Raw genomic sequence first — 55,955 nt, 5'->3', positions numbered from 1 at the left:
TGTGCAGGTATTCGGCCAGGGCGATCGCGCTGTCGAAGGCCAACCGCGTGCCCGAGCCGATCGAGAAATGCCCCGTCGCCGCCGCGTCGCCCATCAGCACGACATTCTGGTGATACCATTTCCCGCAGATCACCCGGGGGAAGTTCATCCAGACCGCCGATCCGCGCAGGTGGGCTGCGTTCGAGATCAGCTCATGCCCGCCAAGGTGACGCTCGAAGATCCTGCGGCAGGTTTCGACCGTTTGTTCCTTCGACATGCCGGCAAAGCCCCAGCGGTCCCAGGTCTGCTGAGTGCATTCCACAATGAATGTCGCAGTGTTCGCGTCGAACTGGTAGGCATGGGCCCAGACCCAGCCGTGTTCGGTCTTCTCGAAGATGAAGGTAAAGGCGTCGTCGAACTTCTGATGTGTCCCAAGCCAGACGAACTTGCACAGGCGCATGTCGATGTCGGGCTGGAACACGTCTGCATATTCCTTGCGCACAGCCGAATTGATCCCGTCAGACGCGACGACAAGATCGTAGTCGTGACGGTAGTCCTCGGCCGACTTGAACTCGGTCTCGAAGCGCATCTCGACCCCCAGTTCCCGCGCCCGGGCCTGCAACAGGATCAGCATCTGCTTGCGGCCGATGCCCGCAAACCCGTGCCCCCCAGACACGGTGCGAACCCCGTTATGGACCACGGCGATATCGTCCCAGTAGGCAAAGTGGTCACGGATCGCCTGGGCCGAGACGGGGTCGTTCTTCGTCATCCGCCCAAGCGCATCATCCGAAAGCACGACGCCCCAACCAAAGGTATCGTTGGCGCGGTTGCGCTCCAGCACGGTGATCTGATGCGCCGGATTGCGCAGCTTCATCGAGATCGCGAAGTAGAGACCGGCAGGACCGCCGCCAAGGCAGAGAATCTTCATGGGTCATGTTCCTGTTCTGGCGCACGGATGCTGCGCCGTTGCGGAAAGCTTGCACCGGCCCGCAATAATTTCAAGCTTGAAATTTCATGCTTGAAAAAAATGCCGAAGGGGCGATGATGCCGGACATGGACCTGATGATCGAAAGCATGCACGGATGGGCACGGCTGACGCTGAACCGTCCGGCACAGAGAAACGCGCTGAACACGGCCCTGCTGGCAGCGGTGGCGGATGCACTTGGCCGCCTGGCCGATGACCCCGCCTGCCGCGTCGTGGTGCTGACCGGGGCCGAAGGCAACTTTGCCGCCGGGGCAGATATCGGCGAGATCGAGCACAAAACCAGCGCCGAGGGCGCGGCCGACCCGCGCAAGGCGCATTGGGCGGCGATCCGCGCCTTCCCCAAGCCCCTGATCGCGGCGGTGGATGGCTTCGCCCTGGGCGGAGGCTTCGAACTGGCGCTGATGGCCGACCTCATGGTGCTGGGTGCCACCGCCCGGCTGGGCCTGCCAGAGACCAACCTGGGCCTGATCCCCGGTGCGGGCGGCGGGCAGCGACTGATGGCGCTGGCCGGACGCGCCCGGGCGATGCGCATGGTGCTGACGGGCGAAATCATCGACGCGCAGACCGCAGTGGACTGGGGAATTGCCGCCTTTCTGTCCGAAGGCGGCGCCGCCGAGGCGGCAGAACCCCTTGCTGCGCGCCTCGCCGCCCGCGCCCCCCTCGCGCTGATGGCCGCCAAGCGTGCCCTGATCGCGGGCGAGGAAAGGGCTCTGGCCCTGGCCGAGGAACGCGCGGCCTTCGAGGCACTCCTCGACACCGCCGACAAGGCCGAAGGCATCCGCGCCTTCCGCGACCGTCGCAAGCCGGAGTTCAAGGGGCAATGATCATCGGTGTCGTCGGCCTTGGCGCGATGGGTCTGGGGATCGCGCAGGTGTTTGCCCAGGCAGGCCATCCGGTACGGGCAACCGATGCCGCGGACGCCGCCCGCGCATCGGCCCGCGAACGAATGGCGGCCGCCCTGGCCCCCAGGGTCGCCAAGGGAGCGATGACCGGGGCCGAGCGCGACGCCACGCTTGCCCGGCTGACCGTGGTGGACACGGTGGAGGACATCGCCCCCGCTGGTCTGGTGATCGAGGCTGTGGCCGAACGGCTGGAAGTCAAGCAGGCGGTGTTCCGATCTCTGGAGCCGCTTCTGCCCGCCGACGCGGTGCTGGCCACGAATACATCATCCCTTTCAGTCGCGGCGATCGCCGAAGGGCTGGCGCGGCCCGGTCAGGTGCTGGGCCTGCACTTCTTCAACCCCGCCCCGGTGATGAAGCTGGTAGAACTCGTGGCCTATGCCGGAACCACCGCCGCCGCGCTGGATCTGGCGCGCAGCCTTGCCGAAGGCGCGGGCAAGGTGGTCATCGCCTGCCCCGACCGTCCGGGCTTCATCGTCAACCGCTGCGCCCGGCCCTATTATGGCGAGGCACTGGCGCTGCTGGAGGAAGGCCGAACCGCCACCGAGATCGACGCGGCAATGGTGGCGGCAGGATACCGGCTTGGCCCCTTCGCGCTGATCGACCTGATCGGCGCCGACATCAACCTGGCCGCGACCGAAAGCCTTGCGGCGGCGATGGGGGGCCACCCGCGCTATCATGTGTTCAGGGCGCTGCGCGACCAGGTCGCGCGGGGCGAGCTGGGGCGCAAGAGCGGGCGGGGTTTCGTCTTTCCCGCCGAGCCGGCGCCACCTCCCGCCGACGCCGAGGCCATCGCCCTGCGGATCGAGGCCGCCTTGGCAAACGAGGCCGCCTGGCTACTGTCCGAAGGCGGGGTGACGGCTGAAGGCATCGACACGGCGATGAAGCTGGGCCTGAATTTCCCGCGTGGCCCCTTCGAGGCCCGCGCGCGGCACGGGGCAGACCGCATCCGCGCCACGCTTGCCGCGCTGGAGGCCGCCGCGCCCCCGCATCTGAAAACCCGCTACCTGCCCGCACCGGAGCCAAGCCCATGACCGAGGTCTTCCTTTGCGCCCACCGCCGCACGCCCATCGGCCGGCACGGCGGCACGCTTGCCATGGCACGCCCAGACGACATGGCTGCCCATGTGATCGACGGCCTCCTGGACCTGCACCCCGGCCTTGCGGTGGACGAAGTGATCTTCGGCTGCGCCAACCAGGCCGGCGAGGACAACCGCAACGTCGCGCGCATGGCGGTGCTGCTGTCGCGCTTGCCGGAAACGGTGCCGGCGCTGACGGTCAACCGCCTTTGCGCCAGCGGGCTGGATGCGGTGATCGCGGGCGCAAGGGCGGTGCGCGACGGGGCGGACGTGGTGATCGCGGGCGGGGTCGAAAGCATGACGCGGGCGCCCTTCGTGCTGGGCAAGGCCGAAACCGCCTTCTCGCGCGAGGCGCAGATGCATGACACCACCATCGGCTGGCGCTTCGTCAACGACCGGATCGCTGGCGCCTACGGCACCGAGTCCATGCCCGAGACCGCCGAGAACGTCGCCGCCGAACACGGGATCGCGCGCACCGACCAGGACGCCTATGCCCTGCGGTCGCAGTCGCGCTATGACGCGGCCTGGCATGCAGCCGACATCCTGCCCGTCACGATCCGGGGCCGGAAGGGCGAGACCGTGGTGGACACCGACGAACACCCCCGCGCAACGACGCTGGAGAAGCTCGCCGCCCTGCCCGCGCCCTTCCGGGCTGGGGGCACGGTGACGGCAGGCAATGCCGCGGGCATCAACGACGGCGCGTCGGCGGTGATCCTTGCCTCGTCCGAAGGCGTGCGGCGGCACGGGCTGACCCCGCTTGCTCGCGTGGGAGCCGCGGCCAGCGCCGGGGTTGCCCCGCGGGTCATGGGGATCGGCCCGGTCGCGGCGGTCGGGCGGCTGACGGCACGCACCGGCCGGACAGCGGATGATCATGACGTGATCGAGCTGAACGAGGCCTTTGCGGCACAGGTTCTGGCATGCCTGCGGGCCTGGGCTCTGGCCGACGACGATCCGCGCGTGAACGCCAGGGGCGGCGGGATCAGCATGGGCCATCCGCTGGGCATGTCTGGCGCACGCATCGCCGGAACGGCGGCTCGGCGGCTGGCCGAAGGCGGCGGTGCGTCGGCGCTGGTCACGCTGTGCGTCGGTGTGGGCCAGGGCGTTGCGCTGGAGCTGCTGGCAGCCTGACACGACGGGCCAGGTGCAGCCGGACTGCACAGGCCCGGCATCGCCGCAGGTTCATGACTTCCGCGCTTTTCGCGCGTTGCCCTGCCGAAACGAAGACTTGGCAACCGGGAAGAGGCCGGGGCTGCGGCAACCGGGGGCATCGACTAGCCCCGACGATGCGTTGCCGCCACCCGCGAGATTTCCTCATAGATCCCTGACATCAGGTTCAGTGTCCGCGTCGCCTCGGCCAGCCGGTCGGAAAAGCCGGGCACATTCGCCACGGCTTGGATCAGAAGCCGCCGCCGCAGCGCGCCGTAGTCATCCGTCACGCGGCGGCCCTCGTCGGTGACTTCGTAGGTCACGCCGGACCGCCCCGCCCCCTTGCGGATCACCAGACCCGCGCCGATCAGCTTGCGCAGCGAATACTGGATGTTCGGCACGTCGTCGCGGTTGGTCAGCCGCGCCAGATCCTTTATCGACTTCGGGCGGTCGTTCATGCGGATGATATGCAAAAGCGCATTCTCGGGCCCCGTCGCAGCCAGATCGCACACGGACGCAAGACATTCCGACTGCCAGCGCCCGAATCCCTCGAAACAGCGCATCAGGGCAAATTCCAGTTCGGTCGTGTCCACCTCGACCGGGCTCTCCGCCAGATGCCAGTGCCAGTCAAGACCGGGAACCCGCCCCTGCGCCACGGCATCGTTTTGAACTTGAAGCTTTTTTTCCGGCATCCGTCAGGCCCCCTGCTGCATTTGAGTCTTCCTGCATCGGACCGTTGACGCAAATGGATTTTACGATAGACTTTCAAACATAAAATACCTTCAAAAACTGCAACAGGGACCAAAGACATGCCGAACCACCCGATGCTTTCGGGCAACCGCTTCCGCCTGGGCACCTTCTCGACCAACTGCTCTTCGGGGATGACGCCGACCAAGGTGCCCGAACGCTGGGTCAACAGCTGGGACAACAACCTGAAGCTGGCGCAGATGCTGGACGAGGCGGGAATCGACTTCATGCTGCCGATCGCCCGTTGGATCGGCTACGGCGGCGAGACCGACTTTCACGGCGGCGTGCTCGAGACGATGACCTGGGCCGCGGGCCTGCTGGCGGCGACCAAGAACATCGCCGTCTTCGCCACGATCCACACCGCCGCGAACCACCCGGTGGTCGTGGCCAAGCAGATCGCCACCATCGACCAGATCGGCCACGGCCGGGCGGGCCTGAACATCGTTGCGGGCTGGAACAAGCCGGAGTACGAGGCACTGGGGCTTGAGTTGCCGGACGACCACGAAACCCGCTATGCCTATGCGCAGGAATGGTTCGACCTGATCCGCAAGTTGTGGACCTCGGACGAGCATTTCGATTGGAACGGCAAGTATTTCAAGGCAAAGAAGGTGAAGGGCGATCCGAAACCCCTGCGCGGATCGGTTCCCATCATCAATGCGGCGGGCAGCCCGCAAGGCCGCGAGTTCGCGACCGACAATGCGAATTTCCTGTTCACGCCAGCCATCGACCTTGAGCGGTCGAAGGGCGAGATTGCCGAACTGAAGGCGCAGGCGCGCGCAAAGGGCCGCGAGGTGAACGTGCTGACCTTCAGCCATGTGATCTGCCGCCCGACCGAGGCCGAGGCCAAGGCCTTTGCCGACTATACCGCCGTCCAGAACGCGGACACCGAGGCGGTGGACAATCTGGTGCGGTTGCAGTTCGCGCACGCTCACAGCTTTCCGCATGACCTGCTCGCGCAGATCAAGCACCTGTTCGCCCTGGGTCATGGCGGCTTCCCGTTGATCGGAACGCCGGATCAGGTGGCCGAAGGCATCCTGAAGCTGCATGCGGCGGGATTTGCGGGAACGACGCTGTCCTTTGTCGATTACGTCGAGGAATTCCCCTATTTCCGCGATACGGTGCTGCCGAAACTGGCCGCCGCCGGGATCAGGTAGGGAGACGCAGCATGGCCGAAGAACCGACCGGGAAAGAATTCCGGGACGCGATGCGCGCCTTTGTGGGCAACTGCAGCGTCATTACCGTTGGTGACGGCGAGGAAGCCTCGGGCCTGGTGGTGACTTCGGCCATTTCGCTTTCGGCCGACCCGCCCCTGCTGCTGGCCTGTGTGAACCGGTCGGCGTCGAGCCATCCGCTGCTGGTCCGATACGGCCGCTTCGGCTGGTCGTCGCTGGGTGCGGCGCATCAGGCGGTGGCCGAGCGGTTCTCGGGCTTCGGCGGGGTCAAGGGCGCGGCGCGGTACGAGGGGGCCGAGTGGGAAACCGCCGTCACCGGCGCCCGGCTGCTGAAGGGCGCGCCCACGGCCTTCGACTGCACGGTAGAAGAGATGATCGATCGCGCAACCCATTCGATCCTGATCGGCCGCGTGCGGGCAATCCGCACCACGCCGGGGGCGGGGGCGCTGATCTACTGGAACGGCAGCTACCGGGCGCTTGAGTGACACGGAAAGGGGGGCTGCCGCCCCCCTCGCCGCGGGCCGGCTCACATCTAGCGAGCATTTTCAAAGGGGCAAGACCGGCTCAGGCGAAGCTGCGGATCGTCTGGATAGCACCGTCGAGCGCCTTGCCTTCCTCATCCTTAAGGGCAGCCTCGCGCAGGCGGCGGCACCAGTCGGCTGCGTCGTCACGCCCGGCAATCATCAGCGTCGCAGCGATGACGCGGTCGAACTTAGACAGCCCCCGCGCGTGGGTGTCGGAATAGCCCTTGATCAGGCGGCGGCAGCGGATCAGTTCCACGGCAAGGTCATAGTTGCGCGGCACCTCGGCCAGGGCGGTTTCCAGCCAGCGGGCAAGATGCGCCTGTTCCTGCGCGTGGCGCAGGGTGCGGCGGCGCCAGCCCTTCAGGCCACCCAGCACATGCAGCATCAGGAAGGCGCGCAAGGAGTCGGTGCGCAGGCGCCGCCCCTTGTCGAACCAGCGCGTCAGGCGGGCCATCCATTTCGGGCTGGCCTCGACCTTTGCGCCCAGCCGCGCAGGGAACATGCCAACGATCTCTTCCGCCCTCGGGTGGAAGAATTCGGTCAGGTGCAGCAGGTTGCCGTCCTTCACGCGCATTTCACCACGGATGCGGTCGAAACGGCGGGCGCGGGTCTTGAGGTCGGCCACCCGGATCACGTCGTCATAGGCCATCGCATTGGCAATGTATTTCGCTGCCTCTCGGGTCAGCACCCAGCCCTTTTCTGCGCTGTCGCGGGCCTGCACCGTGGCCAACCGGTCGAGGTATTCGGCGCCATAGGCAAGATCCTGGAACTCCACCACCTTGCGCAGGCCGGGCATGGCCATCTCGGCGGCAGGCTCTGGCAGGGCCGAGACGCGGGCGGCCAGCGCGTTCCATTGTGCCATCAGTCGCGCCGGGCCTGACACTGCCGTCGCCGTGCGGGAAGGCGGCGCAGCCACCGCTTCCGCCGCAGGATTGGCCGCGACCTCGAAGGCGGCAGCGAAAGCGCGCAGCGACCCCTCTACCCCCTTGCCGCTTGCGCGGATCGCGGCCTCGAAGGCCTCGCGCGGGAAGGGCAGCACCCCCGACCCGGCCAGCGCCCCGAACAGTGAGGCCGAGATGACCGAACCGTTTCGTACGGCCAGCGCATCGAAATCGGCCGCGATGAAACGGCGTGCGGCGATTTCGGCTGCTGCGCGCACCTCTTCGGCAGGGGCGATGCCGTCACCCGGCACCATCTTTTCCGACACCGCCAGCGCGCGGTGGGTCGAGGCGATCAGCGTGGTCCGGTCGGGCGTGACGAAACCGCGGATGATGGCGCGACCGGCCTCCATCATCTCGGCGGCGATCATGATGTCCACGTCGCCGGGCGCGGGCATCAGGGAAAAGACCGGCACCGGGTCGCCGGGACGGTGCGGGGCCATCTCGACGTAGTAGACCGTGGCGCCGGTGCGCTGCGACACGCCCGCGACCGAGGTCGCCTGGGCGGCATAACCTTGCGAGCGCGCCACATCCTCGATCCAGCCGGTCAGCACCCCGCCGCCCTGCCCGCCCACCGCAAGTATCGCCAGCTTGATGATGCCTGACAGGCGCGGATCGAGCGTGCCTTTGCCCAACTGGTCGGACAATGTTTCATGCAGCGTCATGGTGTGGCCTCGAAGGTCAGGCAGCGGGCGGCGCGGCGGGCTTGCAGCCAGGCGATGATCCGGGCACGGAACCGGGCAAAGCGCGCCTCCCACGGGCCGGGGTTGTGCACCACGTCGGCGCGGTAGAACGACGGGCAGAGGACGGCGGCATCTGCCACTTCGCCGCAGTTCCCGCAGCCGACACAGCTTTGGTCGATATGGGCCACGGGGTCGTCGCGCAGTGGATCGTCAAGCTTCTTCAGCGACAGCGAGGGGCAGCCTGACAGACGCATACAGGCGTGGTCGCCTGTGCAGACCTCCTCATCCACGCCGAAGCGGGGGGCTTCGACCCGGCGCCCTTCCCTTATCGCCTTCTGCATCAGCGGCTTTTCGCGGCGTTGCCGATTCAGCATGCATTCGGATGATGCGACAATGACCTTCGGCCCCGGAGTGTCGGTCGTCAGCGCCTCGCGCAGGACATCGCGCATCCGGCCCACGTCATAGGTCCGGTCCACCTGGCGCACCCAGTCGATGCCAATGCCCTTGAGCGCCTTGGCGATGGGATGTCTGGTGGACTTGGTCGGGTTCTCGGCGCGACTGGACATGATGTCCTGCCCACCCGTTGCGGCGGAATAGTAGTTGTCGACGATCACCGCCACGCCATCCGACTTGTTGAAGGCCATGTTGGTGAAGCTGGAGGAAAGGCCGTTGTGCCAGAACCCGCCGTCACCGATGATCGCAACCGGGCGGCGTTCGCCCCCCCCGTCGAAGGCGGCATTGGCGGCGGGGCCCAGGCCATAGCCCATTGTCGCCCCGCCGATTTCGAACGGGGGCAGCGCGGCGAACAGATGGCAGCCAATGTCCGCGCTGATCTGCAGCTTGCCGGTTTCCTTCTGCACCAGCTTCATCGCGGCAAAGATCGGGCGTTCCGGGCAGCCGGTGCAGAAGCCGGGCGGGCGGATCGGCACCGTCTTCGTCAGGTCCGGGATCTGCGGCCGATCCTCGTTTGGCGCGCGCACCATGGCAGGCAGCATCTCTGGCGCGGCCTCCTTCAGGAAGGCACCGATCGCGTCCAGCATGACCTGGCCGGTATATTCTCCGGCCATGGGGAAGATGTCCTTTCCGCGCAGGCGAACGGTGGAGCCCGCGCGATACAGGAAGGTGGAAAGCTGCTGTTCGATGAACTCTGGTTGGCCTTCCTCGACCACCAGCACCTGATCCTTGCCAGCGCAGAATTCAAGAAACTCGGACGACAGCAGCGGGTAGGTCACGTTCAGGACGTAGAGCGGAACCTGCGTGTTCCCCCAGATGTCCGCCAGACCCAGCCGCTGCAACGCGCGGATGACGCCGTTGTACATGCCGCCCTGCAGGATCAGCCCGACCTTGGCTGCCTTCGGCCCGAACACCTCGTTCAAGCCGCGTTCGCGGATGAATTTCTCGGCGTTGGGCCAACGGTTCCTGATCTTGTCCTGCTCATGCGCATAGGACATCGGCGGCAGCACGACGCGGGCGAAATCGGACTGCGGATCCGACAGTGCCTCTTTCACCGTAAGCTTCGGGCGCTGGTTGTCGCGGGTCGTGAAACTGCCGGTCACATGGCAGGACCGGATGCGCACCATAAGCATGACGGGGGTGTTCGAGGCCTCGGACAGTTCGAATCCGTCCTTAACCGACTTGACGATGCTGGGCAGGTTCGGCCGAGGGTCCAGAAGCCAGAACTGCGATTTCATCGCAAAGGCGTGGCTGCGTTCCTGCATGATCGAGGAACCCTCGCCGTAATCCTCGCCCACGATGATCAGGGCGCCGCCGTTCACGCCGCTTGAGGCAAGGTTCGCCAAGGCGTCCGAGGCGACGTTCACGCCCACCGAGCCTTTGAACGTCACCGCCCCGCGGATCGGATAATGGACCGAGGCCGCCAGCATCGCCGCTGCCGCTGCCTCGTTCGCGTTGGCCTCGAAGCGGATGCCGAGCTCCGAGAGCAGTTCCTCGGCATCGGCCAGCACGTCCATCAGATGGCTGATCGGCGCGCCCTGGTAGCCGCCGACATAGCCGACACCGTTTTCCAGCAGCGCCTTGGTGATCGCCAGAATGCCTTCGCCGGTGAAGGTCTGGCCCTCGCCCAGCCTCAGATGCTCTACCTCTGCCTTGAAGGACCGTTCGGCCATGGCTCAGATCTCGTGCTTGCGGATGTTGGTCAGCATCTTCTGCAGCGTGCCTACGAAGGCGCGGCGCTCGTCGTCGGGGATGCCGCGGAACATGCGGGCATGCGCCTCGGCCATGCGGGGCCAGAGCGTTTCAAAGGCCGCGCGCCCGGCTTCGGTGATGTAGACCCGAGTCGCGCGGCTGTCGGCGGCGTCGGCCTCGCGCCGGACCAGCCCGTCGGCCGCCAGCTGGTCCAGCGCACGCGACAGGGTGGACTGTTCGACCACCGAATAGACCGCCAGTTCGCGGATCAGCGGCCCCTCGATCACCGACAGGACAGCAAGGGCCCGCATCTTCGGCGTGGTCAGGCCAAGGCTGGCCATTTCTTCACGCAGAGAGGCGTTGTAGCGCCCCATGATGCGGTTCATCAGATAGGGTGCATAGTTCGAAAGGCCGATCTCACCCAGCCGCGGCAGGGTTTCGGGCGGCCGGTCAGGGGGCGACTGGTCGGTCATGCGCCCAGCCTCTTTGCCGCAAGAAAGCCCGAGCCGCCGCCCAGACCGGGGCCGGGATGGGTGGAGGCGCCGATGTGGATCAGACCACGTACCAGGCCGGTGCCGTTTGTCGAATGCGGATAAGGACGGAATATGAAGAACTGGTCGATGGTGCAAAGGCCACCATAGGGGTCGCCACCGACAAGATTGACGTTCATCCGCTCCAGATCGGCGGGGGAATAGGCCCGCCGCGCCAGCTTGATCCGGTCGAAATCCTTGATGTGCCGTTTCAGGATCGTCTCGATCCGGTCGGCGAAGGCTTCGCGGGTGGCCTCGCTCCATGTGCCATCGGTGGCGATCTCGTCTGCCGCATCGCCCTTCACCACGCGGGGCGCGTCGGGGATCTGCAGCCACAGGATCGCCTTGCCCTCCGGGCAGCGCGAGGGGTCCAGCCGGTGCGGCTGACCCACGCAGATCGTGGGCGTGGCAGGCAGCATTCCCCGCTCTGCTTCGTTCGAGGCTTTCGAGACGGAATCGATCCCGTCCGCCAAGTGGATCAGCGCCACGTCGTCCAGCCCCGGCGACAGCCATTTCGGGTGCTGGTCGAGCGCGTAATGCAGCTGAAAGTTTCCCCGGCCGTGGCGGAAGGCCTTCGCCGCCGCCTGATCTTCGGGCAGGTTCACGTCGCGCAGCAGGCGGCCCTGCAATTGCCCCGGCGCGACAGAAGCCAGAACCGAGGCGCAGCCGATCTCTTCTCCGTCGGCCAGAGCCACACCCCGCACCTTGCCATCACGCACGACGATCCGGTCCACATCGGCCCCGCAGCGGATTTCGCCGCCCTTCTCCTCGATCAGCGCCTTGAACGCATACACCCCGGCACCCGAGCCACCCTTGACGATCGGTGCCCCCGCTGCCTCCAGCGCAAAGGCGATGACCTTGCCCATCTGTCCGGAATAGGTGCTTTCCGGCGTCAGCCCGCAGTGCAGCACCCACGGCGCATAGAGCGCCTGGACGGCAGGCGAGGCGTAGGTCGTCTCCAGCCAGCCCCGCGCCGGTACCAGCGCCCGGCCGAACCAGGCAGCCAAGCCCCGCAGCCCCCGCTTGCGCACCTGACCCCACATGAGCTTTGCCGTGGGCCAGGACCACAGGGAACCGCCGAGAAGTGCAAACAGGAAGGGCGCGTCGGCCTCGATGCCACCGACATCGCGGGCATGGGCATCGCCATCCCCCGGAGCAAGCGCATTGAAGGCGGCGATGTTCTTCGCCCGGTCGGTGGTCAGCACCAGCGCCTCGCCGTTCGACCGCAGGACAGCCGTGGGGTGCGGCGTGTGGCAGTAGTCGAAACCATGCCGTGCGAGGTGGGGGCCAAGCATGGCCCCCGCCGGCGAAGTCATGAACAGAACCCAAGTCGCGGCCATCACGTCGTGGCGGAAGCCGGGCAGAGTGATCTCTTCCGTGCGCAGGCATCCCCCGGGGGTTGCCTCGCGTTCCAGAATCAGCACGCGGTCGCCTTTCAGCGCCAGCATTGCACCTGCGACCAGCGCGTTGATCCCGCTGCCGACAATGACGTGATCGGGCCGCATCTTATGCCCTGGGAACCAGCGCCAGCGCCCGGATGGGCGAGCCCGTGCCCTGCTTGATCTTCAGCGGCGCCGCAATCAGGATTGCCCCTTTGGGCGGCAGCCTGTCGAGGTTGGCAAGGCTGGCAAGGCCGAAGCAGTTATGCTTGTGCAGCAGGTTGTGCGCAGGGAAAGGCGGGTTCATCCCCCCGGCTTGGCCCGCATCGGTGCCGATGCACTGGCTGCCCCAGCCCACGATGCCCTTGTCCAGAAGATACTGGATCACCTCGGCCGTCGGCCCCGGGGTGTGCGGGCCGGTTTCGTTGGCGTTGAGGAACAGCGCCTCGTCATGTGCGCGCTTGTCCCAATCGGACCGCAGCACGACCCATTCGCCCTTGCCAATGGCGCCATGCTGCGCCTCCCATGCCTTCACATGGTCGATGGTCAGCAGGAAATCAGGGTCGGCTGCGCATTCCTTGCTGAAGTCCAGCACGTTCACCGGCGCGATCAGCCGCTGCACGTCCAGCGTGTCGGTATAGCCGTCGGGATAGTCCTTGCCGGTGATCCAGTGATGCGGCGCATCAAAGTGCGTGCCGGAATGTTCCCCCAGTTCCAGCCAGTTCCAGGCCCAGAAGGGGCCGTCCTTGTCGTATTCGCTGATCCGGTGAATCTTGATCGGCGGGGTGTCCTTCGCCAGTTCCGGCGGCAGCTTCAGCAGAGGCGTTTCGGGGCCAAGCACGCCCGAACAGTCCACCACCTCGATCCCGCCCGAGGCGAGCATCCCGGCAAGGGACGAAAGCACGTTCGCAGAGGTCATAGGAATCTCCCTGTTGGCCGGACCAGTCCGGCTGTCCCATGCGCCGGTTTCGATCCGGCGTCATGGAATCATGCTAGACAGATTTAAATGCATTTGCAAATATCCCCGCGTCATGGGTGGCGGGGGAACATGGCCAACGACTTTGACGCAGTCCTGATCGGGGCGGGCCACAACACGCTGGCCGCTGCCCTGCACCTTTCCGCAAGGGGCTGGAAGGTCGGGGTGTTCGAACAGGCAGGCGTGGCAGGGGGCGCGGTCAAGACCGGCGAATACACCCTGCCGGGCTTTCGCCACGACTGGGCGGCGATGAACCTTTCGCTTTTTGCCGGAAGCGCGTTTTTCCAGAGATATGGTGAAGAACTGGGCCGCCACGGCTGCGCCTTCGTTCCTGTGGACCGGCCCTTTTCATCCTCCTTCCCTGACGGCTCATGGGTCGGCGTCTCGACTGACCGGACCGAGACGCTGGCCGCAATCCGCGCAGTGTCGCCGCGTGATGCCGAAACCTGGACACGCCTGTGTGACGGCTTCGGGGCAGAGGCGCCGCATCTGTTCGGCCTTCTCGGCTCGCCCATGCGCTTTCGTGCGCTTGCATATTTCATGTTCAAAACACTGCGTGCAAAGGGTATTGGCGGCACGCTGGACATGGGCCGGTTCCTTCTGTCCTCTCCCCGCGCCTGGCTGGAGGAAACCTTCGAGCACCCGCATGTCCGTGCGATGCTGGGCGCCTGGGGGATGCACCTGGATTTCGCCCCCGATGTCGCTGGCGGCGCAATGTTCCCCTATCTGGAGGGGATGGCGGGCCAGGCCTTCGGGATGGTCATCGGCCAGGGCGGCGCGGATACGGTGACGCGGGCGCTGGTCGCTGCAATCAAGGCGCGCGGCGGGATGGTGGAAACCGGGGCCACCGTCACCCGCATCCTGCATCAGGGTGGCAGGGCGTCAGGAATCGAGCTGGCCGACAGCCGACGGATCGCGGCCCGACGGGCCGTGATCGCCGGTGTCGCCCCCCGGGCCCTGGCCCGGCTGACCCGCGGCACAACCCCTGCCTTCGACGGCGCTTTGCAGACGTTCCGTCATGCGCCTGGCACCATGATGATCCATCTGGCAATGGACGCGCTGCCCGACTGGCGCGCGGGCGCGGTGCTGCAGCGCCATGCCTATGTCCACCTGGCCCCCAGCCTGGACCAGATGGCGCGAACCTATGTCCAGGCGCTGGCGGGCCAGTTGCCGGACGAGCCGATCCTTGTCGTGGGCCAGCCCACCGTGTTCGACCCCTCCCGCGCGCCAGAGGGGAAACACGTCCTCTGGGTGCAGGTCCGCATGGCCCCCGGCACCATCGCCGGCGACGCGAAGGGCGAAATCAGCGCGACCGGCTGGGCCGAGGCCGCCGAACCCTTTGCCGAACGCGCGCTGTCGATCCTTGAGGCCCACGCCCCCGGCACCCGCGCGAAGATCCTGGCGCGCCGGATCGTGACGCCGGTCGAGCTGGAGGCCGACAACCCCAACCTCGTCGGGGGCGATCAGGTCTGCGGAAGCCACCATCTGGCGCAGCATTTCCTGTTCCGCCCCGTGCGCGGCCATGCCGACGGATCAACCCCCATTGCCAACCTGCACCTGACCGGAGCCGCCGTCTGGCCCGGCGCGGGCACCGGCGCAGGGCCGGGGTTTCTGCTTGCGCGGAAGCTGGCCGGCAACTGATACATGACCAAGAACCACCAACAGGGAAAACGGAAATGAACCTCAACCGCCGCAGCCTTCTGAAGCTGTCCGCCGCATCGGCCGCCTTGGGCGGCCTCGGCCTGCCCGCCGCCGCGCAAGGAATCGACGAGCTGGTGATCGCCTACAACGTCAACCTGCCCTCGTGGGATCCGACGGTGGGCCCAAGCGCGGTGAACCCGACGATCCAGGGGATCTACCAGTCGGTCTTCGACCAGTACATCCTGCAACAGCCCGACCTGAAACCCGCCCCCGGCCTTCTGACCGAATGGGGCTGGAACGATGACAAGACCCAGGTCTGGATGACCGTGCGCGAGGGCGTGACCTGGCATGACGGCAGCCCCTTCACCGCCGAGGACGTGGCCTGGAACCTCGCGCGCGTGGCAAATCCTGAAACCGGTAGCCCGATCCAGTTCGTCTGGGGGACGCTGGCCAACCACCGGGTCGAGGGCAACCGCGTGATTGCCGATGTGGTGCAGTTCGACCCGACGATCTTCAAGTGGATGTATTTCCTGACCGGCTATGTCCTGCCCAAGGCCTATTACGAAAAGGTCGGCCCCGAGGGCTTCGAGGCCAAACCCATCGGCACCGGCCCCTACATGGTGGACAGCTTCGAAAGGAACGCCTTCGTGCGGCTGAAGGCCAACCCCAACTACTGGGGCGGCAAGCCGGAATTCGAGACCGTAACGATCAAGTTCGTCCCCGACGCTGCCGCCCGGGTGGCCGAGGTGGAATCAGGCAACAGCCACGTCACGCTGGAAATGCCGTACGAGGAATATGACCGGCTCAAGGGCGGCCCGCTGGCCGGCGTTGCGGCGCCGATCTCGGACATCGGGATGATCTTCCTGAACGACATCGACGTGATGCTGGACCCGAACGTCCGCAAGGCCGCTGCGCATGCGATCGACAAGCAGGCGATCATCGACCGGCTTCTGTCGGGCTATGGCGTGAAGATCGACACGCTGCAAACCCCCGAATACGACGCCTACGATCCCTCGATCACCGTAGAATACAACCCCGAGAAGGCGATGGAACTGCTGGCGGCCTCGGGCTACGGGCCGGACAACCCGGTGAAGTTCAAGATCCAGACCACCAAGGGCTTCAAGCCCAAGGATTACGAGATGATCCAGGCCATCGTCGGGCTGTGGCGCAAGGTCGGGATCGAGGCCGAGATCGAGGTCTACGAGATCGCCAAGCATTACGAACTGCGCGCGGCCGACCAGCTGGCCCCGGCGGCCTTCTACAACTGGGGCAACTCGGTGGGCGACCCGACGACCTCGACGGGATTTGCCATGTTCGGCCCCAGCCCGCATTCGGTCTGGGACGGGCAGGATCTGATCGACATGATCGGGCCGCTGTGGGGTGAGAAGGACGAGGCGAAGCGGATCGAGGGCTGGAAGGCGGTGGACCGTTACATCGCGGAAAACGCGCTGGTCATCCCGCTTCTGCAATATGTCCAGCCGATCCTGCACGCCCCGGGCGTGGTGGTGACGCCGCATGCCTCGGGCGCACTGCTGCCGCATCTGATGAAGCGGGCGTAATGGCCTGACGACGGAACCGGGGGGCACCCCCCGGCCCCCCGTAGGATACTTGTGGAAAGAATGAAGGGGCAGATTGCCCCTACCGGGGCCGATGCCAATCCTTCGCATCCTTCTTCTGCGGCTTCTGACGACCGTCGTCACCCTTGCGGGTGTTGCGGTGATCGTCTTCTTCGTGATCCGGGTCGTGCCCGGCAACCCCATCGCCATGATGTTGCCGCCGGGTGCAACCGAGGCAGACATCGCCCGGTTGTCGGCACTTTACGGCCTGGACAAGCCGTTGGTGACCCAGTTCTGGATCTGGGTTTCAGGCGTCCTGCAGGGCGACTTCGGCACCTCGATCTCCACGCGCCAGCCGGTGCTCGGGCTGGTCCTTGGCCGGTTGCCCGCGACACTGGAGCTGTCGGTCATGGCACTGGTCATGGCCGTGGTGCTGGGCGGAGCGGCGGCACTGACCGGCACGCGCTACCGCGGCGGGCGGACAGAAGGCGCGATCGACGTGGCCAACGGCATGGCGCTGTCGGTGCCGGATTTCCTGTGGGGGCTGATCCTGATCCTGCTGTTTGGCGTTCTGATGCCGGTCTTCCATATCTCGGGCCGGGTGACGCCCTCGCTCGACCTGCCCTTCTCCACGAACTTCTACCTGTTCGAAAGCCTGATCCGGCTGCGCTTCGACCTGTGGGCCGACATCGTGGCGCACATGTTCATGCCCGCGCTGGCGCTGGCGATCCCGCTGGCCGCGATCATCGGGCAGCTCCTGAAGCAGAGCCTGAAGGAAACGATGAACCTGGATTACGTCACGCTTGCCCGCACCAAGGGCTATGGCGAGACGCGCGTGATCCTGCGCGAGGCCCTGCGCAACGCAGCCCTGCCTACGCTGACGCTGGTTGGCGTACAGTTCACCTTCCTGATCGGCGGCACGGTGATCATCGAGCGGCTGTTCAGCTATGAGGGCCTTGGCAACATGGCCATCGACGCGGTGATCAACCGCGACCTGCCGCTGATCCAGGGGATCGTGCTGTTGTTTGCCGTGATCTTCACCGCAGTGAACCTGATCGTGGATCTGCTTTATGCCGTCCTGAACCCGAGGCTGCGCCATGCTTGACGGACGCACCCTTGTCCGGCGCCGCGCGGGGCTGCGGCTGTGGCTGTCGGCCGGGTGGCTGACCCTGCTCTGCCTTGCTGCCCTGCTTGCACCCTGGGTCGCGCCGAAGGATCCCCTGGCGCAGGATCTGTTCCTTGGCCGAATGCCCCCGTTCTGGATGACCGGCGCGGAACCCGGCTACTGGCTGGGCACGGATTCGCTGGGGCGTGATGTGCTTTCGCGCCTCATCCATGGCGCGCGGGTGGCGCTTACTGTGGCGCTGGTCGCCGGGACGATCACCTGTATTGTCGGGGCGACCCTGGGGCTTCTGGCCGGGTTCCTGCGCGGCTGGGTCGATATGGTGATCAGCCGCCTGATCGACATATGGATGGCCTTTCCGCCGGTCCTGTTCTCGATCCTTCTCATTGCCGTACTCGGCCCTGGCCTGATGTCGATCATCATCGCCATCGTCGTGATCGACTGGACCCGCTTTGCGCGCGTCGTCCGGGCCGAGGCAATGGCCCAGGGCGCGATGGATTACGTTGCCTCGGCCCGCGTGGCCGGGCGCGGGCGGATCAGCACCATGATCCGCGAGATACTGCCCAACGTGCTGCCGACCATCGTGGTGCTCTTGACGCTGGAAATGGGCATCGCAGTGATCGTCGAGGCGATCCTCAGCTTCGTGAACCTGTCGATCTCGACCGACGACCCGACCTGGGGCGGCATGATCTCGGAAGGCCGGGCCTCCATACATCAAGCGTGGTGGGTGCTGGTCGCGCCCCTGGTCACGCTGTTCCTTACCGTCCTGTCCTTCAGCCAGCTGGGCGAAGGATTGAAGGACCGCTTCGACCCGGTGCTGCGATGACCGCGCTGGTGATCCGCAACCTGTCCGTCCGGCTGCGGAAGGGCCCGCCGCTTTTGCGGCGCGTCTCGCTGGACCTTGCCCCTGGCGAGGTGCGGGGGCTGGTGGGCGAATCCGGCGCCGGCAAGTCGATGATCGGCAAGGCGGTGCTGGGCATCCTGCCGCCATCGGTGGAGATCACGGGGGGCGAGATCCTGCTGGAGGGCACCGATCTTCTGCGCCTGCCCCCGGCCGACCGGCGCCGCCGCATCGGGGCCAGTTGCGCGCTGATCCCGCAAGACCCGCTGACCGCGCTGAACCCCAGCCACCGGATCGGGCCCCAGATCACCGACCGGCTGGTGGACATCCTTGGCTGGACGCGCCGGAACGCTGAGGCCCGGGCCCGCGAACTGCTGGCCGAGGTGCAGATCCCTGATCCCGATCGGGTGATGCGATCCTACCCGCACGAGCTTTCGGGAGGCATGCGCCAGCGCATCCTGATCGCCTCGGCCTTTGCGGCCGAACCGCGGCTGATCGTGGCGGATGAACCGACCACGGCGCTGGACGTTACGGTGCAGAAGCAGATCCTGAAGCTGATCGCCGGCATGCAGGCGCGGCACGGCACCGCGATCCTGTTCGTCACACATGACCTGGGCGTGGTCTCGAAGGTTTGCCAGCGGCTCTCGGTCCTCTATTCCGGCATGGTGGTCGAGGATGCCCGCGTGGCCGATTTCTTCCGCGCACCGCGCCATCCCTATTCGGCGGCCCTTCTTGCGGCCACGCCGAAATACACCGACCCCACCGCTGGGCTGAACCCCGTGCCCGACGCCGTGATCGAGGCCGTCAGGGCCGAGGTCGCCGCCTTCGATCGGGAGGTGGCGCATGGCTGACCTTTACGAGGTGCAGAATCTGCGCCTGTCGCTGGCGGACATGACCGCGAAGCCGCTGCTGGGTGCCGCCCCACGGATCGAGATCCTGAAGGGCCTGACCTTCACCATACCAAAAGGCGCGGCAGTCGGCATCGTCGGCGGTTCGGGATCGGGCAAGTCCACGCTGGGCCGGGCACTTGTGCGGCTGCTGGAGCCATCGGGCGGGGCGATCCGCTTCGGCGGCACCGACATCACCCACCTTTCCGATGCGGCCCTGCGGCCATTGCGGCGGCGGTTCCAGATGATCTTTCAGGATCCGTTATCCTCGCTGAACCCGCGCCACAGGGTCGGCACGATTATCGCCGAACCCCTTCGCCTGCACGGTTTCGACGGCATTCCCGCCCGTGTCGCCCGCGCGCTGGATCAGGTTGGACTGCCGCAGTCCTTCGCCGCCCGCTACCCGCACGAACTGTCCGGCGGCCAGCGCCAGCGCGTGGGCATCGCCCGCGCCATCGCGCTGGAACCTGATTTCATCCTTGCCGACGAAATCGTGTCCGGCCTGGACGTGTCGTCGCAGGCGCAGGTGCTGAACCTGCTGGAGCGCCTCGTGAAGGATCTCGGCCTGACGCTGGCCTTCATCAGCCACGACCTGTCGGTGATCCGGCGGCTTTGCCAGCACACCATCGTGCTTTACCAGGGCACGATCGTCGAGAACCGTCCGACGCCGGACCTGTTCTGCGAACCCCGGGCCGACTACACGCGCGAACTGCTGTCAGCGATCCCGTTGCCCGATCCCAATCAGCCGTGGGGCTGAGGCGCACCCACGGGACGGTGTTCGGCTGCGGGCTGGTGCATCAGGCTTTCCAGCTTCGCCTTCACCTCTTCCGGCCAGGGCATCGAGGTGTGGCTGTCCAGCCAGCTTGCCGCCAGCACCTGTTCTACCGACCAGCGGTGCTCATCGCCGCAGTGGATCGTATGGCGCAGCCGGACCGAAGATCTGCCGACCTTGAGGATCGAGACCCGGAAGGTCAGCCGGTCACCGAAGAACGAAGGTTTCGAGAAATCGCAGGACAGATGTACCGTCGGCGTGCCCCAACGTTCCTTCCAGATGATTTCGTGCCAGGGCCAACCGATGTGGGCCCAGAATTCCTCGACCACGCCGTTCAGGATGTTCAGATAGGCCGGGTAATAGGCGGTGCCGGAAATGTCGCAGTCGCCGAAGCGAAGGTCTCTGTCGGTCACGAAACAGACTGTCATTCGGGCCTCCCTTGAACTGCGCCGGTCTCAGGCCGGTCTGGCACCAGAATATGCGGCGCTTCATGTTCTGGCCACAAGGGATTGCCGCTTTCATCGGGCGGCTTCAGCTGGCAGCACCCATCGCCGGGCCAAGGCGGGCCTGGACTCGGATCAGAACGCAAAAAATTGTCAGGAAGGACGGTCGGCACGCAGGCCTGTTCGGATGGTACCGCCTCCCCGGCTCGAACGGGGGACCCCCAGATCCACAATCTGGTGCTCTAACCAACTGAGCTAAGGCGGCACTCGCGGGCGATTTAGCCCCCCTCCCCCGGGATTGCAAGCACCTTCGCGGGGCATGACGCTATGATTCCGCTTGCGCCGCATGACCCCGACCGCTACGTGGCCGAAAACCGCCGGAGAGAGAGACATGGGCATCAACTCCCCCAGCGACATCGCCGCCAATCTGCAGATCGGACCGACCGACGCGGGCATGGTAAGGATCTATGTCGAAGCCGAGGGCGGGATCGAGCTGCCGCTGGACTTCGATCCCGACGAGGCCGAGGAAATCGCCGAGGAACTGCGCGCTGCGGCCGAAGTCGCGCGGTCAATGGGCGCAGGACCGGCCGGGAAACCGAAGAAACGCTGACAGACGGGTCAGGCCGGTTTCCGCAACTGATCCGTCAGGGAAACCTGTCCAATTCCTTGACCGCGGCAAAGCCCGGATCGCGCAGATCCTGCAGTCGGCTGGCCGCCACGCGCGCGAAGGTGCGCAGCACGACCCTGCGCCGCGCCCCCGACAGGGGCGCTTCGGGTGCCATGCGCACCACTTCCGCATCCCAGGGATCGGCAAGGATAAGCCCGGTATCTTCGGGCAGAAGCTCGACCGGGAAATCCGCATCCACTGCCCAGAAGAAGCGGTCGCACCAGTCCAGATAACCCTGCCACTTCCGGTCGGCGCGAAAATCGGCGCGGCCCGACTTGCATTCGACGACCCAGACCTCGCCCCTGGGGCCCAGCGCCATCACATCGACGCGCAGGCCGGGGGCAGGGATCAGCTCCTCGACACAGACGAAATCCAGCGCGCGAAGACCGCGACAGACACCGCGTTGCAGCCGCTGGCCGGGACGCGTCGGCAGGTCTTCGAAAGCAGGAATGGAAGGCTGATCCATGCGCAAGATATGAACCAAAGGTGAACATCTGTCCACCCCGCCTGCTGACCCAGGCAATCGGCCACGCACGGACCCGAAATTGTCTGCCCGGACCCTTCGGGCGCGATGGGTTGCGGCGCGCTGCTTCGGCGCCTATGTTCTGCAACGGCGGGTGCTGCTCCTCGCGTGCGGGGCCAATTTTCCAGTGGCCGATAAGCAAGCGAACGGGGGCTGGCTCTGCCCGGATCCTGGTCCGGGTATCTGGCGCCCACCTGAGACCTCTGGCTCTCGGGAAAACCCCGGCCCTCACGGTTGCTGCGGGCCCGCCACCCCCAGACATGGAAACAGAAAGACCGGAGCAGGTCACCCTGCCCCGGCCTGGATGGTGCCTTGGGCATCCGGGGTCAGAAGCCGACCACCAGCGACACACCCAGTCGATTGTCCGTTCTGATGTCACGCGCGTCGTTGTAGTCGGTCAGATAGCTGACCCTGGTCGACAGCGTGTCGCTGACCTTGAAGTTCACGCCGAAATCGTTGCTGGCGCGCAGCGCGGCGCTGGAGTTCAGAACGTCAGTATCGTTGGTCAGAAACACGGAATCGGAGAGCCTGTAGAAGAACCGGGACGAGGCGATGACACCTTCCTCGGTGGTCGAGGCGCCGGTGCCATCCTGAAGATAGCTTACCCCCACACCCGCCTGGATGCGCCAGGCCATGTCCTCGGTGTTCACCAGGCGGTAGCCCGGACCCACGCCGACAAATCCATCGCGCGCGATCTCGCCCGCGGTCGAGGCCAGGCCGTCACGTTCGGCACGCGCCAGACCGAACAGGTAGAAGCGGTCGTTCAGGTAGTAGTTGGCGTCATAGACCATGAAGATGTCTTCTCTGGTCCTGGTGCCCCCATCCTCGGCAAAGTCGGCCGCGACGCCCAGGGTCTGCACCCAGGGGCCCTGCGCATAGCGCAGCCGGACGCCCAGATTGAAATCCTGGCTTTCGGTGTTGCCGGTGCGGGCCGTGTAACCGAGCGCCGCGCTGCCAGAAAAGCCCGGGCGGAATTCGGGGAAGGCAAAGCGCGCCGCGTCTTCTGACCGCGCAAGATCGTCGGCGACATCGGTTTCGATTTCCTCGATCCGGTCGTTCAGATCGCGGATGCCGGTGATGCTGTCCTGCGCGACAGCGGGCAGCGCCATGGTCAGTGCCAGGGCGGGAACCGTCAGAAGAAGCGTCTTTTTCATCGTCAGACCTCACTTGGTTATGGCGGGCCGGGATGGCCCCGCTTCGGTGAGGCAGAGATAAGATGCTGATTTCTCGAAGAAAAATTTGAAATACTTGAGAGGGTCTCAAGAATTATTCGTGACCCCTCGCTCTTGATCCGGCCGCCGAAAATCCCAGGCGCTGCCACTGCTCCGGCAAAAACCCGGGAAAATCAGGCCTATGCACGGAGGTGATCTCAAGTGCTCACAGCTGTTCAAGCACCTCGCTTGCCTCCTCGCGGACGGCGGCAAGGGTTTCGGACAGTGCGCTTTCCGCAACAGACCGCAGGCTTTCATCGGTGTCCTCGCGCCAGACTACCCAAGAGGCAAGGCTGAACCCGGGCGCGTCCTGCACCGCGAAAAGCTGCCCTGTTTCCAGCGAGGCATGGGCTAGCCGCGTCGGAATATAGGCCGCGCAGGGCCGCGAGCGCAGGAACCAGGCGGCCATCGCCCCGTCATTCAGCATCAGTCGCGGCGTGGCAAGCCCCGGCAGCGCAGCTTCGTGAAAGCGCAGGAACTCTGGTCCCCAGTCGACCAGCGTGTAGGTAGGGGTCACGCTTTCCACTGTGGCGTCGGGCCAGGGGCAGACCATGACCAGCTGTTCCTCGATCAGCCGTTCCGAATGCAGCCCCGGCCGGTCGAGCGGCCCGTGCGTCAGCATCACCTGCACCTCGCCCGACAGTGCCATCTGCACCAGGCTGTCGGGTTCGGCCAGCACGGCCCTGATCTCAAGCTCGGGGTTCTGTTCGCGCAACCGGTCGATCCAGCGGAAACCGAACCGAGGCCACAGCGTGCTTTCGGCCCCGATCGCCAGGCTGTTTGCCGCGCCATCCAGGGCGCTGACACGCTGACGTGCCTGTTCCCAGTTGCGCAGGATCATCGTGGCGAAACCCCGGAACTCTCGGCCCGCAGGCGTCAGGATGACGCCACCCTTCGTGCGTTCGAACAGCGGCCGGCCAAGCTGATCCTCCAACCGCTGCACCCGCAGGGATACGGCCGATTGGGTCACGAACAGCCGCCCGGCAGCGGCCCCGAACGACCCGGTAGCAGCCACTTCCAGGAAGGTCTTGATCAGTTGCAGGTCCAAACGTTCCCCTCCAGGCGAACAGCTTGGATACCTGCATCATCAGGGCGGAAAGCCAAGCCCCGCACCTCACACGACGCGCCAAGCCGCCCGAGTGCATGTCCGAGGATCAACACTTCGGAAATGTCGCGACACGCGGCGCAGCAATTGCGCGCACAGGCTAGCGGCGGGCAAACCTTGCCTTGCGGCTGACCGCAGGCACCGGAACCAAGACCGGCTCGCGCGCGCCATGGCCGCCGCCGGGCCCATCCTGGTCTTCCGCCATGGCCATGACCTTGAAGCCGAACTGCACGCCCGAAAAGACGATGCCGTTGAACACCACCATCATCACCGCAGCGACCAGGCCGATGTCCGACCCCAGGATCAGATGCCCGATACCGGCCACATCCCACCAGACAAGGCCGCCCGTAAAGACAGCCGAGACTGCAAAACCCAAGGCGACGCTGCGGATGTACAGGCGGACGAGCTCTGGCATCGGACCCTCCATGCTATGGTCCCAAGGTAGGCGCGGATTGCGGCAATTCCAAGCCTCAGATCACGATCCGCGCGAATCCGTCGCGGAGCGCGTTGGACCAGGCATCGCTCATCGCGCGGAAGGCGGGGTCACCGGCCTCGATACGGCGTTTCAGGGTCACACGGCAGGCATCCCGTTCGATCACGCAAAGATCCAGCGGCATGCCAACGGAAAGATTCGATCGCAGCGTCGAATCCATCGACAACAGAACCGCCTTCTGTGCATCGGCCAGGCTGGTCTCGGGCCGCACCACGCGGTCGAGAATCGGCTTGCCGTACTTGTGCTCTCCGATCTGCAGGAAGGGGGTGTCCTCGGTCGCCTCGATGAAATTGCCCTCGGGGTAGATCAGGAACAGCCGCATCGCCCCGCCCCGGCGCTGGCCGGCCACGATCATGCTGGCCGAGGCGCCCTGCGCGGCGGAAAGCTTGTGGTCGATGTCGGCCCGGACCTTCGCCAGCCGGTCACCGACGATCTCTGCCACCTTCAGCATGGTCGGTGCCAGCATGATGCTGGTATCTGGCGTGGCATCGGGATCCTCGATCGCCTCGCGCAGTTCGGCAAGCGTTGTCTGGCTGACCGACAGGCTGCCCGCCGTCATGATGACGATGACACGCTCGCCAGGCTCCTCGAAGGCAAACATCTTGCGGTAGGTGGAGATGTTGTCGAGCCCCGCATTGGTGCGCGTATCCGACAGCAGCACCATCCCCTCGTTCAGCAAAAGGCCCACGCAGTAGGTCATCGTCCGTCCCCTTGATCCCGCGCCACCCTATTGGGCGGCTTGCAGGACCGCAACGGTCACATCCATAGCTTCCCGCGCCCCTCCCCGGGCGACACCGCGAATGGGCGCCGCATCCTGCGCATCGAAGCCAGAACCAAGGCGGATATAGCGGTCATCCGGGCAGCAGCGGTTTGCGGGGTCGAAGCCGATCCAGCCCAGCCCCGGAACATGCAGTTCCGCCCAGGCATGCGCCGCCTCGTGCGGGGTGCCATCCTGAGCGGCGAAGAGGTAGCCCGAGACATAGCGCGCCGCGATGCCGCGGACCCGCGCCATTGCGATCAGTGCATGGGCATGATCCTGGCAGACGCCCTCGCCGAGCGCCAGCGCCTCGGCGGCGGTGGTATGGGCATGGGTGACGCCGGGGCGATAGGCGATCGCTTCGGAAACCAGGGTACTCAGCGAATGGGCGAGGGAAAGCAGGTCGGAATCGCCGACAGTCCGCGCCAGACTTTCCAGCGCCACATCGGCGCGGGTCGGGGCGGTCGTGCGCAGATAGACCTCGGGCGCGACCGTCTCGCGATGTCCGCGCAGAACGCCGGCAAGGTCGGTCGTATCGACCGTGCCGCGTACCCGGACCTCGACAGCCGAGACCGGCCCGGCAATGGTCCAGCCCTGCACCTGATCCCCAGCCCCGTCGCGGTGGGTGGAACCCTTAGTGCCCTCGCTGACCGTGATCTCCCAGTCGATGACCTGCTGTCCGGCAAAGACCGAGGGGGTCAGCCGGTGGCTCTGCACCACTGACCGCACCGGATGGTCATAGCTGTAGCGCGTCACATGATCGACCGTCAGCCGCATCAGCGCATTTCCCCGCTCAGATAGGCATCATGGATTGACAGCGCGAGGTCGGACACATCGCGGATGAAGCGCGTCAGGTATTCGTGCAGTCCCTCGTCGAAGATCGCATCAACCGTTGTCCCTTCCACTTCTGCCAGCAGTGCCCGGGCCTTCGCCTGGGCCGGCGTTTCGCGGCCATAGGCTTTTGCGATCCGGCCAAGATGATTCACGAGTCCCGCGGAACACGTGGCCAGCGACCGGGGTGACTGCGGGTTCAGGATCAGGAAGTCGGCGATCTTCGCCGCTGTCACTTCGCCGCCATAGGCCCAGTGAAAGGCGCGTTGTGCCCCCATCGCGCGGAGCAGGGTGGACCACTGGTAGTTGTCAAGCCCCGAGCCCACGAAATCCACACGAGGCAAAAGGACATAGTATTTCACATCCATCAGCCGCGCCGTGCTGTCGCCGCGTTCCAGATAATAGCCGATGTTCAGGAAGTTGAACCCGTCGTTCCGAAGCTGCGTCGCGTCGATTGCCCCCCGCACCATTGCGGCATGGCGGGTGATCCAGTCGGTCAGGCGGGACAGCTCCAGTTCCGACCGGGGGGTGCGTTCAAGCTGCTTCAGCTCCTGAAACGCGGTGTTCAGCGCGTCCCAGACCTGGCTTGTCAGCGCCGTGCGCACGATCCGCCCGTTTTCCCGTGCCGCAGTGATGCAGCTTGCGACCGACGAGGGGTTGTCCCGGTCGAAGAAGAGAAAGCTTTCGATGTTGCGCTGCACCGGGTCGCCGTATTTCTGCGCAAAGGCAGCAGCCATGCCGCTGGCCTGCAACAGGCTGTCCCATTCGCTGCGGTAGCCGTGGGCCGACGGGATCAGGCTGATCCGGCTGCCCACTTCCAGAAGTCGGGCAACAGTATCGGCACGTTCCATGTAGCGCGCGATCCAGTAGAGGTTGTCGGCGGTGCGGCTCAGCATGGGCGGACCTCCTGCCTGGCGGCAATCCCCTCTGCGTGGGGAAGGGCTGGGGACGGGGGGCACCGCCCGGCCGGAAACTGCGGCGACATGAGCCCGGCGTCCCTCATTCCGCCAGCACCCAGGTATCCTTGACCCCGCCACCCTGGCTGGAGTTCACCACCAGCGACCCCTCCTTCAAGGCCACGCGGGTCAGCCCGCCGGGCACCAGTTCGATCCGCTCGCCCACCAGGCAATAGGGGCGCAGGTCCACATGGCGCGGCGCCAGCCCTTCCTCGACAAAGGTCGGCACGGTGGACAGAGCCAGCGTCGGCTGCGCGATGTAGTTGCCAGGATCCTCGATCAGCTTCGCGCGGAACCGCTCAACCTCCTCGCGGCTCGATTTCGGCCCGACCAGCATTCCGTAACCGCCGGAGCCATGCACCTCCTTCACAACCAGGTCGGGCAGGTGGTCCAGCACATAGGCCAGATCCTCGGCCCTGCCGCACTGCCAGGTTGGCACGTTCTTCAGGATCGGCTCTTCCCCCAGATAGAAGCGCACCATTTCAGGCACGTAAGTGTAGACGGCCTTGTCGTCTGCGACCCCCGCCCCCGGCGCCGAACAGATCGTCACCCCGCCCGAGCGGTAGACGTCCATCAGCCCCGGCACGCCCAGCATGCTGTCGGGGCGAAAGCACAAGGGGTCGAGAAAGGCATCGTCGATCCGCCGGTAGATCACATCCACCCGGCGCGGGCCCTCGGTCGTGCGCATGTAGACAAACTCGCCATCCACGAACAGGTCCTGCCCCTCGACCAGTTCCACCCCCATCAGGTCGGCCAAGAGGCTGTGCTCGTAATAGGCGCTGTTGAAATGCCCCGGGGTCAGGATCACCACCACCGGATCGCCCTTGCACTTCTTCGGCGCCACGCTGGCCAGCGTCCGGCGCAGCTTTTCGGAATAGCCGTCCACCGGCTCGATCCGGTTTTCCCGGAACAGGCCAGGGAACATCCGCATCATGATCTCGCGGCTCTCCAGCATGTAACTCACGCCCGAGGGCGTGCGGCAGTTGTCCTCGAGGACGTAGAACTCGTCCGGGCCGGTGCGCACGATGTCGATGCCGACGATGTGGGAATAGACCCCCTTCGGCGGCACGAACCCGACGACCGCCTTCTCGTAGGCCTCGTTCTGCCAGACCAGCCGCCCGGGGATGCGGCCCGCGCGGATGATCTCGCCGCGCCCGTAGACATCGACGAGGAAGGCGTTCAGCGCCCGCGCGCGCTGCTTGATTCCCTTTTCCAGCTGCGCCCATTCGGCGCCCGAAAAGACGCGGGGAAACATGTCGAAGGGGATCAGCCGGTCGGGGTCGCCCCCCTCGCCATAGACGGCGAAGGTGATCCCGATCCGGCGGAACAGCGCCTCGGCCTCGGCCTGCTTCAGGCTGCGCAGTTCCTGCGGCATGGCTGCGACCCAGTCCTGCAGCCGCGCATAGGGTGCCCGCACCGCCGTGCCCTGGTACATCTCGTTGAACTGCGCCACCCGTCACCCCCGGCCCGCCTGTGCCCAATAGAACAGCGGTCCCGGCCCGCGAAAAGCCCCCCGGACGGAAAATCCGCCCGCCGTCTGACCAACTGCCCTTTTTTCAGGCATTCGGCGATCCCGCACTTGCTCCTTGCGCAAATACCCTGGTGAGCGCGAGGGGCAGCTCCCCTTGCCCCCGAGGAGAAGGCGCAACCCGACAACAAGAGGACAAACGGCTTGCCCGCCGGCGCTCCTGTCGCAAGCCGCCTAAAGCCAGCGCATCTGGGCCAGCAGGGGCAGGTGGTCCGAAACCTGCACCCCCTGCCGCCAGGGAACGGCCAGGGGTTCCAGTTCCAGGTCGTGCGAATGGGCGATGCGGTCCAAGGCCAGCGTCGGCCGTCGCGAGGGATAAGTCGGCGCGGGATCCATCAGCCGGAAGGCGCGCGTCAGGCGGCCAAGGCCGACCCGCCGAGAATATTCGTTGAAGTCGCCTAGGATCAGGGTCGGCCGCGCCGGGTGACGCAGAACCGCCTCGCGGATCGTGTCCAGCTGCTTGCGGCGCGATCCCCGCCACAGGCCCAGATGCACACCCACCAGCCGCAAGGCACCGGGTCCGTCCAGGTCGGCGATCACCGCACCGCGCGGTTCGATCCCGGGCAGGTCAAGCCGTTCAAGCCCGACAAGACGGAAGTCGGGCCGGACCAGCAGGGCATTTCCGTGCCAGCCGATGCTGGCCGAGTTGCGACCGACCGGCAGGGGCAGCAGACCTGTCCGCTCGGTGATCTCGTCGCGCGGCAGGGCCGAGGGGCGCGCGCCCAGTCGGAAGTCGGCCTCCTGCAGGGCCAGGATATCGGCGCGCAGCGCGGCGATTGCATCAAGCACCCGCTGCGCGTCCCGGCGCAGGTCTGTGCCCAGCCCGGCCCTGATGTTCCAGGTGGCAACGCGCAGCTGTGGCTTTGACTCCGGCTCCATGACCCCAATATAGGTCTGACGCCCTTCCAACCGGAACCCCGATGCCTGCGCCCTCCGTACTGCTTCTGACCGCGATACGCCTGTTCCTCGGTGCCGAGGCGCTGATCGGCGTGGTCACCGGAAACGGGCTGGCGATCTTTGTCGCGACCTCGGCCCTGGCGCTGACTTTCCTGCCGCAGCTTGTCGCCAGCCGGATGCGTCTGCGTCTGCCGAACAGCTTCCTGGCCGCCGCCGCCGCCTTCGTGCTGTCCACGATCTATCTTGGCGAGATGCACGATTTTTACAACCGGCTCTGGTGGTGGGATCTGGTGCTGCATGGAAGTTCGGCCATGGGCTTCGGCATTCTGGGCTTCCTGCTGATCTTCATGCTGTTCGAGGGCGACCGCTATGCGGCGCCGCCCTGGGCGATCGGGGTACTTTCGTTCTGCGTCGCAATGACCGTTGGCGCCCTGTGGGAGGTGTTCGAATACGGGATGGACCAGATCTTCGGCCTGAACATGCAGAAGTCGGGACTGGACGACACGATGAGCGACATCATGGTGAATGCGCTTGGCGCGGCGATTGCCGGCCTTGCGGGGGCGGCCTATCTGAAGGGACGGGCAAGCGGACTTGGCGCTGCCTTCGACCATTTCGTCAGCGAGAACCGGACCCGGTTCCGCAAGCTGATCGCGCGTGGCCGTCCGCAGGGCTGAGCCCCGGGGGAAGCGGCCGCCTCTCTTGCGGGGCAAACCGCGCGTGCTACCCTTCCGGCATGGCCGGTCCCGTCCTCAGCTTCACCGATCGCGGCATCTACTGCGCGGCGGGAGACTTCTACATCGACCCCTGGCGCCCGGTGGCCCGTGCCCTGATCACTCACGGCCACAGCGACCACGCCCGCTGGGGGATGGGTGCCTATCTGGCAACCCATCAGGCCCTGCCGGTGATGCGCAAGCGGCTGGGCCAGATCACCGCAGAGGGGATCGCATATGGCGAAACGCGGGTGATCGGCGGGGCCGAGGTCTCGTTTCATCCTGCGGGGCATGTGCCGGGATCGGCCCAGATCCGTGTGACCGTGGGCGGGCAGACCTGGGTCGTTTCGGGCGACTACAAGACCGAAGCCGACGGTCTGGCCGAAGGGTTCGAGCCCGTCCCCTGTCACGCCTTCGTCAGCGAATGCACCTTCGGCCTGCCCGTCTTCCGCTGGGAACCCCAGCCTGTGACCATGGATCGGATCGCCCGCTGGTGGGCCGCAAACGCCGCCGAAGGCAAGACCTCGATCCTTGGCGCCTACAGCTTCGGCAAGGCGCAGCGGCTGCTGGCCGCCCTGCCCGACCTGGGCCCGATCCTGACCCACGGCGCGGTCGAGGAAATGACGCAGGTGCTGCGTGATCAGGGCTACCCCCTGCCCCCCACGATCCGCGTCACACCCGAGGTGACCGGGAAAACCCACCCCGGCGCCATCGTGATCGCGCCGCCAGCGGCCCTGGGATCGGCCTGGTCGGCCCGGCTCGGCCCTTCGGAAGAAGCCTTCGTCTCGGGCTGGATGGCCGTGCGTGGCATCCGCCGGCGTCGTGCGCTTGGAACGGGCTTCGTGCTGTCGGACCATGCCGACTGGCCGGGCCTGAATGCGGCGATCCGGGCCACGGGGGCGGAACGTGTCTTTGTCACCCACGGATACACTGCGGTCTTCCGGCAGTGGCTTCAGACCCGGGGCTACGACGCCGGGATCGTCGAAACCCGGTTCGGAGACGAGGCGGAAGCAGAGGTGGACACCGCGGTGGTCGGATGAAACGCTTTGCCGCCCTCTTCGCCGCGCTCGACGCTACCACGAAGGCCGGTGCCAAGATCGCGGCGCTGACCGACTATTTCCGGCATGCCCCCGAGGCCGACAGGGTCTGGACCGTGGCACTTCTGACCGGGCGGCGCCCGCGGCGCAGCGTGACTGCTACCGAGCTGCGGCTGTGGGCGGCCGAGGCGGCGGGCATCCCGGACTGGCTGTTCGAAGAAAGCTATGCCGTGGTGGGCGACCTGGCCGAAACCATCGCCCTCTTGCTGCCCCCGCCTGATGCCGCCGCCGATCTGAAGCTTGATGAGACGATCCGTGGCCTGGTCCGGCTGTCCGGCCAGCCACCCGAGGCGCGCAAAGCCGCCGTGCTGGCGGTCTGGGCCGGACTGGGCGCAACCGAACGCCTCCTTTACAACAAACTTCTGACTGGCGGCTTCCGCATGGGTGTGGCGCAGGGGCTGATGACCCGGGCGCTGGCACAGGCAACCGGGGTGGAGGAATCCACCCTGGCCCACCGCCTGATGGGTGACTGGGATCCTGCGACCACAAGTTTTGCCACCTTGATCAGTGGGGAAGCCGGTAGCGATGCCAGGCCCTATCCATTCGCGCTGGCCAGCCAGCTTGAGGGCGGACCCGAAACGCTCGGCCCGCCCGGCGGCTGGCTGGCAGAATGGAAATGGGACGGCATCCGGGGCCAGCTGATCGCCCGGCCCTGCGCCTTTGCGCTGTGGTCGCGCGGCGAAGAGCTGATCACCGACCGCTTCCCCGACCTTGCACCGCTCGCCGATTTCCTGCCCGCCGGCACGGTGATCGATGGCGAGGTGCTCGCCTGGGATGCGGACCGGGGCCGGCCGCTGCCCTTTGCCGCGCTGCAACGGCGGATCGGGCGAAAGACGGTGCCGAAGGCGCTTCTGGCCGAGGCCCCGGCGCGGCTTCTGGCCTATGACCTGCTGGAGGACCGGGGCGAGGACATCCGCGACCGGCCCTTCACTGACCGCCGCGCCCGGCTGGAGGCGATCCTGACCGCGCTCCCCCCGGGCCTGCCGCTGGCACCCTCGCCGCTGGTCGCCTTCGCCGACTGGGGGGCGTTGGCCGCGACCCGGGCCACGGCCCGCGGCGAAGGCGCGGAGGGCGTGATGCTGAAGCGCGCGACCAGCGCCTACTTCGCCGGACGCAGGCGGGGCGACTGGTGGAAGTGGAAGCTCGATCCCTTCTCGGTCGATGCGGTTATGCTCTACGCCCAGGCCGGGCACGGGCGGCGCGCGAACCTGTTCACCGATTTCACCTTCGGCGTGCGAGACGGCAACACCATCGTGCCGTTCACCAAGGCCTATTCCGGCCTGACAGACGCCGAATTCGCGGAAATCACCCGCTGGGTGCAGCAGAACACGCTGGAACGCTTCGGACCCGTGCGCAAGGTGCCAGCCGAGCTGGTGTTCGAGATCGGCTTCGAGGGGATCCAGCAAAGCCAGCGACACAAGAGCGGGATCGCCCTTCGCTTTCCACGCATGCTACGCTGGCGCCGTGACAAGGGTGTGGAAGAGATCGACACGCTGGAGTCGTTGCGCGCTCTGCTACGGGCTGCGGGATAAGCCCGGCGCAGGTTCGTCGATGACCTCATCACGCCTTGCGCCGCTCTGCCCAGAAGACGAAGCGGCAGGCTGTGCTGTTCCCGGCAGAGCCCTCGGGGTTGCACATCCCGGCCCTAGGCCCCTAGATGAACCGCAATCGTCACCGGAGGTCTGCCATGTCCCTGCCCCTGCCCCTGCCCGTCTTCGATGCCAATACCAGCGGTGGGGGATTTGGCGATCTGCCGGAATGGGATCTGACCGATCTCTATTCATCCCCCGATGCGCCGGAATTCGCCGCCGACATGGCGGAACTGGAACGGGCTTGTGCAGCCTTTGCAGCGACTTATGAGGGCAAGCTCGGCCGGCTGGATGCGGCCGGGCTTCTGGCCTGCGTGCGCGAATACGAACGCATCGACGTGATCGCCGGGCGGCTGATGTCCTATGCCGGACTGCGCTATTATCAGAACACCATCGACCCCGAACGCGCCCAGTTCATGGGCAATGCGCAGGACCGGGTGACCAATGCCACCACGCCGTTGGTCTTCTTCAGCCTCGAGTTCAACCGACTGGACGACGACCACCTGGCCCGCCTTCTGGCGCAAAACGCGGACCTTGCCCGCTACAAGCCGGTCTTCGACCGGATGCGCGCGATGCGGCCGCACCAGCTGTCGGACGAGCTGGAACGCTTCCTGCACGACGAAAGCGTGGTGGGCGCCAGCGCCTGGAACAAGCTGTTCGACGAAACCATGGCGGGGCTGATGTTCGCCGTCGAGGGCGAGCCCGAAGAGCTGAACCTGGAAGCCACCCTGAACCTGCTGACCGACCCGGCGCGTTCCCGGCGCGAGGCAGCGGCCCATGCGCTGGCCGAGGTGTTCCGGAGGAACATCAAACTCTTTACCCGCATCCACAACACGCTGGCCAAGGAAAAGGAAATCCACGACCGCTGGCGCAAGATGCCCACGCCGCAACATGCCCGCCACCTGTCGAACCATGTCGAGCCCGAGGTGGTCGAGGCCCTGCGCAACGCTGTAGTCGCGGCCTATCCGAAGTTGTCGCACCGCTACTACCGGCTGAAGGCGAAATGGCTGGGGCTTGAGAAGCTGCAGGTCTGGGACCGCAACGCGCCCCTGCCGATCGAGACCCCGAAGACGGTGGACTGGGCCACCGCGCGCAAGACCGTGACCGAGGCCTATGCAGCCTTCGATCCCCGCATGGCGGACTTGGCAAAGCCGTTCTTTGAAAAGGGCTGGATCGATGCAGGCGTAAAGCCCGGCAAGGCACCGGGGGCCTTCGCGCACCCGACCGTCACCACCGTCCATCCCTATGTGATGCTGAACTATCTGGGCAAGCCGCGCGACGTGATGACCCTGGCGCATGAACTGGGCCACGGCGTGCATCAGGTGCTGGCCGCCGGTCAGGGCGAGCTTCTGGCCTCGACCCCGCTTACTCTGGCCGAAACGGCATCGGTGTTCGGCGAGATGCTGACCTTCCGGCGGCTTCTGGATCAGGCCAGAACCCCGGCCGAGAAGAAGACGCTTCTGGCTGGCAAGGTCGAGGACATGATCAACACCGTCGTCCGGCAGATCGCCTTCTATGACTTCGAATGCAAACTTCATGCCGCGCGAGCGCAGGGCGAACTGACACCGGACGACATCAACGCCCTTTGGATGAGCGTTCAGGCCCAGTCGCTGGGCGACGCCTTCGAATTCATGGACGGATACGAGACGTTCTGGTCCTATATCCCCCACTTCGTCCATTCGCCGTTCTACGTCTATGCCTATGCCTTCGGCGACGGGCTGGTGAACGCGCTTTATGCCGCCTATGCCGGCGGCCTGCCGGATTTCCAGGAAAAATATTTTGCCATGCTGAAGGCAGGCGGGTCGAAGCACCACAAGGAATTGCTGGCGCCCTTCGGACTGGACGCCAGCGACCCGACCTTCTGGGACAAGGGCCTGTCGATGATCGCGGGGTTCATCGACGAACTCGAGGCGATGGAGGCCTAGACCCCCGGCAGATCGGCAAGATGGCCGGGCAGGTCATGGACCGGCGTCTTGACCAGATCCTTCGGCAGCTCGGACACGACCTTGCCGGCCAAGGCCTTGGGCATCAGGTCGCGCAAGACACCCAGCATCTTCGGGCCGGCGACCAGGACGATGCCGTCGTCATTGCCGTTGGCCCATTCGGCTTCAAGCGCGCTGATGGCATGACGGGCGAAGCGGCGGCGTTCTTCCTCCTCGTTCGCGCCGCGCTCCTTTGTGCCGAACGACACGCCGGTGGCATGGCTGCGATACGGTTCCGAGCCAAAGGGGTTCTCGACATCGGGAAATTCATCGGCGCGGCGATGGGCAAGTTCGGTGAAAGCCCCACGACTGCCCCGCAGAAGGCGGAAATCCTGATCCGCGGCCAGAAGATACAGGGTCTGTCGGGCTTTCATGCTTTCCTCCTGCTAGAAGACGGGGCGGTTCGCTGCCCCTGACCATTGTTACCTTGCCCGGCCGACAGGGCAACCGCGCTGATGCAGATCAAACCATTCCGGCCCGAAGACCTGTCACCGGACAAGCCCGTTCAGATAGTCCAGATGCCCGGCCAGCAGCGCCGCCCCTTCTTCGATGTCCCTGGCCCCGGCATCTGCGTCAACCGCATTTGCGACTTCGGGATCATCGGCAACGATCGTGCCGCCCAGAATGATCCAGACCTGCGGGCAGCGCATCCTCAGCGCCACGATCAGCCGCGCGGCGGGCAGGATCCTGCTTTGCATCGACACCGAAAGTCCCACCATGCTGGGTTTGAGAGAGGCGATCTCTTCCACCAGTTCTTCGTGTTCCAGCCCCACGCGCAGGGCGATATCCCACCCCTTTCGTCGCAGGGTATCGGCGGCAATCGTCACCCCCAAGCCATGCACTTCGCCCGGAACCGTGGCAAACACGGCCTCGGCCCCGCGCAGGGCACGAAGGCTTTCGGAAATGAAGACAGCACGCAACTCGCGCAGGATCGAATAGACCCGCCCTGCTGCTATGATCACCTGGGCTGCCGTTGCCTCGTCTCTTTCCCAACGGTCGCCAAACTGGCGCACGGCCCCGGCGATATAAAGGTGATACAGTGTATCGGTCGGCATCCCCCCAAGCCGGGCCTGAAGCACCAGATCTGCTGCCGCCGTCTCGTCGCGGGACAACAGGGCGTCGCACAGCAGGTCGATCTCGGAACGAAGCGACAGGTTCGTCCGCCGCTCGATGTGCATGCCGGCGCGCGAGACCCGCAGAATCACCTCGCGCGCCAGAATGCGCAGCGCCGCCACCGGCAACTGTTGTCCGCGACGTTCCAGATAGTCCCTTGCGCGCAGGATCGGCGGAGCCAACGGACCGGGAAATACTGCGTGATCTTCGGACATTGGCAGACTTTCCGGCAGAAGAGACCATGGCGAACTAAGCGCGGCAACGGCCACCAGCAAAGGACGACTGGCGAAACACCGGGACGAGTCGCCCGAGACGAGGCAGCGCCAAACCTCGGTCCGACCATATCACAGCAGCGTGAAAGTCGAGCAGTTTTCGCAAAACCGGGTCGAAAAGGTTTACACCTTGCCTTCGGCCCGACGGCGGCCGGTTCAGATATCCACGGCCACGTCGTAGACCCGATCCATCATCGCCTGGGTGCCGCGCACGAATTCCAGCGGGCAGGGATAGGCGGCACCTTCGCGCACCGTCCGACAGAAGGCCTCGACCTGCAGCTTGTAGTGGTTTGCCGTCGGAAAGCGTTCGACGATCACCCGGTTCCCGTTCTGATGCAGCTCTATCTCGGCCAGATCGTTGACATTGGCGTTGAAGGGGCCGCCTTCCAACCTGATCATCCCCTTCGTTCCCTGGAAGGTTGCGACCTGACGGTTGTACATGCGCATCGACGTCATCGAGCCATAGGTGAAACGACCCCGCGGCCCCTCCATCACCGCCGCCACCTGGGCAAACACGTCCACCCCGTTCTCGCGCCGGACCCGGGCCGACAGGTCCACGGGTTCCGCCCCGGTCACGAACCGGGTGCAGCCGAAGGTATAGACACCGATGTCGCGCAGGCTGCCGCCACCGGTTTCGGGACGGTTGCGAATGTTGCCGGCCTCGGTCAGGTTGAAGCTGAAGGCCACATCGGCATGAACCAGTTCGCCGATCTCGCCGGCCTCGAACCATTCCTTTGCGCGCTGCCACTGTGGATGGTGGACGATCATGTAGGCCTCGGCCGCCAGAAGTCCGGTCCGGTCGCGCGCGGCGATGATCTGGTCAATCTCGCGCGCCTTCAGCGCGATTGGCTTTTCCGTAAGCACATGCTTGCCGGCGGCCAGGGTCTTCAACGTCCATTCCACATGCATGTGGTTCGGCAGCGGAATGTAGACCGCGTCGATGGACGGATCGGCCAGTAGCGCCTCGTAGCTGTCATGCACGGCAAGGGTCGGGCAGAACGCGCGGAAGCCTTCGGCCTTGGCCGGGTCCGATGTGGCAAGCGCGGCAAGCTCTGCGCCCTCGGCGGCATGAATCGCCGGCGCCATGTGTTCCCGCGCAAAGCGGGCCGCACCCAGAACACCCCATCTGACCGGTTGCATGACCTGACCCTCCGCTGACATGTCAGAGGCAATAGGTCAGATTCGGCGTCATGCTGCAAGCCGTCGAAAGCGCAGGAAGGTCATCAGGCCGAAGGGGCGGACCTGGCGCTGTTCCTCCAGCTTCAGTCCGGCGTGGCCAAGAACCCGGTCGATGGGAAAGTCGGAATGCCAGCCCAGAAGGTTCGCAAGCGGCGCTGCCAGCCGTTCGGCAAGGCGCCAGCCCTCGGCCCGGCCCGCGAAATGGTTCGCAATCAGGACCGAGCCGCCTGGCCGGCAAAGACGCACCATCTCGTCCAGCACGCGCTCGGGCTCGGGCACGACAGACATGATGTGCATCGCGGCGACATGGTCGAAAGACGCCTCCGGCAGGTCTATGGCTCGGGCGTCCATCTGGTAAAGCCCAGCAACATTGCGCAGGCCCAGCGTCCGCGCGCGCCGCTCGGCCGCGCGCAGCATTTCGGACGACAAGTCGATGCCTGTGACCTGCACCTTAGGGCTGTAATAGGACAGGGCGAGGCCGGTGCCGATGCCGACCTCGAGCACCGCGCCGCCTTGCGCATTCACATGCTGCGCGGCCAGCAGGCGCCCGCCTTGGGTGATTCGTCCGAAAGCCAGGTCATAGACCGGTGCCCAGCGACGGTAGGTCCTCTGGATGGCCTCTACCTGCATGCGTCTGTTCCCCTTGGACGTTCAACCCAAGAATGCGCAGCCCGGCAGGTTATGCAAGAGGAAACGGCCCCTCGTCAGGCAGTGGGCGCCTTCGGCACGCGCAATCCTCGCAGGAAAAGATAAAGGATCCCCGAAAGATATACCAATGTCATTGCCGTCAGTGTGACCCAGGGATAGGTCAGCACCGCCGCGACCAGCACCACGGCCCCGACCAGGGCATAGCGGGCATAATCCGCAGCGATCGTGATGCGCTTCAGCGAGGGTGTGCGCACACGGCTGATCATCAGGGCACCGACGGTCATCATCCAGATCGCCGTCATCGCCGGCGGCAACTGAAGCGCGCCTTCGGTCGCGCGGGTCAGGTAAATCGGCAGAAGCACCAGCATGGCCCCGGCGGGCGAGGGCACACCGATGAAGCTGGTTTTCTCGGCGGCCTCGCCTGCCGCACGGCTGCCGACGTTGAAGCGGGCAAGCCGCAGCATGCAGCAGACGGCATAGACCAGGACCGCGATCCAGCCGAAGCTGCTTTCCGGGCGCAGTCCCCACAAATACAGGACCAGCGCCGGGGCGACCCCGAAATTCACCAGATCACACAACGAATCCAGCTCGGCCCCGATTGCGCTTTCCGATTTCAGCATTCGCGCAAGCCGGCCATCCAGACCATCCAGCGCCGCAGCCACCCCGATCAGCAGCACCGCCATCGACACATTGCCGCCGATCGCATAACGGATCGCCGTCAGCCCGGCGCACAACGCGAGGATCGAGACGAAATTCGGCAGCAGCTTCAGCAGAAGCATGTTGCGCGGCGCTTCGCGGGGCTGGCTGGCCATGGCCTATTCGATCCGAGCGGCGCGGGCGGGGACATCCTGCCCGATGAAGGCGATCACCGTTTCGCCTGCTACCATGGTCTGGCCCAGCGCCACCTGCGGGGTCACCCCTTCGGGCAGATAAACATCCAGCCGGCTGCCGAAGCGGATCAGACCGAAACGCTCTCCCGTGCGCAGCATCTCGCCCGGCTGGACCCAGCAGAGGATGCGCCGCGCAACAAGGCCGGCGATCTGCACCACCGCAATCCTGCGGCCATCGGCCATCTCGATCGCCAGCGCGTTGCGTTCATTTTCCTCCGAGGCCTTGTCAAGCGAGGCGTTGAAGAATTTGCCCGGCCGGTAGGCGACGGCCGTGACCTTGCCGGCGATGGGCGCGCGGTTCACATGGCAGTTGAATACCGACATGAATACCGAAATGCGCACAAGCGGTTCCGGCCCCATGCCCAGCTCCGCCGGCGGCACGGCGCGTTCGATCAGGCTGACCACCCCATCGGCAGGGCTGACCAGCAGACCGGCGTTCTCTGGAACCGCGCGGCGTGGGTCGCGGAAGAAGTAATAGCACCAGACGGTCAATCCGACCCCCAGCCAGCCCAGGGGTTCCCAGATTAGGAACAGCACCAAGGTCGCTGCCGCGAATGCGGGGACGAATTTCCACCCCTCGGGGTGCATCGGCTTGAGGAAGGTATCGGTCATCTTCATGCCGCGCGGTCTAGCGTCCTGCGGCGCGCAGGGCAAACGAAAAGGCCGTGACCCGCGGCCACGGCCCTTTCCGTTCGGCACGGGCTTACGCCGGGACGGCCATGCCCTTGCCCTTGGCCAGTTCGCGCATCTTCGCCTGAAGCTTCTCGAAGGCGCGCACCTCGATCTGGCGGATGCGTTCGCGGCTGACGCCGTAGCTTTCCGACAGTTCCTCCAACGTCACAGGCTCTTCCGACAGACGACGGCGCGTCAGCACATCCTTTTCGCGGTCGTTCAACACGCTCATCGCCTGCGCAAGCAGTTCGCGGCGGGCGTCGAGTTCATCCTTTTCGGCGTAGGCCTCGGCCTGGTCGCTGTCCTCGTCCTCCAGCCAGTCCTGCCACTGGGTCGAGCTGTCGCCGTCCGAGCCGACCGTTGCGTTCAGGCTGGCGTCCGAGCCCGAGAGCCGGCGGTTCATGTCGATGACCTCTTCCTCGGAAACCGACAGGTCATGCGCGATCTGCTTGACGTTCTCGGGACGCAGATCGCCTTCCTCCAGCGCGCCGACCTTGGCCTTGGCCTTGCGAAGGTTGAAGAACAGCTTCTTCTGGGCACTTGTCGTGCCAAGCTTCACCAGAGACCAGGACCGCAGAATGTATTCCTGGATCGAGGCGCGGATCCACCACATCGCATAGGTCGCAAGGCGGAACCCCTTTTCGGGATCGAACCGCTTGACCGCCTGCATCAGACCGACGTTCGCCTCGCTGATGACCTCGGCCTGCGGCAGGCCATAACCGCGATAGCCCATGGCGATCTTGGCAGCCAGACGCAGGTGGCTGGTCACCAGCTTGTGCGCGGCCTCCGGGTCCTGATGATCGACCCAGCGCTTGGCCAGCATGTATTCCTCTTCCGGCTCCAGCAGCGGGAACTTGCGGATTTCCTGCAGATAGCGGTTCAGCCCCTGTTCGGGACTGGGTGCAGGAAGGTTGGTGTAGGTGCTCATGTCGTGCCCCCTCTGTTCGCCCGGTGCGACTGCGCCCCCGGGCGGACGGTCGAACCTAAGTATTGCGGCATCCGATCGCAAGCAGTGTAGCCCGGATCGGCCGATTTTGAACCGAGATGTTCATTTGACACCCTTATGTGAAGCTTTGTGACATTCCTTTCACGGGAATGTCAGGCTTGTTGCAGGGCGCGGCATACGTCGCACTGACTGACGTGCCGCGTAAGCACTGAACGGGGGCCTGCAGGGTCTCCGGCACTGGTGGCCCCATGGCGGGCAGTACCATGGGGCGACAACAGGGCCTCTCGTGGCAGGCGGCAAGGAGGCAAACGTTCCGCCGGGGCTAGGCCCCGCGCAGGGCGGCGATCAGATCTGCCATGTCGGCAGGCAGGGGCGCGGCAAATTCCAGACGTTCCCCGGTCACCGGGTGGTCGAATCCCAGCGTCGCGGCATGCAAGGCCTGGCGGGGAAATGCGTTGGCGATCTCTGCCCCTGGCGCCGTGCCGGCCAGCCTGCGCCGCCCGCCATAGGTCTGATCGCCGATCAGCCCATGGCCCGCATAGGCCATGTGGACGCGGATCTGATGCGTCCTTCCCGTCTCCAGCCAGCATTCGACCAGCGCCGCCTGCATGCCGAAGGGCTCTGCCACCCGCAGGCGCGTCACGGCGTGGCGGCCTTCCTCCCATACAACGGCCTGGCGCTGCCGGTCGGTGCGGTGCCGGGCAAGATTCGTCGCAATGCGGATCACGCCACCTGTTTCCATCGTGACCCCGCGCAACCCGCGCAGCCGCGGGTCAGAGGCCATGGGAACCCCATGCACGACGGCCAGATAGCGGCGGGTGACGGTGTGTTCCTCGAACTGGCGGGCCAGGCCGTGATGCGCACGGTCGGACTTGGCGACGACCAGAAGGCCCGATGTATCCTTGTCGATCCGGTGCACGATGCCCGGCCGCCGCTCCCCCCCGACACCCGAAAGCGTGTCACCGCAATGATGCAGAAGCGCGTTCACCAGCGTGCCCGACGGGGTGCCCGGCGCGGGGTGGACGACCATGCCGACAGGCTTGTCGATGACGATCAGATCGGCATCCTCCCAGATGACAGCCAAGGGAATCGGCTCGGGCTGGATCTCGACCGGAAGGGCCGGATCAAGGCGGATGATGTAGACCTCGCCTGGTGCCACCTTGGCCTTCAGGTCGGTGACAGGCTGCCCGTCGCGGCTGACGGCGCCTTCCGCGATCATCCGGGCAAGGCGCGAACGGGAAAGCGCCGCTTCCTCTGGCACGGCGGCAGCAAGGGCCTTATCAAGACGGGCGGGGGCGCCGTCGCCGATGGTGACGGAAAGGCTGCCGGTGTCCTCGTCATCAAAAGGCTCGCCCATGTCTGATTCCACAGATGCCCCCGATCCGGCCCTGCCGCCCAGCCTGCGGCTATTGAAGTGGCTGGTCGTCGCGCTGACACTGACGATGATCGGCGGCGTCATAACCGTCGTGGCGCTGCTTGTCACCCGGATGCCGCAGGCGTTTTCGGCCGTTGGTCCGCACCTGCCGGAGGGTATCGTCCTGCCCGAGGGGGCCGAGGCGCAGGCGGTGACCTTCGGCGAGGGCTGGATTGCGGTGGTGACCGCGGATCAGCGCATCCTGATCTTCGGGCAGGACGGGCGGTTGAAGCAGGAAGTGGCGCTGAGCGACTGAGGAGCACCCGGAAGCGGGACGATTGCCATGCCGTCCAGCTGGCGCGGCAGGGATCCGGCGCTGCCCTTGCGCGATCAACATCCCGACAGGGTGCCGCAATGCTGCCTGCAAGCCGGGATGATTTCGCGGCAAGCAAGCCTTGGGTGGCGGAAACACGCCTTCGGGTGGCGGGGATGGGCATGACCCCAGGGGTTTGCGACGGCAGGGTTGGGCGACTGGATGGAGGACAGGATGATCGGCGATCTGGGTGCGACGGATGCGACAGAACTGGCGGGGCTGGTGGCAAGGGGCGAGGTAACGCCAGAAGAACTTCTCGATGCGGCGCTGGCCGCAGTCGAGGCGCGGAACCCCGCGATCAACGCGGTAGTGCTGATACAGGAAGATGTCGCGCGGAGATCCATTGCCGAAGGCTTGCCGCCGGGGCCGTTCCGGGGGGTTCCGTTCCTGATCAAGGATCTGGGCGTCGAGGCAAGGGACTTTCCGTCCCACAACGGCAGTCGCCTGCTGGCCAACACGCGCTATCCGGGGGATTCCAGCATCTTCACACGGATGAAGGCGACGGGGGTGGTGACCTTCGGCCGCACCACCAGCCCGGAAGGCGGGATCGGCGCCGCAACCGAGGCCGCCGTTTACGGCGGGCCGACGCGCAACCCCTGGAACCTTGACCGCACGCCCGGCGGATCATCTGGCGGAGCTGGGGCGGCGGTTGCTGCGGGAATCGTGGCCTTTGCGCACGGCTCGGACGGCGGGGGATCGGTGCGGATTCCCGCTTCATCCTGCGGGCTGTTCGGGTTCAAGCCCACGCGCGCCCGGCTGCCGGACGGGCCCTATGCGGGCGAAGGATGGGCGGGAATGGCGATCGACGGGTTTCTCACGCGCTCGGTCCGGGATACGGCGGTGATGCTGGACGCCTGCGAGGGCGCGGACCTGGGCGCACCCTACTGGGCTCCGCCGCTCGACCGCGGACATGCGGCGGCGATCAGCCGCCCGCCCCGGCGGCTGCGGATCGGAATCTGCGACACGACCTTTACGGGAGAGCCGATTCATCCCGAGGTGGCCGATGCCGTCCGCGCGACGGGACGTCTGCTGGAGGCGCTGGGGCATCATGTCGAACCCGCCCGTCCTCAGGCCGACGTGCCGGGCATGATGCGCGCCTGGACCGATATCGTCGCCGTAGGCACAGCACTGGGGATCCGCAGCGCCCTTAAGGGGCGTCCGCTGACCCCGGATCTCGTCGAAGGCGTCGGGCGCGGGGCCGTCGCCCATGCCGAGACGCTGCACCCGACCCGCTATCTGGAGGCAGTGGGCCAGATTCACGCCTTCGGACGCGAGATGGCGCGTTTCTTCGATCGGGGCCCCGACATTCTTCTGTCTGCCACCCTGGCCGAACCGCCGGCAAGGGTGGGCCGGTTCAACCACGCGACCGAGGATTACGTCGCCTATCGCACAGGGCCGGAAGGGATTTTTGCCTATTCCCCCTTCTGTGCCGTCTTCAACGCCAGCGGCCAGCCCGCCGCCAGCCTGCCCCTTGCATGGTCGTCGGATGGCCTGCCGATCGGCATTCATCTGGCCGCCGCATTCGGGCAGGATGAAACCCTCATCGCATTGTGCGCAGACGTTGAGCGCGCCACGCCTTGGGCGGAAAAACGTGCGCCGATGGCAGCATGAGGGGAAGGAATCGCTTGTCACCGGCGGCTTGCCCCGCCCAATATGATCAAAACATGACCTTGGGGAGGGTCCGGGATTGACCGAGGCAGTTACGATCTCTGCCCGCAATGTGGTGAAGGCTTTCGGCCAGGGTGCGAATGTCGTCCGTGCGCTGGACGATGTGTCGGTCGATATCCGGCGCGGAGAGTTCTTCACCCTGCTTGGCCCTTCGGGTTGCGGCAAGACCACGCTGTTGCGGCTTATTGCGGGGTTCGAGATGCCGACCGAAGGCACGATCCTGCTCGACGGGGCCGACATCACCACCCTGCCCCCGAACAAGCGACCGGTGAACACGGTATTCCAGAGCTATGCGCTGTTTCCGCACCTGACGGTGGCGCAGAACGTGGCCTTCGGACTTGAGATGCTGGGCCGACCGACGGCTGAGGTCAAGGCACGCACGTCCGAGATGCTGGCTCTGGTGAAGCTCGAGGCCATGGCGGGGCGCAAGACCAGTCAGCTGTCGGGCGGCCAGCAGCAACGGGTGGCGCTGGCGCGTGCTCTTGCGCCGCAGCCCAAGGTGCTGCTTCTGGACGAACCCCTGTCGGCCCTTGACCTGAAGCTGCGCAAGGAAATGCAGGTCGAACTGAAGCGCCTGCAACTTGAGACCGGCATCACCTTCATCTTCGTGACCCACGATCAGGAAGAAGCCTTGACCATGTCCGATCGCATCGCGGTGATGAGCGCCGGCAAGATCCAGCAGGTCGGGACGGCAAAGGACATCTACATCCATCCGAAGAACCGCTTCGTCGCCAGTTTCATCGGCGAGACGAATTTCCTGCACGGCCAGGCCGAGGCGGGGGCACTGCGGCTGGGCACGGGCGAGCGGATCGAGGTGCCCGGACTGTCTGCCGGCGGCACGGTGACAGTCAGCGTCCGCCCCGAACAGGTTCGGCTGGTGCTGCCCACCGACGGGCTGAAGGCGACGGTCGGCAACCTGGTCTATTTTGGCACCGACACGCATTGCCACCTGCATCTTGCCGACGGCACCGAAGTTGTCGCACGGTTGCAGAGCCCGGCCTCTGGTGATGCGGGGCTGACCCCGGGCCAGGTGGTCGGAATCCGCTTTGCCGAGGGCGCGGTGCAGCGGGTGGAGGACTGAGATGAGCCCCGCCGAAGAGAATGCGATCCGCCAATCCGCCCGCAACGGCTGGCTGCTTTCGGCACCGGCGCTGATCGTCCTGTTCCTGGCGGCCTCGGGCCCGCTGCTGATCGTGGTCTGGTATTCCTTCCTGACCGCGAACGATACGGGCGGGGTGATCCACAAGTTCTCGACCGACGGCTGGGTAGGGATCCTGTTCAGCTACGACATCTTCGAGGAAAAGTGGGTGCTGGCCGATGCGCACCTGACCATCTTCTGGCGCTCTGTCTGGCTGTCCCTGGCCACGACGGCGCTGACCTTCGCCATCGGCTTTCCCACGGCATGGTTCATCGCAACCCGGCCCGCGAAGGAACGTGCGCTGTGGCTGTTCCTGATCACGATCCCGTTCTGGACGAACCTGCTGATCCGGACCTTCGCGATCAACGAGGTTATCCGCAACGAGGGCATCCTGAACACGGCCCTGATCTGGGCCGGGCTCATCGAGACGCCCCTGCGCATCAACTATACCGAGACAGCGGTGCTGATCGGTATGACATATGTCTATCTGCCTCTGATGGTGCTGCCGCTCTACGCCACCATAGAACGGTTCGACATGCGACTGCTTGAGGCAGCCTACGACCTTTATGCCAGCCGCTGGCGCACCCTGCGGCGGGTGATCCTGCCCATCGTCAAGCCGGGGATCATCGCCGGCTCGATCCTTGTCTTCGTGCCATCGCTGGGCGCCTATGTCACGCCGCGCATCCTGGGGGGCGGCAAGAACATGATGATCGGCAACTTCATCGAACTTCAGTTCCTGCAAGGGCGGAATTGGCCGCTGGGTGCGGCGCTGTCGGTGACGCTGCTGGTGATCGTGATGGCGGCGCTGCTGGTATACGTTCGCGTCGCCAGCCGCGACCGGGGGACGGGCCATGGCTGAGAAGGGCTTTCAGATCAACCGTCTGCCCGGCTTTGCCACCATTGCCGTGGCAGCCTTCGTGCTGCTTTACCTGCCGATCGTCACGCTGGTGGTCTATTCCTTCAACGCCTCGAACTCGGTCGCGGTCTGGGGCGGCTTCTCGCTGCACTGGTATGCGGACGCATGGGCGAACCAGGCAGTCAAGGACGCTACGGTGCGATCGCTGGTGATCGGTGTCTCGGCAGCCTTCCTGTCCACGGTCCTTGCCACGCTGGCGGCACTGGGAACAACGCGGCGCAGGGCCTTCCGGGGCCAGACCTTCATCTATGTGATCATCAACCAGCCTCTCATGGTGCCCGAAGTGGTGACCGCGGTCGCGCTGATGATCTTCTTTGGTATCATCAAGGTGGCGACGGGCTATCAGGGCCTGGGCTACCTGATCGCGGCACATACCGCTTTCTGCATTCCCTTCGCCTATCTGCCCATCCGGGCGCGGTTGGAAAGCATGGACCTGACGCTGGAAACCGCAGCCGCCGACCTTTACGCAACGCCCTGGCAGACGTTCCGGCGCGTGACGCTGCCAAACCTTGCCCCGGGCATAACGGCAGGGGCGATGCTGGCCTTCGTGATCAGCCTTGATGACGTGGTGATCACCGAATTCGTCAAATCCGGCGGACAGGACACGCTGCCAACCTATATGCTGGGCCAGCTGCGCCGGGCCTTCACGCCCGAAGTCAATGCGATCTCGACCATGCTTCTGGCGGTGACGGTGGTTCTGCTGACTGCCTTCTTCCTGCTGACACGCAAGAAAGACTGACCAACTGGGAGACCAAGAATGAAACAGCTTCTATCCGCAACCGCGATGCTGCTGGCCTCGGCCACACTGGCCGCAGCCGAGGGGCAATTGCAGCTTTACAACTGGGGCAATTACACCAGCCCCGAGTTGCTGGCCAAGTTCGAGAAGGAGACGGGGATCAAGGTCACCGTCACTGACTATGACAGCAACGACGTGGCCCTTGCCAAGGTCGAGGCCGGCGGGTCGGGGTTCGACCTTGTGGTGCCCTCGGCAAATTATGTGCCGATCTGGATCGAGAAGGGCCTGATCCAGGAACTGGACCTGACAAGGCTGCCCAACCACAAGAACATTGCGCCCGAATGGCAGAACGTCGATTGGGATCCGGGCCGCAAGTTCACCATTCCATGGCAGTGGGGTTCCACCGGGATTGCGGTGAACACCAAGGTCTATTCGGGCGACATCAACACCTCGGCCGTCTTCTTGGACGTGCCGCCGGAACTGGTCGGCAAGATCAACGTCGTGCCAGAGATGAACGATATCGTTGCGCTGGCAACGATGTATGTGGGTGGCAAGCCCTGCAGCGAAGACCCCGAAATCATGAAGAAGGCCCGCGACGCGCTGCTGGCCGCCAAGCCCAACTGGATCAGCATGGATTACGGCGCGACCGAGCGTCTGTCGAACGGCGACTGGGCTGCATCGGTCAACTGGAACGGATCGACCATGCGGGTCAGGATCAATACCAATGGCGACGTGCAGTATGGCTACCCCCGTGAAGGCTATCCGCTGTTCATGGATTCGGTTGCGCTGCTGTCGGATGCCAAGAACGTGGATGAGGCCTACAAGTTCCTGGACTTCATCATGGTGCCGGAGAACGCTGCGCTGATCTCGAACTTCGCGCGCTACGCGAACGGGATCGCCGGCTCGGAAGAGTTCATGGACCCCGAGATGCGTGACGCCCCCGAGGTGATGATCCCGGAAGAACACAAGGCAGCGGGTGTCTTCCTGCCTACCTGCACGGGCAAGGCGCTGGAATATATCACGGCCATCTGGACTGAATTGCAGAAGTAGGCCGCCGCCTGCGCTGTGCCGGGGCCGCCTTGGCCCCGGCACGATCCTTTCGTGACGCGGCCCGCTGGCCGCAGATAGGGGCCTGCCCCGACCCGCAGCGAACAATTCGAGAAAGGCAGCCATGCTGGAATGGTCCGCCACCAGGCTTTCCGACGCGATCCACAAGCGGAAGGTCGCGCCGTCCGAGGTGATGGCAGTCTGGCTGGCGCAGGTTGAGGCGGCGAACAGAACCGTCAACGCCCTTGTATCGCTGCGCGATCCCGATGTGCTGATGGCAGAGGCCCGCGCACTGGATGACGCCATACCCGCGGGCTGGCTGCACGGCTTTCCCTTCGCGGTGAAGGATCTGGTCGCAACGGCTGGCATCCGGACGACATGGGGATCGCCGCTTTACCGCAACCATGTTCCGACACAGGACGATCTGGTTGCAGCCCGGCTGCGCGCTGCCGGGGCGGTGCTGGCAGCCAAGACGAACGTGCCGGAATGGGGACAGGGCTCGCATTCTTTCAACCCCGTGTTCGGCGTCACCCGGAACCCTTACGATCCGGCGCGCAGCGCGGGTGGATCTTCGGGCGGGGCAGCGGCGGCCCTGGCTTGCCGGATGGCCTGGGTGGCAGACGGGTCGGACATGATGGGGTCGCTCCGCAACCCCGCCGCCTTCTGCAACGTCTATGGCTTCCGTCCGACCTGGGGCCTTGTGCCGCAGGATGCCGAGGGCGACACCTATCTTGCCACGCTGGCCACCGACGGCCCCATGGCGCGGACGGTCGAGGATTTGGCGCACCTGCTTCTGGTACTTGCGGGCGAGAATCCCGAGGTTCCCTTTCCCCGCGCCGTGCCGGATGTCTTGTCGGGGCTCGACCGCGGGATGACGGGGTGCCGCATCGGCTGGCTGGCCGACTGGGGCGGCGCCTATGCGATGGAGCCGGGGATACTTGGCCTGTGCGAGGCCGCGCTTCGGCAGATGCAAGAGATGGGCGCGGTGGTCGAGCCACTGGCGCCACCCTTTCCGGCGGAAAGGCTCTGGTCCTCCTGGATCACCCTGCGCGCCATGCTGAACGCCGGGGGCAAGCGCGCCCTGGCCGAAGACCCGGCAAAGCGCGCCCTGACCAAACCCGAGACGATCTGGGAAATCGAGCAGGGCATGGGTCTGTCGGCACAGGCCGTGCATGAGGCCAGCGTGATCCGCAGCCGATGGCACGCCCAAGCGGCGCGGCTGTTCGACCGCTACGATGCGATTGTCCTGCCCTCGGCCCAGGTCTGGCCTTTCCCGGCCGAATGGCGCTGGCCGCAAGAGATCGCAGGGCGGCGGATGGACACCTATCACCGCTGGATGGAGGTCGTGGTGCCCGCCAGCCTGATCGGCCTGCCTGCCCTCTCGGTGCCGGTTGGATTCTCCGATAGCGGCCTGCCGATGGGCATGCAGATCATTGGCCGTTCCGGTGATGACGCCGGGGTGCTGGCGATCGGCCAGGCCTGGCATAGGGCTACCGAGTGGCCACAGAAGCGCCCGCCTCTGGCGGCAGGCGCGGATTCGCGCTAGGGCTTCCGAAAAGGGGGCGACATGCGCGTTCTTGTCATCGGATCCGGGTCCATCGGGCGGCGGCATCACAACAATCTTCAGGCGTTGGGGGCCAGCTCCAGGCTGCTCTCGTGGCGGGCCGAGGGGCTGGGGGGGGCGCTGGCAGCGATGACGGATGCCGAGGCGGTGGTTGTGGCGACTGCCACCGACATTCGCCTGCCGCTGATCGAGGCGGCCGCTGCGCGGGGGCTGCCGCTTTATGTCGAAAAACCGCTTGCCTTCCGGCCCGATGAGGTTGAGGCGATTGCCGAGGTCGCAGCTTCCGTCGCGGACCGCTCGATGCTGGGCTACATGCTGCGCTATCATCCGGCTGTGCGCGCGCTGGCCGAGGCCGACCTGTCCGACGTGTTCCAGTTCGCGTTGACCATAGGCCACGACGTCACGCAATGGCGACAGAACTGGCGCTTTTCCGAAAGCTACGCCGCAAGGGCCGAAGGCGGCGGTGTGCTGCTGGACCTGTGCCACGAGCTGGACCTTGCTGCCTGCCTGTTTGTGGGTCTCGAGATCACGCGGGTCGAAAGTCTGGGTCATCCCGCCTTCCCCGGGGTAGATTTCGCCAGCCGGATTTCCTTGCGTCGTCAAGGGCTTGTTGGTGACGTGTCGATGGATTACCTGACCCCGCTGCTGCACCGCCGCACGACGCTGCGCGGGACGGAAAGGATGCACGACTTCGACTTCGCCGCGCAGATCTATCAGGTGACCGAAGACACGGGCCTGCGGCAGATGGATCATCCGCTGGAACGCAACGCCATGTTCCTTGCCGCGATGCGGGATTTTCTCGCGCTGGCATCCGGGGGGGCGCCCTCGGATAATCCGCTGCTGCCGCGGCTTGATCTCTGCCTGCCATCGGCCCGCCTCGTCGCCGAAGCCTGGTCGCAGCGCACCTTCGTTGGCGAGATCACGAAGGAGATTCCATGATCCTTGGCCACATCGGCGCGCGGAAGGGCTCGAAAGGCGTGCCGCGCAAGAACTTCCGCATGATCCACGGCAAGCCGCTGATCGACTGGTCGCTGGACCAGTTGCTGCAACATCCGATGGTCGATGCCGTGGTGGTTTCGACCGATGACGAGGAAATCTACGAACACGCGGTTGCGAGGGGCTGCCTGAAGATCGGCCTGCGCCCGGCGCATCTGGCAACAGACACGGCGGGCAAATGGGGGGTCTGGCAGCACGCGCTGGCTGCGTCCGAGGCGCTGATCGGCCCGGTGGATGTGTTCCTGGATCTCGACTGCACGTCGCCACTGCGGCTGCCGGAGGACATAACGAATGCCTTGGTGCTTTACAAAAACGAACATCCAGACCTGGTTATGAGCTGCTGCGAGGCCCGAAAGAATCCATATTTCAACCTTGTCGAACCGGATGCCACCGGGGCACTGCATGTGTCGAAACCGCTGCCCGGAGGTGTGGTCGCACGGCAGCAGGCGCCGGTGGTCTATGAACATGCGGCATCGACCTATGTGGTCGATCCGGCCTATCTGAAACGGGCGAAAGGGCTGTGGGAAGGGCGCGTCATTCCCTATCTGATGCCGCCAGAACGCTGCGTCGATATCGATACGCCGCTTGATTTCCGAATTGTCGAATGCCTGATGCAGGAGGCCCGGAATGGCTGAGCAACTGAAGGGGCGCACCGTCTTCATCACCGGGTCGGGGGGGGTGCTTGGCTCTACCTATGTGAGGCGGATGCTGGCCGAGGGGGCGCGGGTCATCGCATCCGATCTTCCCGGCAAGCGCGCCGAGGCCCTGATCGAGGCACATGGGGCAAACCCTGACTTCCGCTTCTATCCGCTGGACGTGGCGAACGAGGATGAGGTGACCAGTATCTTCCAGCGCATCCTGAAGGATGGCTGGGAGCCGAACGTGGTGCTGAACAATGCAGCCATCACCGGGGAACTGTTGATGGGTGCAGGACAGCCCTTCCCCGACTTCGCCGATCTCAAGGTCAGCGACTGGGAAAAGACCCTGCGGACGAACCTGACGGGGCCTTTCATGATCGCCCGGCAGATGGACCGCGACATCGTGGGCAAATGGCCCTGTACGCTGATCAACGTGGCCAGCATGTATGCCCTGAATGGCGCGCATCACAGGATCTACGAAGGGATGCCGTTCAAGAACTTCTCGGCCTACGGGGTGACCAAGGCGGGGATTCACGGGCTGACGGTCTGGCTTGCCGGCTATTGGGCGCCGAGAGGGGCGACGGTGAACACCATCGCGCCGGGGGCCGTGTTCAACGGCCATTCCGAAGAATTCCAGCGCCGGGTGGGCGAACTGATCATGCTGGAACGGATGGCAAGGCCCGACGAGATCGCCGATGCAATGCTGTTCCTGGCCAGCGCCCAGGCCGGTTACATGACCGGACAGATGATCAACGTGGACGGCGGCTTCAGCGCCTGGTGAGCGCGCGGTCCAGGGCAGCCAGCGTACGCGCCGTCGCCCCGGCATGGGCGGCAAAGAAGCTTTCGATCGCCTCGGGCGGCGGGCCTGGCCAGCCGGTCAGGGCCTCGCTCAGGGCCTCGGGCGTTTCCACCCGCAGGCAGACACCGGCCGCGATGGCCTCGACAGCCGGGTATTCGATGGTGTGGATCTCGGGGCCAACGATCACGGGGCGCTTCAGGGCCAGCGGCTCGATGATGTTGTGCGCCCCGTAAGGGGTGAAGCCACCTCCGGTCACCACGCGGTCGGCAAGGGCGATGTAGAAATACATCTCGCCAAGGGAATCGCCCAGAAGAAGATCGGGGCCGCTGCCCGACAAGGCCCCCCCTTCCCACAAGGGGAAGGCGGGCGTCTTCGGGGCAAGTGTGGCGTCAAGGCTTTCGGACCGTCGGATTGCCGCAAGACCGCGCCTTGCGACCAGCCGGGCCACATCGTCAAACCGTTCGGGCTTCCGCGGCACATAGACCACGAAGGGCCGCGAGGGATGACCAAGGGCGGCGATGATCGCATCAAGATAAAGCTCATCTTCGCCCTCGACCGCAGAGGCGAAGGTGACGACCGGGCGCCCTTCGGCCAGCAAGGGGCGAACCCTTTCGGCCGCGCCCAGCAGATGCGCCGGGACGGGTTGGTCAAAGCGCAGCTCTCCGGTCACGGCGATGTTCGGAACACCGACCGAGGCGAAGCGCCGCGCCTGAAGGTCGGATTTCACGAAGGCCCCGGCATAGTTCTGCATCAGCTTGTGACGCAAGGTGAACCTCGCATCCCTGATCATTGATTTCGTGGGATATTGTGCGTTGCACATGAAAAGCGGGACAGCCGATTTTCGCGCGGCAAAGATCATGCGCGGCCAGATTTCGATTTCCATGACCAGCCCGGCCCGCGGCCGGAAGGCGCGGAAGAAGCCGGCATAGGCCCAGGAGGTTTCGAAGGGAACCCACACCGCGGCCATCCGCCCGGCGGCAATCTCGGCGGGGAAGGCGCGTTCTGCCTCACGCCGGCCGGCGGGGGTGAAATGCGTGGTTACGACCGTCTCGCCCCGATCCAGCAGGGCGCGGATCAGCGGAACGGCCGAGCGCATCTCGCCCAGTGACACGGCGTGGACCCAGACCGAACCGGGCAGGCGCTGGCGGTAGCGGCCGAAGCGTTCGGCAAGGTGGCGACCATAAAGTGCATCCTTTCGCCCGCGCCAGACAAGATAAAGCAGCACAACCGGCAGGCCCAGATGCCACAGAAGCGACCAGAGGCGCAGGAACACCCACAGCGTCATGCCAGGCCCGCCAGATCGAGAAGCTCTTCGGCCAGAGGCGCCAGGGCCCCCTGTGCCGCCTGCGACAGCGCCAGTGCGCGACTGGCCATCTCCGAATGGTCGGTTTTGAGGGCGGTGACAAGCGTTTCGGGCTGAACGGGCAACGCGGCCCCTGCGTGATGCAGGGTGGCAAAGTCGGCAGCGAAGTTGCCGACCCGCGGTCCGTGCAGGATGGCCGAGCCAAGCGCGGCAGGCTCCCACGGGTTATGGCCCTCGGTCGGGCCGAAGGTTCCGCCGATCAGGGTAACAGGACAGACACGATACCACAGGCCCATTTCGCCGAGAGTATCCACGACCCAGATGTCACCGGTCGGCCCCGCACCTGAACTGCGCAGAGTGGCTGCAAGACCGTGTTCGGCAGCGCGGGCGGCGATTTCCGCCCCCCGACGGGGGTCTCGGGGCGCAATCAGGACCGGCGGCATCGCTTCGGCGTCGCGCAGCGCGGACAGGACAACGAATTCGTCCTCGGGGTGGGACGAGGCAATCAGAACCGGCCGACGCCCCGCCAGCAGGTTCCGCGCCTCTGCCAGCGCCCTAGGATCGGCTGCAAGTGGCGGAGCGGCCGCTTTGAATGACCCGGTCACGCGGACATCACGCGCGCCCAGCGCGGCAAGATGGCGCGCTGTCGCTTCATCCTGTGCGGCGACAAGGCGGAACCGACCGAAAAGATCGGCGTACAGCCCCTGCCAGCGCGCGCGCCGGCCAAAGGCCGCGGCGTTCATTCGGGCGTTCACCAGGGCCAGCGGAATCTGCCGGGCAGCGGCGGCGACAACCGCACCTGGCCAGAGGTCCTGTTCGGCCCAGACCGACAGAGAGGGACGCCAGTGATCGAGGAATCGGTTCAGATAGGCCGGGGCATCCAGCGGCAGGAACTGGTGGCAGGTACGCGGCGGCAGATTGGCCGCAAACACCTCGGCCGACCCCCGGGTTGTGGAAGTGACCAGGAAGTGCGCATCCGACGCTGCGGCCAGGGCGGCGATCAGGCCTCGCAGCGCAAGGGTTTCGCCAAGCCCGACAGCATGAAGCCAGACCAGCGGCCCGTCCGGTCGGGCCCTGGTCGGCTGGCCAAGCTTTTCCTGCCACCTGTCCGGCAGTTCCTTTCCCCGGGCAAGGCGGCGCCGCAGCAGCATCGGTGCGACCAGCGGTATCCCGCGGGACGCCGCAAGATAGGCTGCCAGTGCGGGGCTTCGGACAGCCGGGGGCCTAGTCACGGAAGGCCTTCTGCAGGCTCAGCGTCCAGAACTCGGGTCGGGCCAGCGTCTTGACGAAGCGTTCGGCGGCAGTGCCCTGGCCGAAACCTGCATGCGGCTTGGCCTGCCGGCCCCAGTGGGTGCGCAGGAACTCGAGTATGGTGGCGCGGTCGTCGGCCTCGCAGGCGGTGACCGAGGGGGCTTCCGACCGGTTGGACTGGCGGGTGCCGATATCCAGCGAAGGCAGGCCGAGGAAGGGCGCCTCGCGGACCCCGGCGGAAGAGTTGCCGACCATGCAGGCGGCATTCTTCATCAACTCCGAGAAATGAGCGAAGCGCATCGAGGGCAGCAGACGGAAACGGTCCTTCGGAAGCCTTTCGAGAACGTCGAAGATCGCGGCACTGCCGGGGTCGTTGTTCGGGGCAATCACTACGAAGTGGCGGCCGCTTTCGATCAGCGCGTCAAAAAGCTGCTGTGCCTGATGTCCGATGGTGTCCTGTTCGCTGGTCACGGGATGGAAGGTGACGATGCCGTATTCGTCGAACGGGATGGCATAATGAGCGCGCACCTCGTCCAGCGTGACGCCCGAGGGGCGGGCGTGAAAGTCAAGCTCGGGTGACCCGATGACATGGATCGTCTCGTCCGGTTCCCCCAGCGCGCGGACGCGGCGGGCGGCGGTGTCAGAGGAGACGAAATGGTAGGTGCAGAGCTTGGTGTTGCAGTGGCGGAAGACCTCGTCAATGGTGCCCGAGACCTCGCCCCCCTCGACATGGGCCGAGCGGATGTAATTCGTGGCCGCCACCAGCGCACCGGCCAGCGCCTCGACCCGGTCGCCATGCAGGATGATCAGATCCGGCCGCGCCCGGTGGACGAAGGCAGAAAAGCCGGTGACCGTGCGGGCAAGGATCAGATCCTGCGGGTCGCCTTCCCGCTGGTTGATGAACTCCTCGACCCCGACACCGGCCATGCGGCGCACCTCGTTCCGGGTCAGGCCATAACGGTCCATCATGTGCATGCCAGTGACGAAGAAGGTGACCCGGTGGCCTGCATCCCGCGCAGCGGCGGCCAGCGGCTCCAGTTTGCCGAAATCGGCGCGCGTGCCGGTGAGGAAGAGGAGGTGGCGGGTCATGGAAGCCTGATGGTGCAGAACCTTCCTTGTCGATTATCCCCAAACCCGAGAGGTCGCAACCAAGGTACATTGCCGTTTCGTGCCTCTAGCGCGACGACAGGTCTCGTCCACCATGTTCGCGCCAATAGTCCACCATCCAGCTGACCGGACCATGGCCAAGGTGCGGGAAACGGTCCCAGAATAATGACTTGGGCGCAATAAGATCCGCGGGTCGGGGCTTGCCATGAAAGGCCAGAACCTTCGCGGTTGCCGGAGGCTGTTTGGGCTCAAGGAAAAGATCCAGGCCTAACGGCTGTCGAAGAGTGCGCTTGAAGCTGATGACCCAATCATCAGGCCAGAAATCAATCTCGTCCAGCATGGCTTCGGTGTAGGCCTGCTCTGTCCGGTAGGCCGCCATGATCCGCGCCTTGTCCGCACGAAAAGTCTCCGCAATTCTTGCATGTGCGCCGATGTCATAGGCGACGAGCGCGCTACATAATTCCCGCTTGGCGGCCTTGCCCGGGCGGCCCCAATTCTTACCCCCATCGATCCCGATGTAGGGTCAGGACCCATTGATTTTGTGTCTGCGACGTG

General features: G+C 65.6%; 55 protein-coding genes and 1 tRNA gene (1 of these 56 running past the window's edge). 26 read left to right on the top strand and 30 right to left on the bottom strand.

The window, feature by feature from the left end; genetic code table 11:
• Positions 1-907: the 5' portion of a bifunctional salicylyl-CoA 5-hydroxylase/oxidoreductase gene (locus EZM81_RS10970; protein WP_136645738.1), read on the bottom strand. The gene continues 1,379 nt to the left of window position 1, outside the view; only the first 907 of its 2,286 coding nucleotides appear in the window; it begins with the start codon at positions 905-907; its stop codon lies off the left edge, out of view.
• A gap of 86 nt (positions 908-993) precedes the next feature.
• Between EZM81_RS10970 and EZM81_RS10965 the strand changes: the two genes are divergently transcribed.
• From EZM81_RS10965 to EZM81_RS10955, 3 genes are read left to right on the top strand one after another with little or no spacing between them, the layout of a single operon-like run.
• The gene (locus EZM81_RS10965) at positions 994-1,788 is read left to right on the top strand and encodes an enoyl-CoA hydratase-related protein (protein ID WP_211195403.1); all 795 of its coding nucleotides are present in this window, start codon (positions 994-996) and stop codon (positions 1,786-1,788) included.
• Positions 1,785-2,897, top strand: coding sequence for a 3-hydroxyacyl-CoA dehydrogenase NAD-binding domain-containing protein (locus tag EZM81_RS10960; protein ID WP_136645737.1), 1,113 nt, complete (start codon positions 1,785-1,787; stop codon positions 2,895-2,897). Before EZM81_RS10965 ends, EZM81_RS10960 begins: the two co-directional genes overlap by 4 nt.
• Positions 2,894-4,069, top strand: a complete 1,176-nt coding sequence (locus EZM81_RS10955; RefSeq protein WP_136645736.1) for an acetyl-CoA C-acyltransferase — start codon at positions 2,894-2,896, stop codon at positions 4,067-4,069. The genes EZM81_RS10960 and EZM81_RS10955 overlap by 4 nt, the downstream gene beginning before the upstream one ends.
• 143 nt (positions 4,070-4,212) lie before the next feature.
• Here the strand turns inward: EZM81_RS10955 and EZM81_RS10950 are convergent, their stop codons facing one another.
• Entirely contained in the window at positions 4,213-4,743 is a 531-nt protein-coding gene (locus EZM81_RS10950; protein WP_248298198.1) for a winged helix DNA-binding protein, read from the bottom strand.
• A 153-nt stretch (positions 4,744-4,896) separates the two neighbouring features.
• Here EZM81_RS10950 and EZM81_RS10945 point away from each other — a divergent pair, with 153 nt between their 5' ends.
• Together EZM81_RS10945 and EZM81_RS10940 are read left to right on the top strand one after the other, a co-directional pair.
• Positions 4,897-5,988, top strand: a complete 1,092-nt coding sequence (locus EZM81_RS10945; protein WP_136645735.1) for an LLM class flavin-dependent oxidoreductase — start codon at positions 4,897-4,899, stop codon at positions 5,986-5,988.
• An 11-nt stretch (positions 5,989-5,999) separates the two neighbouring features.
• Positions 6,000-6,491 (top strand): flavin reductase family protein, encoded by a 492-nt coding sequence (locus EZM81_RS10940; RefSeq protein WP_135450265.1) that lies wholly within the window; start codon positions 6,000-6,002, stop codon positions 6,489-6,491.
• Between the two features lie 79 nt (positions 6,492-6,570).
• On the opposite strand, the gene EZM81_RS10935 is transcribed toward EZM81_RS10940, so the two are convergent.
• The 5 genes from EZM81_RS10935 to EZM81_RS10915 are packed head-to-tail and all read right to left on the bottom strand — an operon-like array spanning position 6,571 to position 13,124.
• A complete protein-coding gene (locus EZM81_RS10935; protein ID WP_136645734.1) occupies positions 6,571-8,133 on the bottom strand; it encodes an indolepyruvate oxidoreductase subunit beta family protein in 1,563 nt (520 codons plus the stop codon).
• Positions 8,130-10,277: an indolepyruvate ferredoxin oxidoreductase subunit alpha gene (locus EZM81_RS10930; protein WP_135450267.1), complete on the bottom strand. Its 2,148-nt coding sequence runs from the start codon at positions 10,275-10,277 to the stop codon at positions 8,130-8,132. Before EZM81_RS10930 ends, EZM81_RS10935 begins: the two co-directional genes overlap by 4 nt.
• Before the next feature lie 3 nt (positions 10,278-10,280).
• Positions 10,281-10,769, bottom strand: coding sequence for a MarR family winged helix-turn-helix transcriptional regulator (locus tag EZM81_RS10925; protein WP_135450268.1), 489 nt, complete (start codon positions 10,767-10,769; stop codon positions 10,281-10,283).
• Entirely contained in the window at positions 10,766-12,331 is a 1,566-nt protein-coding gene (locus EZM81_RS10920) for an NAD(P)/FAD-dependent oxidoreductase (RefSeq protein ID WP_136645733.1), read from the bottom strand. Before EZM81_RS10920 ends, EZM81_RS10925 begins: the two co-directional genes overlap by 4 nt.
• 1 nt (position 12,332) lies before the next feature.
• Positions 12,333-13,124: a cyclase family protein gene (locus tag EZM81_RS10915; protein ID WP_135450270.1), complete on the bottom strand. Its 792-nt coding sequence runs from the start codon at positions 13,122-13,124 to the stop codon at positions 12,333-12,335.
• A gap of 129 nt (positions 13,125-13,253) precedes the next feature.
• Between EZM81_RS10915 and EZM81_RS10910 the strand changes: the two genes are divergently transcribed.
• From EZM81_RS10910 to EZM81_RS10885, 6 genes are all read left to right on the top strand, one after another.
• A complete protein-coding gene (locus EZM81_RS10910) occupies positions 13,254-14,822 on the top strand; it encodes an NAD(P)/FAD-dependent oxidoreductase (RefSeq protein ID WP_136645732.1) in 1,569 nt (522 codons plus the stop codon).
• Positions 14,823-14,857: 35 nt separating this feature from the next.
• Positions 14,858-16,381 carry an ABC transporter substrate-binding protein gene (locus EZM81_RS10905; protein ID WP_136645731.1) on the top strand — a complete coding sequence of 508 codons (1,524 nt, stop codon included), beginning with the start codon at positions 14,858-14,860 and terminating at the stop codon, positions 16,379-16,381.
• A 91-nt stretch (positions 16,382-16,472) separates the two neighbouring features.
• Positions 16,473-17,483 (top strand): ABC transporter permease, encoded by a 1,011-nt coding sequence (locus tag EZM81_RS10900; protein WP_135450273.1) that lies wholly within the window; start codon positions 16,473-16,475, stop codon positions 17,481-17,483.
• Positions 17,476-18,327, top strand: coding sequence for an ABC transporter permease (locus EZM81_RS10895; RefSeq protein WP_136645730.1), 852 nt, complete (start codon positions 17,476-17,478; stop codon positions 18,325-18,327). The genes EZM81_RS10900 and EZM81_RS10895 overlap by 8 nt, the downstream gene beginning before the upstream one ends.
• Positions 18,324-19,193 carry an ABC transporter ATP-binding protein gene (locus tag EZM81_RS10890; RefSeq protein ID WP_136645729.1) on the top strand — a complete coding sequence of 290 codons (870 nt, stop codon included), beginning with the start codon at positions 18,324-18,326 and terminating at the stop codon, positions 19,191-19,193. Before EZM81_RS10895 ends, EZM81_RS10890 begins: the two co-directional genes overlap by 4 nt.
• Entirely contained in the window at positions 19,186-19,986 is an 801-nt protein-coding gene (locus EZM81_RS10885; protein WP_136645728.1) for an ATP-binding cassette domain-containing protein, read from the top strand. The genes EZM81_RS10890 and EZM81_RS10885 overlap by 8 nt, the downstream gene beginning before the upstream one ends.
• Here EZM81_RS10885 and EZM81_RS10880 read toward each other — a convergent pair.
• Positions 19,971-20,429 carry a thioesterase family protein gene (locus tag EZM81_RS10880; protein ID WP_135450277.1) on the bottom strand — a complete coding sequence of 153 codons (459 nt, stop codon included), beginning with the start codon at positions 20,427-20,429 and terminating at the stop codon, positions 19,971-19,973. The genes EZM81_RS10885 and EZM81_RS10880 overlap by 16 nt on opposite strands.
• 203 nt (positions 20,430-20,632) lie before the next feature.
• Positions 20,633-20,709: transfer RNA gene (locus EZM81_RS10875), tRNA-His, on the bottom strand.
• 126 nt (positions 20,710-20,835) lie between these two features.
• On the opposite strand from EZM81_RS10875, the gene EZM81_RS10870 reads away from it, so the two are divergent.
• Positions 20,836-21,054: a DUF6324 family protein gene (locus tag EZM81_RS10870; RefSeq protein WP_135450278.1), complete on the top strand. Its 219-nt coding sequence runs from the start codon at positions 20,836-20,838 to the stop codon at positions 21,052-21,054.
• 34 nt (positions 21,055-21,088) lie between these two features.
• On the opposite strand, the gene EZM81_RS10865 is transcribed toward EZM81_RS10870, so the two are convergent.
• From EZM81_RS10865 to EZM81_RS10825, 9 genes are all read right to left on the bottom strand, one after another.
• Positions 21,089-21,577 carry an MmcB family DNA repair protein gene (locus tag EZM81_RS10865; protein ID WP_136645727.1) on the bottom strand — a complete coding sequence of 163 codons (489 nt, stop codon included), beginning with the start codon at positions 21,575-21,577 and terminating at the stop codon, positions 21,089-21,091.
• A gap of 383 nt (positions 21,578-21,960) precedes the next feature.
• Positions 21,961-22,788, bottom strand: a complete 828-nt coding sequence (locus tag EZM81_RS10860; protein ID WP_136645726.1) for a YdiY family protein — start codon at positions 22,786-22,788, stop codon at positions 21,961-21,963.
• 223 nt (positions 22,789-23,011) lie between these two features.
• Positions 23,012-23,893 carry a LysR family transcriptional regulator gene (locus EZM81_RS10855; protein WP_136645725.1) on the bottom strand — a complete coding sequence of 294 codons (882 nt, stop codon included), beginning with the start codon at positions 23,891-23,893 and terminating at the stop codon, positions 23,012-23,014.
• A 157-nt stretch (positions 23,894-24,050) separates the two neighbouring features.
• Positions 24,051-24,365 (bottom strand): hypothetical protein, encoded by a 315-nt coding sequence (locus tag EZM81_RS10850; RefSeq protein ID WP_211195402.1) that lies wholly within the window; start codon positions 24,363-24,365, stop codon positions 24,051-24,053.
• A 55-nt stretch (positions 24,366-24,420) separates the two neighbouring features.
• The gene (locus EZM81_RS10845) at positions 24,421-25,143 is read right to left on the bottom strand and encodes a proteasome-type protease (protein WP_135450282.1); all 723 of its coding nucleotides are present in this window, start codon (positions 25,141-25,143) and stop codon (positions 24,421-24,423) included.
• Positions 25,144-25,170: 27 nt separating this feature from the next.
• The gene (locus EZM81_RS10840; RefSeq protein ID WP_136645724.1) at positions 25,171-25,977 is read right to left on the bottom strand and encodes a transglutaminase family protein; all 807 of its coding nucleotides are present in this window, start codon (positions 25,975-25,977) and stop codon (positions 25,171-25,173) included.
• On the bottom strand, positions 25,977-26,927 hold the full coding sequence (locus tag EZM81_RS10835) for an alpha-E domain-containing protein (protein ID WP_136645723.1): 951 nt from the start codon (positions 26,925-26,927) through the stop codon (positions 25,977-25,979). Before EZM81_RS10835 ends, EZM81_RS10840 begins: the two co-directional genes overlap by 1 nt.
• A gap of 103 nt (positions 26,928-27,030) precedes the next feature.
• The gene (locus EZM81_RS10830) at positions 27,031-28,422 is read right to left on the bottom strand and encodes a circularly permuted type 2 ATP-grasp protein (RefSeq protein WP_136645794.1); all 1,392 of its coding nucleotides are present in this window, start codon (positions 28,420-28,422) and stop codon (positions 27,031-27,033) included.
• Between the two features lie 267 nt (positions 28,423-28,689).
• Positions 28,690-29,394 (bottom strand): endonuclease/exonuclease/phosphatase family protein, encoded by a 705-nt coding sequence (locus EZM81_RS10825; protein ID WP_136645722.1) that lies wholly within the window; start codon positions 29,392-29,394, stop codon positions 28,690-28,692.
• A 41-nt stretch (positions 29,395-29,435) separates the two neighbouring features.
• Between EZM81_RS10825 and EZM81_RS10820 the strand changes: the two genes are divergently transcribed.
• The 4 genes from EZM81_RS10820 to EZM81_RS10805 all read left to right on the top strand — a co-directional run bounded on the left by EZM81_RS10820 (position 29,436) and on the right by EZM81_RS10805 (position 34,733).
• Positions 29,436-30,086 carry a hypothetical protein gene (locus EZM81_RS10820; protein ID WP_135450286.1) on the top strand — a complete coding sequence of 217 codons (651 nt, stop codon included), beginning with the start codon at positions 29,436-29,438 and terminating at the stop codon, positions 30,084-30,086.
• A gap of 59 nt (positions 30,087-30,145) precedes the next feature.
• The gene (locus tag EZM81_RS10815; RefSeq protein WP_136645721.1) at positions 30,146-31,162 is read left to right on the top strand and encodes a ligase-associated DNA damage response exonuclease; all 1,017 of its coding nucleotides are present in this window, start codon (positions 30,146-30,148) and stop codon (positions 31,160-31,162) included.
• Positions 31,159-32,751: an ATP-dependent DNA ligase gene (locus EZM81_RS10810; RefSeq protein WP_136645720.1), complete on the top strand. Its 1,593-nt coding sequence runs from the start codon at positions 31,159-31,161 to the stop codon at positions 32,749-32,751. The genes EZM81_RS10815 and EZM81_RS10810 overlap by 4 nt, the downstream gene beginning before the upstream one ends.
• Positions 32,752-32,906: 155 nt before the next feature.
• Positions 32,907-34,733, top strand: a complete 1,827-nt coding sequence (locus EZM81_RS10805; protein ID WP_136645719.1) for a M3 family oligoendopeptidase — start codon at positions 32,907-32,909, stop codon at positions 34,731-34,733.
• Here the strand turns inward: EZM81_RS10805 and EZM81_RS10800 are convergent.
• The 8 genes from EZM81_RS10800 to EZM81_RS10765 form a co-directional block, all read right to left on the bottom strand.
• Positions 34,730-35,164 (bottom strand): host attachment protein, encoded by a 435-nt coding sequence (locus tag EZM81_RS10800; protein ID WP_135450290.1) that lies wholly within the window; start codon positions 35,162-35,164, stop codon positions 34,730-34,732. The genes EZM81_RS10805 and EZM81_RS10800 overlap by 4 nt on opposite strands.
• Before the next feature lie 114 nt (positions 35,165-35,278).
• Positions 35,279-36,118, bottom strand: a complete 840-nt coding sequence (locus EZM81_RS10795; RefSeq protein ID WP_136645718.1) for a B12-binding domain-containing protein — start codon at positions 36,116-36,118, stop codon at positions 35,279-35,281.
• 213 nt (positions 36,119-36,331) lie between these two features.
• Positions 36,332-37,315, bottom strand: coding sequence for a Gfo/Idh/MocA family protein (locus tag EZM81_RS10790; protein WP_136645717.1), 984 nt, complete (start codon positions 37,313-37,315; stop codon positions 36,332-36,334).
• A gap of 48 nt (positions 37,316-37,363) precedes the next feature.
• On the bottom strand, positions 37,364-37,984 hold the full coding sequence (locus EZM81_RS10785; protein WP_136645716.1) for a class I SAM-dependent methyltransferase: 621 nt from the start codon (positions 37,982-37,984) through the stop codon (positions 37,364-37,366).
• Positions 37,985-38,058: 74 nt separating this feature from the next.
• On the bottom strand, positions 38,059-38,814 hold the full coding sequence (pssA, locus tag EZM81_RS10780; protein ID WP_136645715.1) for a CDP-diacylglycerol--serine O-phosphatidyltransferase: 756 nt from the start codon (positions 38,812-38,814) through the stop codon (positions 38,059-38,061).
• 3 nt (positions 38,815-38,817) lie between these two features.
• On the bottom strand, positions 38,818-39,510 hold the full coding sequence (locus EZM81_RS10775) for a phosphatidylserine decarboxylase (protein ID WP_135450295.1): 693 nt from the start codon (positions 39,508-39,510) through the stop codon (positions 38,818-38,820).
• 85 nt (positions 39,511-39,595) lie between these two features.
• The gene (gene rpoH, locus EZM81_RS10770) at positions 39,596-40,492 is read right to left on the bottom strand and encodes an RNA polymerase sigma factor RpoH (RefSeq protein WP_135450296.1); all 897 of its coding nucleotides are present in this window, start codon (positions 40,490-40,492) and stop codon (positions 39,596-39,598) included.
• A gap of 340 nt (positions 40,493-40,832) precedes the next feature.
• Entirely contained in the window at positions 40,833-41,867 is a 1,035-nt protein-coding gene (locus EZM81_RS10765) for an RluA family pseudouridine synthase (protein WP_136645714.1), read from the bottom strand.
• Between EZM81_RS10765 and EZM81_RS10760 the strand changes: the two genes are divergently transcribed.
• The 10 genes from EZM81_RS10760 (at position 41,866) to EZM81_RS10715 (ending at position 51,721) form a co-directional block, all read left to right on the top strand.
• Positions 41,866-42,180 carry a DUF6476 family protein gene (locus tag EZM81_RS10760; protein ID WP_135450298.1) on the top strand — a complete coding sequence of 105 codons (315 nt, stop codon included), beginning with the start codon at positions 41,866-41,868 and terminating at the stop codon, positions 42,178-42,180. The genes EZM81_RS10765 and EZM81_RS10760 overlap by 2 nt on opposite strands.
• Before the next feature lie 231 nt (positions 42,181-42,411).
• Positions 42,412-43,848, top strand: coding sequence for an amidase (locus tag EZM81_RS10755; protein WP_136645713.1), 1,437 nt, complete (start codon positions 42,412-42,414; stop codon positions 43,846-43,848).
• A gap of 76 nt (positions 43,849-43,924) precedes the next feature.
• Positions 43,925-44,986, top strand: coding sequence for an ABC transporter ATP-binding protein (locus EZM81_RS10750; protein WP_136645712.1), 1,062 nt, complete (start codon positions 43,925-43,927; stop codon positions 44,984-44,986).
• 1 nt (position 44,987) lies between these two features.
• Positions 44,988-45,902, top strand: a complete 915-nt coding sequence (locus tag EZM81_RS10745; protein WP_136645711.1) for an ABC transporter permease — start codon at positions 44,988-44,990, stop codon at positions 45,900-45,902.
• Positions 45,895-46,698 carry an ABC transporter permease gene (locus EZM81_RS10740; RefSeq protein ID WP_135450302.1) on the top strand — a complete coding sequence of 268 codons (804 nt, stop codon included), beginning with the start codon at positions 45,895-45,897 and terminating at the stop codon, positions 46,696-46,698. The genes EZM81_RS10745 and EZM81_RS10740 overlap by 8 nt, the downstream gene beginning before the upstream one ends.
• Positions 46,699-46,716: 18 nt before the next feature.
• The gene (locus EZM81_RS10735) at positions 46,717-47,745 is read left to right on the top strand and encodes an extracellular solute-binding protein (RefSeq protein WP_135450303.1); all 1,029 of its coding nucleotides are present in this window, start codon (positions 46,717-46,719) and stop codon (positions 47,743-47,745) included.
• Between the two features lie 64 nt (positions 47,746-47,809).
• Positions 47,810-49,288: an amidase gene (locus tag EZM81_RS10730; RefSeq protein ID WP_371685740.1), complete on the top strand. Its 1,479-nt coding sequence runs from the start codon at positions 47,810-47,812 to the stop codon at positions 49,286-49,288.
• A 21-nt stretch (positions 49,289-49,309) separates the two neighbouring features.
• The gene (locus EZM81_RS10725; RefSeq protein ID WP_136645709.1) at positions 49,310-50,245 is read left to right on the top strand and encodes a Gfo/Idh/MocA family protein; all 936 of its coding nucleotides are present in this window, start codon (positions 49,310-49,312) and stop codon (positions 50,243-50,245) included.
• On the top strand, positions 50,242-50,937 hold the full coding sequence (locus EZM81_RS10720; RefSeq protein WP_135450306.1) for an acylneuraminate cytidylyltransferase family protein: 696 nt from the start codon (positions 50,242-50,244) through the stop codon (positions 50,935-50,937). The genes EZM81_RS10725 and EZM81_RS10720 overlap by 4 nt, the downstream gene beginning before the upstream one ends.
• Complete coding sequence (locus tag EZM81_RS10715; RefSeq protein WP_135450307.1) at positions 50,930-51,721, top strand: SDR family NAD(P)-dependent oxidoreductase; 792 nt, start codon at positions 50,930-50,932, stop codon at positions 51,719-51,721. The genes EZM81_RS10720 and EZM81_RS10715 overlap by 8 nt, the downstream gene beginning before the upstream one ends.
• Here EZM81_RS10715 and EZM81_RS10710 read toward each other — a convergent pair.
• The 4 genes from EZM81_RS10710 to EZM81_RS10695 form a co-directional block, all read right to left on the bottom strand.
• A complete protein-coding gene (locus tag EZM81_RS10710) occupies positions 51,708-53,024 on the bottom strand; it encodes a 3-deoxy-D-manno-octulosonic acid transferase (protein ID WP_136645708.1) in 1,317 nt (438 codons plus the stop codon). The two genes, EZM81_RS10715 and EZM81_RS10710, sit on opposite strands and share 14 nt — an antisense overlap.
• Positions 53,021-54,274 (bottom strand): 3-deoxy-D-manno-octulosonic acid transferase, encoded by a 1,254-nt coding sequence (locus tag EZM81_RS10705; RefSeq protein ID WP_248298197.1) that lies wholly within the window; start codon positions 54,272-54,274, stop codon positions 53,021-53,023. Before EZM81_RS10705 ends, EZM81_RS10710 begins: the two co-directional genes overlap by 4 nt.
• Positions 54,267-55,382 (bottom strand): UDP-N-acetylglucosamine 2-epimerase, encoded by a 1,116-nt coding sequence (neuC, locus tag EZM81_RS10700; RefSeq protein WP_136645706.1) that lies wholly within the window; start codon positions 55,380-55,382, stop codon positions 54,267-54,269. The genes EZM81_RS10705 and neuC overlap by 8 nt, the downstream gene beginning before the upstream one ends.
• A gap of 85 nt (positions 55,383-55,467) precedes the next feature.
• Positions 55,468-55,779, bottom strand: a complete 312-nt coding sequence (locus EZM81_RS10695) for a hypothetical protein (protein ID WP_136645705.1) — start codon at positions 55,777-55,779, stop codon at positions 55,468-55,470.
• Positions 55,780-55,955: the final 176 nt, after the last annotated feature.

This window comes from Tabrizicola sp. YIM 78059 (assembly GCF_004959785.1).
GTDB classification, from domain to species: domain Bacteria; phylum Pseudomonadota; class Alphaproteobacteria; order Rhodobacterales; family Rhodobacteraceae; genus Tabrizicola; species Tabrizicola caldifontis.
Note: the sequence above shows the minus strand (reverse complement) of the source record. Positions and strands in the feature narration are given on the sequence as shown.

Coding starts and splice junctions, on each gene's coding strand:
- EZM81_RS10965 (WP_211195403.1), top strand. CDS start 994: ATGCTTGAAAAAAATGCCGAAGGGGCGATGATGCCGGACATGGACCTG.
- EZM81_RS10960 (WP_136645737.1), top strand. CDS start 1,785: ATGATCATCGGTGTCGTCGGCCTTGGCGCGATGGGTCTGGGGATCGCG.
- EZM81_RS10955 (WP_136645736.1), top strand. CDS start 2,894: ATGACCGAGGTCTTCCTTTGCGCCCACCGCCGCACGCCCATCGGCCGG.
- EZM81_RS10945 (WP_136645735.1), top strand. CDS start 4,897: ATGCCGAACCACCCGATGCTTTCGGGCAACCGCTTCCGCCTGGGCACC.
- EZM81_RS10940 (WP_135450265.1), top strand. CDS start 6,000: ATGGCCGAAGAACCGACCGGGAAAGAATTCCGGGACGCGATGCGCGCC.
- EZM81_RS10935 (WP_136645734.1), bottom strand. CDS start 8,133: ATGACGCTGCATGAAACATTGTCCGACCAGTTGGGCAAAGGCACGCTC.
- EZM81_RS10930 (WP_135450267.1), bottom strand. CDS start 10,277: ATGGCCGAACGGTCCTTCAAGGCAGAGGTAGAGCATCTGAGGCTGGGC.
- EZM81_RS10925 (WP_135450268.1), bottom strand. CDS start 10,769: ATGACCGACCAGTCGCCCCCTGACCGGCCGCCCGAAACCCTGCCGCGG.
- EZM81_RS10920 (WP_136645733.1), bottom strand. CDS start 12,331: ATGCGGCCCGATCACGTCATTGTCGGCAGCGGGATCAACGCGCTGGTC.
- EZM81_RS10915 (WP_135450270.1), bottom strand. CDS start 13,124: ATGACCTCTGCGAACGTGCTTTCGTCCCTTGCCGGGATGCTCGCCTCG.
- EZM81_RS10910 (WP_136645732.1), top strand. CDS start 13,254: ATGGCCAACGACTTTGACGCAGTCCTGATCGGGGCGGGCCACAACACG.
- EZM81_RS10905 (WP_136645731.1), top strand. CDS start 14,858: ATGAACCTCAACCGCCGCAGCCTTCTGAAGCTGTCCGCCGCATCGGCC.
- EZM81_RS10900 (WP_135450273.1), top strand. CDS start 16,473: ATGCCAATCCTTCGCATCCTTCTTCTGCGGCTTCTGACGACCGTCGTC.
- EZM81_RS10895 (WP_136645730.1), top strand. CDS start 17,476: ATGCTTGACGGACGCACCCTTGTCCGGCGCCGCGCGGGGCTGCGGCTG.
- EZM81_RS10890 (WP_136645729.1), top strand. CDS start 18,324: ATGACCGCGCTGGTGATCCGCAACCTGTCCGTCCGGCTGCGGAAGGGC.
- EZM81_RS10885 (WP_136645728.1), top strand. CDS start 19,186: ATGGCTGACCTTTACGAGGTGCAGAATCTGCGCCTGTCGCTGGCGGAC.
- EZM81_RS10880 (WP_135450277.1), bottom strand. CDS start 20,429: ATGACAGTCTGTTTCGTGACCGACAGAGACCTTCGCTTCGGCGACTGC.
- EZM81_RS10870 (WP_135450278.1), top strand. CDS start 20,836: ATGGGCATCAACTCCCCCAGCGACATCGCCGCCAATCTGCAGATCGGA.
- EZM81_RS10865 (WP_136645727.1), bottom strand. CDS start 21,577: ATGGATCAGCCTTCCATTCCTGCTTTCGAAGACCTGCCGACGCGTCCC.
- EZM81_RS10860 (WP_136645726.1), bottom strand. CDS start 22,788: ATGAAAAAGACGCTTCTTCTGACGGTTCCCGCCCTGGCACTGACCATG.
- EZM81_RS10850 (WP_211195402.1), bottom strand. CDS start 24,365: ATGCCAGAGCTCGTCCGCCTGTACATCCGCAGCGTCGCCTTGGGTTTT.
- EZM81_RS10845 (WP_135450282.1), bottom strand. CDS start 25,143: ATGACCTACTGCGTGGGCCTTTTGCTGAACGAGGGGATGGTGCTGCTG.
- EZM81_RS10840 (WP_136645724.1), bottom strand. CDS start 25,977: ATGCGGCTGACGGTCGATCATGTGACGCGCTACAGCTATGACCATCCG.
- EZM81_RS10835 (WP_136645723.1), bottom strand. CDS start 26,927: ATGCTGAGCCGCACCGCCGACAACCTCTACTGGATCGCGCGCTACATG.
- EZM81_RS10830 (WP_136645794.1), bottom strand. CDS start 28,422: ATGTACCAGGGCACGGCGGTGCGGGCACCCTATGCGCGGCTGCAGGAC.
- EZM81_RS10825 (WP_136645722.1), bottom strand. CDS start 29,394: ATGGAGCCGGAGTCAAAGCCACAGCTGCGCGTTGCCACCTGGAACATC.
- EZM81_RS10820 (WP_135450286.1), top strand. CDS start 29,436: ATGCCTGCGCCCTCCGTACTGCTTCTGACCGCGATACGCCTGTTCCTC.
- EZM81_RS10815 (WP_136645721.1), top strand. CDS start 30,146: ATGGCCGGTCCCGTCCTCAGCTTCACCGATCGCGGCATCTACTGCGCG.
- EZM81_RS10810 (WP_136645720.1), top strand. CDS start 31,159: ATGAAACGCTTTGCCGCCCTCTTCGCCGCGCTCGACGCTACCACGAAG.
- EZM81_RS10805 (WP_136645719.1), top strand. CDS start 32,907: ATGTCCCTGCCCCTGCCCCTGCCCGTCTTCGATGCCAATACCAGCGGT.
- EZM81_RS10800 (WP_135450290.1), bottom strand. CDS start 35,164: ATGAAAGCCCGACAGACCCTGTATCTTCTGGCCGCGGATCAGGATTTC.
- EZM81_RS10795 (WP_136645718.1), bottom strand. CDS start 36,118: ATGTCCGAAGATCACGCAGTATTTCCCGGTCCGTTGGCTCCGCCGATC.
- EZM81_RS10790 (WP_136645717.1), bottom strand. CDS start 37,315: ATGCAACCGGTCAGATGGGGTGTTCTGGGTGCGGCCCGCTTTGCGCGG.
- EZM81_RS10785 (WP_136645716.1), bottom strand. CDS start 37,984: ATGCAGGTAGAGGCCATCCAGAGGACCTACCGTCGCTGGGCACCGGTC.
- pssA (WP_136645715.1), bottom strand. CDS start 38,814: ATGGCCAGCCAGCCCCGCGAAGCGCCGCGCAACATGCTTCTGCTGAAG.
- EZM81_RS10775 (WP_135450295.1), bottom strand. CDS start 39,510: ATGAAGATGACCGATACCTTCCTCAAGCCGATGCACCCCGAGGGGTGG.
- rpoH (WP_135450296.1), bottom strand. CDS start 40,492: ATGAGCACCTACACCAACCTTCCTGCACCCAGTCCCGAACAGGGGCTG.
- EZM81_RS10760 (WP_135450298.1), top strand. CDS start 41,866: ATGTCTGATTCCACAGATGCCCCCGATCCGGCCCTGCCGCCCAGCCTG.
- EZM81_RS10765 (WP_136645714.1), bottom strand. CDS start 41,867: ATGGGCGAGCCTTTTGATGACGAGGACACCGGCAGCCTTTCCGTCACC.
- EZM81_RS10755 (WP_136645713.1), top strand. CDS start 42,412: ATGATCGGCGATCTGGGTGCGACGGATGCGACAGAACTGGCGGGGCTG.
- EZM81_RS10745 (WP_136645711.1), top strand. CDS start 44,988: ATGAGCCCCGCCGAAGAGAATGCGATCCGCCAATCCGCCCGCAACGGC.
- EZM81_RS10740 (WP_135450302.1), top strand. CDS start 45,895: ATGGCTGAGAAGGGCTTTCAGATCAACCGTCTGCCCGGCTTTGCCACC.
- EZM81_RS10735 (WP_135450303.1), top strand. CDS start 46,717: ATGAAACAGCTTCTATCCGCAACCGCGATGCTGCTGGCCTCGGCCACA.
- EZM81_RS10725 (WP_136645709.1), top strand. CDS start 49,310: ATGCGCGTTCTTGTCATCGGATCCGGGTCCATCGGGCGGCGGCATCAC.
- EZM81_RS10720 (WP_135450306.1), top strand. CDS start 50,242: ATGATCCTTGGCCACATCGGCGCGCGGAAGGGCTCGAAAGGCGTGCCG.
- EZM81_RS10715 (WP_135450307.1), top strand. CDS start 50,930: ATGGCTGAGCAACTGAAGGGGCGCACCGTCTTCATCACCGGGTCGGGG.
- EZM81_RS10710 (WP_136645708.1), bottom strand. CDS start 53,024: ATGACGCTGTGGGTGTTCCTGCGCCTCTGGTCGCTTCTGTGGCATCTG.
- neuC (WP_136645706.1), bottom strand. CDS start 55,382: ATGACCCGCCACCTCCTCTTCCTCACCGGCACGCGCGCCGATTTCGGC.
- EZM81_RS10695 (WP_136645705.1), bottom strand. CDS start 55,779: ATGGCGGCCTACCGGACAGAGCAGGCCTACACCGAAGCCATGCTGGAC.